Genomic DNA, 44,632 nt, shown 5'->3' with positions numbered 1-44,632 from the left:
ACGAGGAGCCCGTTCCTCATCTCATCGACGCACCCGCGCCAAGAACCTCATGCCCCACAACAACTAGCTCCACTTCCAGCAGCTCGGTAGGCCCCTCACCCAGCAATCCACCGTCGAGGCAGGGGACCACCATCCCGTCGAACAGTGTGTCCTTCACCGCGGGGCGTTGCACCTACTGGAGAAGCTCTGTACGTCACGAGAACGATACCGAGCCCGGGAGAGGGAGGGCGCGCAGGCACCACAACCGAATCCGGCGGCACGCAAGCCGTCTCGAGGATCAGTCCACATTGGCGCCCACCATCTTGAGTGCGACTTTGTCGACGAGGCCCAGGTCCTCACCCCCGTCCAGGTCGAAGGTCTGTTCCTGATTACCGTGGAAGCCAACGTCCCGGTGATGGCCTACGGGCTGCGCACCGACTTCCGCATTGAGCCCCTCCCTGGGGTCGCCGGGTTGCTGGCGCAGGCGTCGAGGAGATCAAGACGATCTGCCGGTGAGCGCCCAAGGCCATGTACAACGCCCGCTTCGTGGATGGGACGATCACCGCCGACGGTCCCCAGGTCGCCGTGGACGGCGCCAACACCCGCGAGGCCTATGAGGCGCTGTGCGGGGCGCGCTACATCACCGCGCTCAAGCTCGAGGTCTGACGCCGCCGCTGGGCACCCGTGCCCACCAGCTGGCCGAGACGCAGAACTGATGACTCACCACATCGAAGAGCGCCAGTACTTCCCCGATGGCTGCTCCCCCGATGACACGGACGCCTCGAGCTTCATGGCCTCCGTCGTCCACCGTGGTCGTCGGCCCGATCCTCGGTACGGCCGCCATCGCGGGTGGGCACATGAGCCTTGCCCACGCCCGGGCCATGGATGCCCGCCGCGGGAGGCCGCCGGCGGTCGCTGGCCCCGGATGAGGAGCTGGGGCGTCAGAACAGCGTGGGGTGGTTCGGGTCGACGTCATGGACCAGTTGGCGGATGAGTCCTTGATCCCAGCCGTGCTGCTTGAGCTGCTCGCGCAGGTGCCGGGACCGGGAGGTGCGTTCGGCGCGGCTGCGCCTCCGCCACCGCGCGGCGTTCGGCGAAGGCATCCGTCCCATGAGCACCCGGTCCTTCATGTTCTCCGGGGCGGTGCCGAGCAGCAAATGGGTGTTCGGCTGGAGGGAGGCTCGCACGCACAGCGGCACATCGCACCAGTGCAGGGCGGTCTGGTCCTCGATCGCCTCCAGGCCGCCGTGGACGCTGGCCAGGGCGAAGCGGTGAGCGGAGACGACCTTCTGGCCGGCGGGGGTGTTGAACCAGTACCGGCCGTACCCGTCGTCGCTGATGGACCCATCCACAACCAGCACGCATCGGTAGGCGGCCCTGGAGCACGTGGGCGTAGAACCGTTCCACATCGACCGGGTTCACGGCATCCTTCTCTGCACCCCAGAGCAACCATCGGCTCAGCGGCCGCGGTCTTCTCCTGCTGCCGAGTGTGGCACGCCCTCCGCCCCGCGACACTCAGGTCCACCCATAAGGGGCCAGACAGGGGCGGGCGACCCGTGGCACGATGCGTGAACGACGACGTCGAGCGAGGAGCGCCCGTGAAACCGAGGTCGAGCATGCTGGGGATGACGCTGCTCGTGGCGTTCACCGTGGCGACCTGCGCGGAAGCGGAGCCGGCCCAGAGCCAGGACGACATCTACCAGCAGGAACAGGCGCCCGCCGATGTACTGCCCTCGCACATCGCCAATGGCGCCGAGGTCCAGAACTGGGACGAGGAAAGCTCAAGGCTGCTGGCTTCCCACGACGGGCACCAGTTCTTCCTGCTGCGCTCGACCACCGAGGGCAACTGCCTGGTGAGCGTTGACCAGACCCCGCCGCAGACGTGGGTCGCCGCGTGCTCGCCCAGCGGCCGGATCGGCATGAGCGGTCCCGCCGGGGTGCGGGCAGAGCTGGATCTCGAGGGCTTCGACGAGGACGTCCCGCCGCTGGAGGGTTGGTCCCGCCCAGTACCGGAGCTCCAGGTGCTCGTGCCCCGCAGCGCGGACCGACCGTAGCTGGACCCGCCAGCCGCACGGGCGCGTGGCACGATGCGCGGACCGCCACAACGAGCACGGGAGACACGATGGGCCAGGACAGGCAGCTGCGCGGGCACCTGATCGCGATGCTCGTCGGCGCGGCACTCCTGGTGTTGGCCCAGCTCGGGTCCTGGCCGCCGGAGACCCACTTCGAGCGGGCTCTGACCGGGCTCGCCGTGGCCGCTGTGCTCATCGCCGTCGGCCTCACGCTCTACGAGTGGCGGCAGGACCGGCGCCGCCGCGGAAGGGATAGCCAGCGATGACTGAGAAACTGTCACGGCTCGAACGGACATGGTGGTCAGCCGTGCTGATCGATGTGCTGAGCACCTTCGTGATCGTCATCGTCGGACTGCTCTACGGATGGGACGTGGCTGCCCTGCTCGGCGTGGTGGTTCTTCCCCTGGGCGTGTGGTGGAAGCTCGGCCCGTTCTGGACCCGGGAACAGAGATTACGGATCCGCCGGCGGGCCCAGCAGCGCGCCGGCGACCGACAGGCGTAGGCCGCGTCGAGGCCGCAGTGGGGTACGTGGCGTTCTTGGCCCTGATGCTCGCCCTGTGTGTCTGGCTCGGTTTCGAAGAGCTCCTGAGCGCTTGGTTCACCGCCGTCGCCTGTCTCATCGTCTCGGTCGTCCAGCAAGACAGGGGAGCCCACCGGCAACGACAGGACTAGCCGGCGCAGCGGAACACCCTGGGCTCCGTGGTGGGCCGCGGAGCGGTCATCGGCAGGGAGCGCCGTCATGTGCCCACCGTGGGTCACGAGCCTGCGACGATGCGACCGGATCTCTTGGTGCCGCGGCCAGCCGGTGCCTACCGTCGAGTGCCGGCCCTGCCGCACGGGAGGGGGTCGGTGCCCACCAGAAGCGGAGGTCACCATGAGCGACACCCATACGTCCGTCGTCGGACCGGTCCCCAGTGCGGGCGGAGACCGCCGAGAGCAGGTAGAACAAGTCATCGCGGTCCTCAACGCCCACGATGCCGCAGGGGTTGCCTCCACCTATGCCCCGGACGCCATCGTCTACACCGCTGCCTCACCGGAGCCGGTGAGCGGACGAGCAGCTATCCAGCAGGACTTCCAGCAATGGATCACGGCGATGCCGGACATGACGGTGGAGATCGAAGAGCTGCTGGTCGATGGCCCCGCAGCAGCGATGCGACTGCTGTTCGTGGGCACGCACACCGGACCGCTGACGACTCCCTTGGGGGTGGTTGAGCCCACCGGCCGACGGGTGGTCGTGCCCATGGCGGTGTTCAACCGGCACGACGAGAGCGGAACGACCGAGGTCGAGCACCGCTACCTCGACATGATGACCATGGTCCAGCAGCTCGGCCTCATCTGACTTCGAGGGTGGCGAACGCCCGGGGCTCCGTGCTGGGGCACCGGGGAAGCTGCACTCAGACCGCTCCGGAGGCGCGGATCTCGGCCGGCTCCTTGTCGGTGATGTCGCCGTCGAAGTCGAAGAGGGCGTCCTGGATGTCGAAGCGGGCGACGATCAGCGGGTGACCGTTGCGGGCGCCGCAGCACTCGTAGTCCAGCTGGAACGGTGCGGGGCAGTCCTCGAAGATGCGGCGGGCGATCATGCCCTCCTCACCGTTCTCCTCGCGGCCGCGGGCGGCGAACAGGTCTGGCAGGGGGATCTCCACGATGGCGACGAGCACCCCGTCTGGCCCGGCCACCTCGGTGGCCTCCTCGACCGTGTAGTGCTTCTCCGGCGGGGTGAGGCCGAGTGCTGCGGCGTGGGCGCTGAGGGTGTCGGGGTCGGGTTCCGTGTTGTCCATGCCGGATGTGTGGGCGGCCGGTGCAGCTGGGCGGGGTGGTCACCCGAAGTGGGTCTGCCGCCGGCGTCGGCGCCCGTGGCACGATGCCCGGACGGTGTCGGGTGGGCCGGGGGAGCGCGCATGGTGGTCGAGGTCGTCGGAACCGTTTCCGGCGCGCAACGGTTCCGACAGGCGCAGCGCAGTCTGGCCGTGGCGCTGGTCTCGCTGACGATCGGCATGCTCATCCTCTGGCCCTACCAGGAGGCACACCGGTCGGTGGCGGGCTTTGTGGCGACCCTGCTGTGGACGCTGGCGGCGATCGCCCTGTCGTCCACGATGATGGCCGGGTCCGACGAGGAGCCCGACGACGAAGTCGCCGGCGAAGGCGCGCTGTGAGGGGCGTCGTGCTCGGGATCCGCGCAGGGACGGCCGTGGTGGCGCTGGGCCTGTGGATCATCTGGATGTCCCGCAGGGTGTTCCCGATCTGGATCGTGCCGGCGGCCGTCGCGGTCCTCATCGGGCGCCCGGTCTTCGAGTGGTTCGAGTGGCGCGTGAGGACGTACGAGCGGGACCGTCGGAACGAGGAGTAGCACTCAGTCCAGCAGCATCCCGGCCGGCATCTGCCCGACGTCACCCAGCACCCCGAAGAAGAACACTCGGACCAGCAGCACCAGCACCGGACCGATCAGGCCCAGCGCCAGGATCCAGGACCGTGCGCGGAACATCTCGGCGTAGATCTCTGCGGTCTCACCGCGAGCAGCACCGATCCGCCGGTCCCGGTGCGCTTGGTCGGCCGTCTTCTCCGCCATGAACCGCGCCTGGGCGTAGAAGACCGCGCACACGACCAGGGCAGCGACCGGAGCGACGTGGCGAAGACCGACGGGTTGGCTGACGTGGAGGACCTGGGTCATCAGCATCACCGTGAACACCACGCTCATCGCCAGGATCGCCACATGGAAGGACGTCACCGCCAGCGAGGCGGCGACCTTCGGGGCCTCCTGCGGACCGGACGCCAGCCGTGCCGCGATCGGTCTCCGCGCCAGGGTGAGCACGATGTTGGCTGTCACCACGATGAACACCGGAACCATGACGGCGATGCCCACGGGCAATTCCTTCCAGGTTGCCCGGCGGCGATCACCACCGGCACACCTCAGCCCAGAAGTTGCCGCCGCGAACCGCTGTCCGCACTGCTGCGGTCTACCCGATCAGTCGCCGAGGATGTCCGCGGACCGCGGTGCGGCTGCTCGCCGACGTCGGCTTCGACGTCTTGGCCCCCCGCCACGGCCCCGCACTACGCGTGTCTACGGCCAGCGCCTGCGCATCCACTGGGACGTCTCGGCCCCGTGGGGAAGGGGCCGAGTCACTTCTTGCTCGTGCACGCCCGCCCACCGGCTGATCCCCGGCGGGCGTTCTCGACTTCGGAGCTCACCTCGCCAGTCGTCACGATGATCCATGTCGTTGCTGCGCCGAGAGGTCCTGCTTACGCTCGCGCCAAGCACCTGTCCCCTTGCCCTTGGAGCACGGCATGGCCTCGCACCGCCACCCGGATCAGGAATCAACGGGCACCGACCCGACCGCGCACACCGGTCGGCCAAGACGCCCCCGGTGGCGTCGTCTTGCACGCTTTACCGGGTTCGCGGCTCTGGGCCTCCTGGTGCTGGTGCTCGTCTCGGCAGGACTCAACTTCGCCCTGACCCAGTACGAGCGCACCAGCACGGATCCGTACGGCCGGCGGGTGGCGGTGGACGGGGGCTCGGTCAACGTCGTGGACGACGCCGCGGACGGGCCCACCGTCGTGCTGCTCAGTGGGCTGGGCACCCCGGCCCCGGCACTGGACTTCGCCCCGCTGGTGCGGGAGCTCGACGGGTACCGCGTGGTGGTGGTCGAGGGGTTCGGCTACGGGTATTCGAACATGACCGCCCCGGAGCGGACCGTCGAGAACGTCTCCCAGGAGCTCCACGCCGCCCTGAAGGCCGCAGGGGTCGAGGCGCCGTACGTGCTGGGTGGCCACTCCTTGGCCGGGTTCTACATCCTCGACTACGTCAACCGGTATCCCGAGGAGGTCTCCGCGGTGGTCGGCGTCGACACCACCGTGCCCGCCTTCGCCGCGGATCAGGACCACGCATCGGCAGCTGAGGGCGGGGGTGTCCCGTGGGACCGGCTGGCCTCCTCCACCGGGCTGGTCCGCTGGGTCCTGCTGGCGGCCCCCGATCTCGCCCTGCCGGCAGACACCGCCCACACCTCCGAGGAGCGGGAGCTGATCAACCGGATGACGGTCTGGAACTTCACCAACCCGGCGGTCACCGACGAGACCCGGCGGATCGGGGACAACGCCCAGCAGCTGGAAGAGGTGGGGTTCCCGGCAGATCTGCCGGTGCTGGTGCTCCTCGCCCAGGACACCGTGGACAATTCCCCCGGCTGGCTAGCCTCCCACGAGAAACAGCTGCAGGGTGTGAACGACCACGAGCTCGTCGTCCTCGACGGCGGTCACTACCTGCACTGGACCCGCTCCCCCGAGATCGCCGCGAGGATCACCGGGTTCCTCGACGAGCAGGACGTCGCTGCCCAGGACGGAGCCGGCATCGCGGCACCGGCGTCTGCGGGCTGAGCGCACGGCCCCTGCCCGGCTCAGAGCGCCGGCACGAGCCCGCTCCACAGCAGCGGCAGCCCGCGCAGGTTCAGGTACTGGTCGATCGTGGTCACCGACGGTTCCGTCCGGTCGTCGCCGTCCTCCCACAGCGCGTCGCACTCGTCGCAGACCAGGATGATCTCGTTCGTGGCGTTCACCCGCCAGGGGCTGATGACTCCGTTGTCGCAGCACGGGCACTCGGTGGGGTTCATGGCGACTCCTTCCTTCGGATCGACCGGTCCCCGGCGACTGCCGCCGGGGCGTTCACTGGATCGACCGAGGACCCCGCCGCGCTGGGGCTGCAGCGCTCACGAGGTCCTCGGGTGATCAGATTGTGCACCGGCACACCCCGGTGGTGGAAGTGTCCTCACAGAGCCGCCAGCGTCCATCGGCGTGACGGGGTGCGCATCGGCCGCGGCACGTCCTCCAGGTCGGCCAGCAGTCGCTGACCGAGCACCGACAGGGTCCGGTCGTCCCGGGCCGCCCTGGCACGTCTCAGCGCCCCGTACAGGGCGGCGTCGGAGCGGTGTTGACGATCTTGCCGATGACCGCCTGGTGCTCGAGCATCGCCACCAGGGCGACCTCGTGGCGACGGTTGGTGATCCGCTCGGCCAGGCGGGACAGCAGGACGTGATCGCCGTGCCCAGCATCGGCCAGCACCTCGGCCCGCCACCCGGCCAGCATCCGCTGCCGGGCGTCCTTGGAGGACCGCGACGGCACCCGCAGGTCAATGTAGCCGAACCGGACCACGGCCACCGTCGCGGATTCCTCCGCGCTCCTGCGCCTGGGCCGGCACCACGATGTCCTTCACCTCCGCCCTTCGACTCCGGGGAGGGCGGGCGCCGGTAGCTCTTGGCGAACTGCTCCAGCTCCGCCAGTTTCTCCCGGCAGTTCCCGCCCGGGGCCGCCACCCGGCACTGCGCGCGGGCCGCGGAGATCTTCGCGAGCGTGGCCGGGTCCTGATGCTCCTTGGCCCACTCCCACAGCGACTGCTCCCGCTCCACGCTGGTGCCCGGCATCGGGGCCCGCATGTGCTGGGTGCAGAACTTCTGGTAGTCCTCCAGATCGTTGACCGGCCCGGTCATCGTGCCGCTGTCCAGCAGCTCGCGCACGGCATCGCCGGTGAGGTCTCGGCGTTCATGTGCTTGGCGACCCACTCGCCCAGCGACCGCTCTTCCTGCTGACCGGTGCGGCGCGACGGGGCCCGGCCGTGTGCTGCGACGAAGGCCCGCAGCTGCTCGAGGCGCTCGGGGGCGCTCATGAATACCATGTGTGCGGACTGCGTGCTAGCGCGAACACGCTGCCGGACGTTGGACGCAGAGATCCTGCGCACGCTTCTCTTGGCGCAGGCCGGCATCTGAACGCAGCCAAGTGCCGGCAGTAGAGTCACCCCATGGGGGACCTGCTGTACGAATGGATGAACGAGAAGCAAGCCGGCGAGGCATTGGCCGAGTACCTCGCTGAACTCCCACCGTCACTCGCACACCTTCACGCAGCGATGACCAGCCACGGCCTCGATCCCGCGAAGATGCTCGACGGATCGCTGGACTCCGTCGCACCGCTGTGGGCGTGGCTCACCAACCGGTTCGCTGAGCTCGGCGTCGACCCGAGGACGCTGGATAAGGACCCGACCAAGGCCGCCTGGCCCAGCTGGACCCGCCACGGGATGCTGGTGGACCCGCACCCGCCGGCCGAGACGCTGGCGCTGGTGAACGGGTTCGCCGCCTACCTGGCGCAAGTCATCACCGCGGCCGTGCCCGAGGCGGTCTGGGCGACCGGTCACCACCGCATCAACGACTTCCCCCTGCTCCACCGTCCAGTCCTCGCCGCTGCCGAGCACCAAGTCTTCCTGCCCGGCCTGCCGATCTACAGCGCCTACCAGACCGCCCACGGCCGAGACGCGATGAACGGGACGGAGATGCGCGCGCACGTCGAGCGCACGATCACCGCACTGCGCGGTGAAGGCCCGGAGGCGGCCACCGCCGAGGAGCCGCTGGTCACCGTGGTCGCCGAGGTGGACTGCTTCGACGTCGGGCTGCGCGAGGACCTCGCGCAGCAGCACCCGGCTCTGGTCGAGTGGCTGATCGCCGAGCTCACCGACCGCGGCGGCGTCATCTCGGTCCACCGCTACGGGCCCGCCGCGCTGGTCGTGGACGTGCCGTCCTGGGACGAGCTGCGACTGCGGATGTGGCTGACCCTGTGGCTGCAGCGCCACCTGCCACGCTGAACCGGAGCTACTGCCTCCGCGCCGCCACGTGCTTCCGGCGCCGGGTGTTCCGCACGCGACCCATCCACGTCCCGATGAGCGCGCCGATGGCGGAGAGGGTCACCAGCAGCACGTTGTCGGTGTACACCGCGAACCAGATCAACACTGGGATTGCGATGAGGGCGAGGACGGCTTCGCGTTCGGTCCGACGCGTCTGGACCGACTTCGACGCCCGGTGCCGCGGGGTCCTCGCGTTCACCGATCCTCCTCGCGCCGCTGCTCGCGGGCGAGCAGCACCACGGCGATCACCATCAAGACGGCGCCGACGATCATGGGCCACCAGTGCTGCCTGCCGTCGACGAGCTGAACGACGCCTGTCACCAGCATGACCGCCGCTGCCATCGCGGAGATCCACCGCCCCTGCTTCAGCACGTCGCTTCCCTTCCCCCATGGTCCCCCGGTCCTCGCATCCTGGCACCCCGGTCATCGCGCCGTCGTTCCCCTCTTGTGGCCCGAGCGGTGCGCTGACGCCGGCCGGTAGCGTCACCGCCATGGACCATCCCGCCCAGCGCACCAACGAGGTGCCCGTGCCGACGGCCGGGCAGGTCCTCGTGCGCACGCTGCCCGTGGCATCCGTGTTGATCCTCGGCATGCCGCTGGCCATCCAGCTCGTGCTGGACGAGTCCGGTGAGACGCGGACCATCTGGTGGCTGGTGCCGCTGCTGGCGGTGTTCGGACTGGCCGTGCTCGTCCACCACTACGCCAAGGCGCCACGTCCCGGGTTCGACAAGCGAGTCGGCCAGGCGCAGTGGAAGCAGGTGTTCGCCGCAGTCGCGAAGACCGGGGATCTACCGGGACACCCTGACGTGCGGAAGGCGGTCGGCGTCGTTGCCTGCCTCAGCATCGAGGCGCTCGTGGGAGCAGTCGCCATCGTCATAGCCTTCCTGCTCTGCGCCCCGATCGCCCCGGCGTACCCGTGGCTGGCTGCACTGGGGGGCCCAGCGCTGCTCACCGTCGTCTACGCCCTCCGGGCCCGCCGCTCCTGGGTCTACCTGCGCACCCTGCACGCCGCCGAGCCCACCGGCTGACGACCCGCTGCACCGAAGCGCGGGGCTCTGCTTGCTCCGCTTCCGCATCCAGTCGGTCGGTTTCCCGGGCGCGACGATCCTCCGCCACAATCCGCCCCAAGGGCGTGAGCGTACTGTCTGCGACGTAGCCTGGGACCGGCTTGACGTCGGGGAACCCGTGGACGATTCGCGCGCCCCGTGATCGGAGGAGGCCCCGTGGGACGGGTGATCGTAGAGCAGATTGTCAGCGCCGATGGGTACACCGCCCGCACCGACGGAGACATCTCGTGGTTCGAGACCGCGGACTTCTCCGAGACCGAGGACGATCAGCTCCAGATGCTGAGCCGAGTCGAGGCGATCGTGCTCGGGGCCACCACCTACCGCATGTTCGCCGCCTACTGGCCCGGTGCCGACGGGTCAGCCGAACGGATCGCGGGACCGATCAACGCCCTGCCCAAGCACATCATCTCCACCACATTGAAGGAAGCGCCCTGGGGCTCGTTCACGCCGGCGATCGTGGAGCGCGGAGACGGGGCGCAGATCGCGGCCGAGCTGAGCCGGCGCTACACCGGGGACCTGGTGGTGTGGGGCAGCCTGATGCTCACGGACGCCTTGTTCGCGGCCGGCCTCGTGGACGTCCTGCGTCTACGGATCGTTCCGGTGCTGATCGGCACCGAGCGACCCTTGGCACCCACGGTGCGCGGTGACACCACGCTGGAGCTGGCCTCCGCCCTCTCCTTCCCCCATGGCCACGTGCGCACGGAGTACCACCTCGCCCGCAGCTAGGCCTCGGTCCCAGGCATGGCATCATCGTCGGCGCCGGTGTCCGGGCAGCTGACGTGCTCCACGCTCGTGGAACGCACACCCACAGGAGGCGCGATGACCAAGGGTCGAGCTCCGATCAGCGGGACCATCGCCATCGCCTGCGGCCTGCTGTTCGTCACCGCCGTGGTGCTCGCGCTGATGGACGTGCTGTCGTGGTTCACGGTGGCGAGCACGCTGTCGACTTTCGTGATCACGGTGCTCATCTGGCGGCGCTTCCAGGTCAGCGACCTCGAGTACCGACAGCGCCTGGAGCGCCTGGACGAGCGACTGGGCCGAGAGTCCTAGCGACCAGCCCGGTGGCCGCTCCGGACCCGTGGCAGCTTCATCGTATGCCGCACGTCGAGCGCGATGCCGGCCACTCCGGCGAGCAGGGCCGCGGTGATGAACTCGATGTCGCCGAAGAAGATCGCCGCGGCGAACAGCACGGCCGTGAGCAGAGCGAAGCTCGTGCGCGTGATCGTGCGGGTGGTCGTCGACGTCGTCGGTTGCTGGGCGTGGGGTGCTTGAGTGTTCATCTCTCCCGACTGTGTCACCGTCTCCTGTGCTCCGCCTGTTGCCGTGCCCTGCATGCCCTAGCCAGCGTCCCGCGCACTCGTCGCGGCGCCTGGTAGGGCAGGTGTGCTCCACCCCGCGCAGTGCCTTCAGCGGTCGGTGTGCTTCGGGTCTGCAGCCGGCTTCTCCATGACGTGCTGGCGCTGACGCTGGATCGCCCCGGCCACCCGGTAGGACTCCTCGGCCGAGACCACCACCGACTCAGCCGCTGTGCTGATGCGCACGCTGGGCCCGCCCATCAGGTAACCGGTGGCACCGTCCCCCAGGCGGCGCCGCCCGATCCGCCACCACGGGGTGCGCGGCCCAACGGCGACCTCGGTGATCTGCTCGTACGGGATCTCCACGGTGCGCCGACCCAGTCGGATGCGTACGGCTTGATCCTCCAGCCGGAGGGCAACCGACTGGTACACCAGCCGCCAGAAAACGACGAAGCCGCCGATGTAGATGAGCACACCCCACAGGTTCCACGGCCCGCCCGGCACAGAGTCGAGCGCCGTGAAGATCACCACGATGGCTGTGATGCCGATGGCGATCTGGAGACCCAACGGAAGGGCCTTGGTGAACTGCGGCGTCTCCTGCTCCGTGCGATCGGCCATGCCTCATGATCACCGATGGCATCGCCGGGGAGAAGGCCCGGCGCCCGGTAGGGCAGATGTCCCGCGCCGGTCATCGAGCACGAAGTGCTCCCCTGCGCGCGGCCGTCAGGTCGTGCTGGTCGCCGCGGTAGCGGAGGTGTGACAGGTGTCGAGGTGAGGTGGTGACGGGTGGTGGCGATGTTGATGGGAGGGGGAGGTTGGGCGCGGGCGGGGCGCGATGAAGAAGGGTGTTGGTGAGAGGAATGGTCGAGGTGTGGGGCAGCCCGTAGGGCATCACGCTCGCGCTTCCCGACTCGGCGCTGGCGCGCCTCCTCGCTCGAGCTCGTGGGTCTCTGCCGGCCTCCGACTCCCTACTCCCTGAACTCGTCTCTGCTCTGACCTGTCGGCTGGGAGGGGCGGATCGAGTGACGGTGGCAACCGGAGTCCGCACCCCACTGGACCGCACGCCGCCCTCAGTGCAGATTTCGTGTCTAAATCGGAGGAAGAATGGCGGATCGGGTACCGGTAACGGCAAGTGACTCGTCCAGTTCCCGCGGATTTCCAGGATTTTCGGTGCCCCCAGTCAGACTCGAACTGACACTGAGCGGATTTTAAGTCCGCTGCCTCTGCCGATTGGGCTATGGGGGCCGGTCCCGGCCGCGTCACCGGGTCGCCGCCCACCTTATCTCCTCACCTCGGTCCCCACCCGGACGGGCCCGCGCTCCGGGCAGGAGCCGGTCCTGTCGGCCGGACCCGGGATCCAGTAGTCTGGCACGGTGGTCGAGCAGCCGGCCGCGACATCGTCGCACACGCAGGAGGCTGCCCTCGTGGACCACCCCGTTCCCCTTTCCCCCGGACGAACTCCGGCCGGCGCGAGTATCCCGGCGCCCGCCCCTCGCCGGTGCACCCCGATCGCGCGCCGGACGGCGGCGGCATGAGCGAGGTCGTGGCCCCGCCCATCAGCCGGACCTACCTGGCGCCCGATGCCCCGTTCCCGGTCGACCTCACCGAGCTGTCCCTGGCCGAGCTGCACGTCCTCCACAGCAAGGTCGGCCGCCAGCTCGAGCGGGAGTACCTTGCCGGCGCGGCCGGCGCCCACCCGGTCACCCTCGAGCGCCACCAGGAACTCACCGTGGAGCTCGACGCCCGCGAGATCGTCCGCCCCGGGCACACCTCGTGACCCACGGCGGGGCCGGCGCCCCCGGGCACGTCCGCGCCACCGAAGTGCAAATCATGCAAAGCACTGGCCAGGCGGCGCCCGGCGACCTAGCCTGGGAAACGGTCGAGCAGCCGGCCGCATCGTGTCCGGTCGAAGGGTTGCCCTCATGAAGTCCCAGCTCGCCCCCTCCCCCTCCCGTGCGCCCGCGTCGGCGCTCTCGGCGCCCGGCACGTTCCTGGCTCCTGCGGACCCGTTCCCCTCGGCCCTCGCGGAGCTGGACCTGAACGAGCTGCAGGTGCTGCACAGCCGCATCTGCCGCCAGCTCGAGCACGAGTACCTCACCGCCCCGGACGGACCCCACCCGGTGACGCAGGACCGCTGCCAGGAACTGGTGGCCGAGTTCGACGTCCGCCAGGCCTTCCTCGCCCCGCCGCTTCCCCACGCCGAGAACGCTCCCGGGCGAGCGCCGGCTTCCCGCAGGAAGGAGGACCGCGGTGCTGACCCGCTCGCCCGCACCGAAGCGGGTCCCGGCCGCGCGCCGGCTCCCCGCACCGGGACGACGCCCGGGCCTGGACCGGCGCCTGCCCCGGTGCCGCCGACGCCCCGGAGTGCCGGCGGCACCACCGGCGCCGTGATCCACGACCTGGCCCAGGTGCGCCCCGGGGACCCGATCGAGGTGTGGCAGCGAGGCGTCCTGCGCTGCCGGGGCACCATCGAGGAGGTCAGCCCGGCGCTGGGCGTGGCCTGGCTGCTCGAGGCCGGGGACGGATACCGGCGGATGTTCCACGCCCACGACGGCGAACTGCGCCGGCACCTGTCCCCCGACGGCTCCTGACCGCTCCGGCACCCCGGGCCCGGCGAGGGCACAGGGAGTCCGCGACCCCGCGGCCCCTCAGACGGCTCGACCCCGCCGCGGCACGCGGCCGGGACGGGGTCGAGCGGAGAACGGGTCGGATCAGAGGTTGGCCTTGCGCGGGGCGGGCGCTTGGCCGGCCGCGACCTGGAACCGCGTGCGCGGGTCCCGTTCGTGGCGCAGCGTGGTGATGTCCCGGCCGAAGACGAAGTTCAGGGCCCACTCGGTGAAGACGCGGGCCTTGCGGTCCACGGTGGGGATCGCGTAGCCGTGGTAGAGCCGGTGCATCGCCCACGCGGCGACGCCGGAGAACTCGAGACCCTTCTCCGGCAGGCCCGGCAGGTTCTTGATGCTGGCCACGCCCTTGTACAGGCCGAGCCCGGCGACCGCGCCGAGGTTCTCGTGGTAGTAGTCCTCGAGCGGCTTGCCCGCGCGGGCGGCCAGGATGTTCTTGGCCATCGTGTGCGCCTGACGCACCGCGTGCTGGGCGTTGGGCACGCAGAACCCGCCGACTCCCGCGCCCGTGAGGTCCGGCACCGCCGCGACGTCGCCGGCGGCCCAGGCACCCTCGAGGGGACCGTCGTCGCCGGTGATCCGCAGGTCGGCACCGGTCCGGACGCGGCCGCGCTGGTCCAGCGGGAAGTCCGTGCTCCTGACGAGCGGGTTGGCCTGCACGCCCGCGGTCCAGATGAGCGTGTCGGTGTCGAACTCGCCGGCCGAGGACTTGTCCTGCATGTTGACGAGCTTGAGGTGCTTGTCCACGGCGGAATCCAGCGACGTGTTGAGCAGCACCTCGATGCCGCGGCTGCGCAGGTGGGCCACGACCTTCTCCGCGCGGTCCTCGGAGACCTCCGGCATGATCCGGCCCATGGCCTCGATGAGCACGAAGCGCAGGTCCGAGACCTGGAGCCGCTCGTTGCGCTGGACGGCGCTGCGGGCCATGTCCTCGATCTCGGCGATCGTCTCGGTGCCGGCGTAGCCGCCGCCGACCACCACGAAGGTCAGCGCCCGGCGCTTGACGTCCTCGTCGGAGGTGAGGGAGGCGACCTCGATGCGCTCGAGCACCCAGTTGCGCACCGCCAGGGCCTCCTCGATGGTCTTGAGCCCGATGCCGTTCTCGGCGAGCCCCTCGATCGGGAAGGCGCGGGTGACGGAGCCGCCGGCGATGACGATCTCGTCGTAGGTCAGCTCGAAGGTCTCGCCCTCGTCGATGCCCTTGACGGTGGCGGTGCGGTTCGCGTGGTCGACCCCGAGCACGTGTCCGGCGACGATCTCGCTGTCCTTGAGGTGCTGACGGTGGGGCACCACCGCGCTGCGGGCGGAGATGTTGCCGCCGGCCACCTCGGGCAGGAAGGGGAGGTACATCATGTACGGGTTGGGGTCCACGACGGTGACGATCCCGCCGGAGTTCTTGATCCGCTTCTGCAGTTCCTGCGCCACGGTGAAGCCGACGTAGCCGCCGCCGACGATCAGAAGGCGCGGACGGTCCTTGGCCAGTTGAGTGAAAGACATGCCCCCGAGTCTACTCAGAACGCTGTCGATATCACTTCCGGCGGAGGCCGCCCGCACCGTGTTCCCGCCCACGGTTCAGGCCCCGCCGCCGGTGCCCCCGTCCGGGTCGGCGGCCACGATGCGGCGGATGTGGACCACGGCACCCGCCGTGAGGCCCAGCACGAGCAGCCCGAAGCCTGCGAGCACCACCACGGGCAGCAGCCCGGTCTCGTCGATCGGGGCGACGGGCTCGGGCGGGGCGACCTCCGCCTCGACCTCCTCCGTGACCGGCGCCGGGCTCTCGGTGGGGCCCGTCGTGGGGGTCGCGGCCGCGGTCCTGCGGTGCACCCGGACCCACTGCTCCATGCTGCCGAGCGGGTTGCGGTCGACCTCGGGGACGTCCTCCGTGAGCGCGGCCTCGACATCCAGCACCCCGTAGCCGTAGAGCGGGTCCTTGCCCGGCGCCCCGGTGTCCCGGGCGGTGGAGACGATGCGGTTCGCGATCTGGGCGGAGCTCATCTGCGGCCACTTGGCCTTGATCAGCGCCGCGGTGCCGGCCACGACGGGGGCGGACGCCGAGGTCCCGGCCCACGAGGCGTAGCGGTCGCCGGGGATGGCGCCCACCATGTCCTCGGACGGGCCGGCCACCGCGATCGAGATGCCCTGCGAGGAGGACTCCCAGCTCGCCTCCCCGGTGCGGCCCACGCCGCCCACGGTGAGCACACCGGGGATGGTGGCGGGGGCACCGACCTGCACGAGCCCCGACCCCCGGTTCCCGGCGGAGGCGACGACGAGCACGTCCTTCTCCTCGGCGTAGAGGAACGCCTCGTCCCAGCTCTCGGGCCACGAGGTGGCGTTGGAGCCCACCGACATGTTGATGACGTCCGCGCCGTTGTCCACGGCCCATCGGACGGCGTCCGGGAGCTGCTCGTCGACGCTGCGGACCTCCGGGCTCTCGTCGCCCAGCCACGTGGACACGGCGAGCACCTCGGCGTCCGGGGCCACGCCGACAATGCCGGCGGGCCGGCCGGGGTCGTCGTCGTCCCGCCCGCCCGGGGGCACGTGCCCGCGGCCCGCGGCCACGGACGCCACCAGCGTCCCGTGCTCGGGCTCGGTGCCGAGGCCCTCCTGGCCGTCGTCGGCGCCGCCGCCCGAGACGTCGGTGCCGCCCACCACGGCGCCCTCCAGGTCCTGGTGCGAACCGTCCACCCCGGTGTCGATGACGGCGATCCGCACGCCCTTCCCCGTGGACTCCTCCCAGGCCTCGCGCACGCCGTACTCGTCCAGCCAGTACTGGAGAGGGCGGATCCCGTCCTCGGCGATGCGGGAGGTGTCCGGGGCGCGGGTGGCGCCCTCGCTGGGCACGGGCGCCACGCTGACGGGGTCCTCGAGCGGAATGCTCGGGGCGGGCCCCGGGGGACGGGCCTGCGCGGGCCCCGTTCCGGGCAGGGCCAGCGCCGCCACGCCGACCACGGCCGAGGCCGCGCCCACCGCGGCCCACCGGGTGAGGGGGCGGTGGTGCGGGGGGCGGCGGAGGGGGGCGCTGGAAGACATGTGTCCTTCCGGGTCGGGGGGGTCCGGGCGGGTCAGCCGACCTGGGACAGGGCGATCCCGTCCAAAATATCGTGCTCGCTCACGATCGCGGAGTCCACGCGTCCACCGGTGGCGGCACCCACCCGCTCGACGATCCGGCGCCACACGAGGGCACCGCCGCCGATGACGTCGACGCGACCCTCGTGCATGTAGGGAAGCGCGGCGCGCTCCGCGCGGGTCATGCCCGTGAGCTCCCGGCACGCCTGCGCGATCCGCTCGGCGGGCAGCTCCGCGCCGTCGATCGCCGCGGGGTCGTAGCCGGGCAGCCCGAGGGCGTGCGCGGTGACGGTCGTGATGGTGCCGGCGACGCCCACCAGGTGGGTCGTCTCGGCGAGGGGCACGGTCTGCAGGACGACGTCCACGGCGTGGTCGACGTCGCGCAGCACGGCCTCCTGCTGGGCGGGGGTGGGCGGGTTGGAGCCGAGGTGGCGCTCGGTCAGCCGGACGCAGCCGATGTCCACGCTGCGCTCCGCGCGCACGCCCCAGGAGTTGCCGAGCACGAACTCGGTGGACCCGCCGCCGAGGTCGACCACGAGCACCCGGTCCTCGGGGTCCGTGCCGGGCACGGCGGTCGAGGCGCCGCGGAAGGACAGCTCGGCCTCCTCGTCGCCGGTGATGACCTCGGGGCTCACGCCGAGCCGTTCGCGGATCCCCGCAAGGAAGACGTCCCGGTTGCCGGCGTCGCGGGTGGCGCTCGTGGCCACGAACCGCAGCTGCTCCACGTCGTGCTCCTTCAGCAGCCGGGCGTACTCGTCGGCGGCCGCGAACGTGCGCTCGAGCGCCGCCTCGGCGAGCCAGCCGGTGGCGTCCACGCCCTGGCCGAGCCGGACCACGCGCATCTCGCGCACGACGTCGTCGAGCACCGTGTGTCCCGCCTCCTCCCGGGCATCGGCGATGAGCAGTCGGACGGAGTTGGTGCCGCAGTCGATGGCGCCTACGCGCATGGGGAGTCCTCGGGGTGTCGGGGGCGGGTGGATCTCAGGCCTCGCGCCAGGCGGGGTCGCAGTGACAGGCGCCGGGGGTCCACCACTCGGCGATGGCGTCGAGGGTCTCGTCCCCGAGCGGGTTCACCCCGGGCCCGGCCGCGAGGGCGTGGCCGGCGAGCACGTGCAGGCACTTGACCCGCACGGGCATCCCGCCGGCGGAGATGCCCTCGATCTCGGGGACGGGCCCGGTGCCGGCCTTGGCCCCGATCCGGGCGCGCTCGGCGAGGTAGTCCTCGTGCGCGGCGCGGTGGGCGGCCGCCAGCGCCTCGTCCTCGGCGATGCGGTCCGTCATCGCGTACATCAACCCCGCGGCCTCCAGCCGGGACACCGCGGCGGTGATGACGGGGTGGGCGAGGTAGAACACGGTGGGGAACGGGGTACCGTTGGCCAGGCGCGGCGCGGTGGCCGCCACGAGCGGGTTCCCGCACGTGCAGCGGGCCGGGATCTCGACGACGTCGCGCACGGGGCGCCCCAGCTGCCGGGAGAGGACCTGGAGGTCCAGGGGCGTGGGGTCGACCGTCCCGGCCGTCACCCCGAGTCCCCGGGGGGCGGGTCGGTCGCCGGGATCGTGTCCGTGCTGGGGGTTCACGCCGTTCCTCACTCCGCGGGGCTGCCGCGGCTGTCCGTCGCCGCGTCCTGCGGCGCGCCGGTCCCGTCCGCCGGTGCGGACGGGACGCTCTGCTCTGTCTGCTCTGTCTGTTCTGCCGGCTCCGTGGTGCCGGGCGCCGTTCCCGCACCGGTCTCCGGCGCGGTGCCGGGGGCCGCGGGATCGTCGGCGCCGCCCGGTTCCCCGCCGGTCTCCGTGCCCTCGGCCGCTCCGGTGCCCGCCGCGGGAGGGGCGTCCTCGTAGGCGGAGGCCACGACGGACTGCCACAGGGCATCCACCCACGCGGGCTTCTCTGCCTCGACCTGCGCCGCCGAGGAGTCCACCACGGCCCCGTCCATCTCCTCGGCCCCCACCACGAGGTAGGACCGCTCCCCCGGCATCACGTAGAGGAGCCGGTCCCTGGCCCGCTGCTTGACGTAGGTCTCGTCCGACCACTGCTCCACCTGGTCTTCCAGGGACGCCTGCTGGGCCTCCATGTCGGCGATGGCGCGCTCGAGCTGGGCGATCTCCGCCCGCTGCTCGAGGAAGATCTTGGTGGTCGGCGCGGCCAGGAACACGATGAGCACGGCCACGAGCGTGAGGATCAGGAAGCGCCCGCTGAAGGTCCGTGCGGGGACCGGCGATCCCACGGCGCTGGATCCGCCGCCCGGCCCGCCGTCGTGCCCGCGGGTGCCCGGCGCGGCGTCGCGCCCGCCGAGCAGGCGGGTGGTGCGCGGGCGGGGAGCGGGCATGGTGACCTCACGGGCGAAGGGCGGGGACGGGGACCAGTGTAGCGCTCGGGGAGGGAGCGGCCGCTGCCGGGAACGGCCGCTCCCTCCTGCACGACGACGGACCGGCGGGGCCGGTCAGCCGCCGCGGGTGGTCACTTCGCGGTGTAGCGCGGGAACGCGGAGGCACCCGCGTAGCGCGCGGCGTCCCCGAGCTCCTCCTCGATGCGCAGCAGCTGGTTGTACTTGGCCACGCGCTCGGAGCGGGCCGGCGCGCCGGTCTTGATCTGCCCGGCGTTGGTGGCCACCGCGATGTCGGCGATCGTGGTGTCCTCCGTCTCGCCGGAGCGGTGGGAGATCATGCAGTGGAACATGTGCCGCTGGGCCAGGGAGATCGCGTCGAAGGTCTCCGTGAGGGAGCCGATCTGGTTGACCTTCACGAGCAGGGCGTTGCCGGCGCCCTCCTCGATGCCGCGGGAGAGCCGCTCCGGGTTGGTGACGAAGAGGTCGTCGCCGACGATCTGCACCTTGGTGCCCACGGAGGCGGTCAGGGCCTGCCAGCCCGCCCAGTCGTCCTCGTCCAGCGGGTCCTCGATGGACACGATCGGGTAGTCGCGCACGAGCTCCTCGTAGTAGGCGGTCATCTCGGCGGCGCTGAGCTGCCGGCCCTCGAAGCTGTACTTGCCGTTCTCGAAGAACTCGGAGGAGGCGACGTCCAGGGCGAGGGCCACGTCGGTGCCCACGGTGTACCCGGCCTTCTCGATCGCCTCGGAGATGAGGTCCAGGGCGGCCCGGTTGGAGTCGAGGTTCGGGGCGAAGCCGCCCTCGTCGCCCAGCCCGGTGGCCAGCCCGCGCTCCTTGAGCACGCCCTTGAGGGAGTGGTAGACCTCCACGCCGGTGCGCAGGGCCTCGGAGAACGTCGCGGCGCCGATCGGGGCGATCATGAACTCCTGGATGTCCACGTTGGAGTCCGCGTGGGAGCCGCCGTTGAGGATGTTCATCATGGGCACCGGGAGCACGTGGGCGTTGGGCCCGCCCAGGTACTTGTAGAGCTCGAGGTCGGAGGCGTTCGCTGCGGCGCGGGCCACGGCCAGGGAGACGCCCAGGATGGCGTTGGCGCCGAGGCCGGCCTTGTTGTCCGTGCCGTCGAGGTCGAGCATGGTGCGGTCGACCAGCCGCTGGTCGGTCGCGTCGAGGCCGATCACGGCCTCGGCGATCTCCTCGTCGACGGCCTTCACGGCGTCGAGGACGCCCTTGCCGAGGTACACCTTCTGGTCGCCGTCGCGGCGCTCGACGGCCTCGAAGGCACCGGTGGAGGCGCCCGAGGGCACCGCCGCCCGGCCGTAGCTGCCGTCCTCCAGCAACACCTCGACCTCCACGGTCGGGTTGCCGCGGGAGTCGAGGATCTGGCGGGCGTGCACTGCGGTGATCATGGCCATGGGTTGCTCCTGACGTTGGTGCTGAGCTTGTCGCTGACGTGGGTGGAACGTGCGTGCTGGGGCGGTCGGGGCCCCGGTGCCGGGCGCCGCCCGAGGGTCCGCACCCGCGGGGCCGGGTTCCCCCGGCGGCTCCAGCCTAGCGACTCGGCGCCGGGGGCCGGGGGTGGGCAGCGGCCCGGGGACGGGATCAGGCTCCGTTCCGGGCCGCGGCGTACGCGCGGGCGGCCCCGCGCAGGGCCCGCTCGGCGTCGAGCCCGCGCGCGGAGGCCGCGCGCACGAGCGCGAGGAGCGCCTCGCCCAGCTCCTCCTCGGTGCGCGGGGCACCGGGCTCCTCCGCGGCGGGACGCGCGGGCTCGAGCCCCTGCTTGCGGGCCCGCGCGAGGGTCTTCTCCGCGAGGGCCAGGGCCGGCAGGTGCGGCGGGATGCCGTCGAAGGGCCCGGTCCGCTCGGGCTTCTCCGCCCGCTTGAGGTCCTCCCAGCGGGAGTGCAGCTGCTCGAGGGTCTGCTCCCCCGCGACGTCCCCGGTGGCCCCGGCGTCGAAGACGTGCGGGTGCCGGCGGACCAGCTTGGCGGTGATCGCCTCCAGCACGTCGGCCACGTCGAAGCCGCCCTCGGCCCGCGGGCGCTCCTGGGCGACCCGGGCGTGGAAGACCACCTGCAGCAGGACGTCGCCGAGCTCCTCGACGAGCAGCCCGGCGTGCGCCGCGGGCCCGCCCTCGGCCTCGACCGCCTCGACCACCTCGTAGGCCTCCTCCACGAGGTAGCGCACGAGGGACTCGTGGGTCTGCTGCCCGTCCCAGGCGCACCCGCCCGGGGAGCGCAGCCGGTCCATGACCGCCACGAGCTCGGCGAAGCGCTGCCCGGTCCGCTCCGGGACGCCGAGCCCCGCCGCGACGTCGTCGGTTCCGTGCCCCTGGCTCATGCGTGCATCCCCTCGAAGCCGTCGCTGATCATCCCGTCCAAGGCGCTGCGGTCCTCGAGCGGCAGGAAGGCGGCGGCCGCGGCGTTGCGCTGCAGCCGCTCCAGGTCCTCGAGCCCGTAGCCGAAGTGCGTCACGAGCAGGGCCAGCTCGTCCGTGACCGTGGTCCCGCTCATCAGTCGGTTGTCCGGGGAGATGGTCACCGTGAAGCCGGTCCGGTAGAGCATGTCCACCGGGTGCCGCTCGGGACCGGCGCCGAACGCGGCCACGGCCCCGGTCTGGAGGTTGGAGGTGGGGCACACCTCGAGGGCGATGCCCCGGTCCCGGACCCACTCGGCCGTGCGCCCGAGGTCGACGACGGCGACGTCCTCCAGGTAGTCGATGTCGATGTCCTCCGCGATGCGCACCCCGTGGCCGAGGCGCAGGGCGCGGCCCGTGGCCAGCGCGTCCCGGATCGACTCGATGCCCGCGGCCTCCCCCGCGTGCAGGGTGACGGGCACGAGCTCGTCCGCGAGCAGCTCGAGGGCGGCCCGGTGACGGGCGGGCGGGAAGCCGTCCTCGGGGCCCGCCAGGTCGAAGGCCACCACGCCGCGGTCCCGGTTGTCCACCACGAGCCGGGCGACCTCCAGGGAGCGGTCGGCGTGGCGCAGGGCGCAGAGGATCTGGGTGACGGACACGATGTGGCCGGCATCCTCCGCGGCGAGCACGCCCTCGGAGAGCCCGAGCCGGACGGCCTCCACGGCCTCGGCCATCGACAGGCCCCCGGCGGTGTGCTGCTCGGGGGCCCAGCGCACCTCGGCGTGGACCACCCCGTCCGCCACGAGGTCCTCGACGTACTCCCGGGCGCAGCGCACGAGCGCCTCGGGGGTCTGCATCACCGCGACCGTGTGCTCGAAGGTCGCGAGGTAGCGCAGCAGCGAGCCGGAGCCGGCGGCCTCCCGCACCCACCGGCCCAGCGCCTCGGGGTCCTCGGTCGGCAGCCGGTGCCCGGCCGCGGCGGCCAGGTCGACCACCGTGGCCGGGCGCAGGGCGCCGTCGAGGTGGTCGTGCAGGCACACCTTGGGCAGGTCGCGCAGCACCCGGTCCGGCACGCGGCCCGGGTGCCGTTCGGCGGAGGTCAGCATCACGGTCGGGACGGCCCCTGTCTCGGTCGGTCTCAGTAGTTCCAGTCCTGCAGGGCCTCGTTCATGTGCTGCGGGATGTGCGCCCCGGTGCGGGGGTACATGCGCAGCTCCTCGAGGTAGTTCTGCGCGGGCAGCCGGTCCTCGTAGCGCACGAAGGCCTCCTCGTCCGCGTAGTCGAAGGACACCTCCGGGGGGATGCCCGGGCGGAAGCGGAACATCATGGCCAGCGGGGCGCCGTTGCCCTCCACGTAGGACTCGTCCTTGAGCTCCTGCACGTGCAGCAGCTCCTCGGGGATGAGGTCGAAGGTGCGGCGCTGGTCCCAGAAGCCGTTCTTGCGCACGTGGGTGAGGGCGTCGTAGTAGGTGCCCAGGGCCCGCACCCGCACCAGGACGGTGGAGACGTCCATCGCCGTGCCGTCCTCGCCGAACAGGCGACGCTGGGCGTCCGCGAGCCGCCGCAGGACGTCGACCTCCTTGAGCACGAGGTTGCCCTCGGCCAGCTTGTCCTGGGAGGGCCGGTCCGGGAGCCTCTCCGGCGCCCGGTAGGACGGGGAGACGTCGGTGGAGACCGCGGTCTCGGGGGCGGAGGAGTCGTGGTCGTCCCCCGCGGCGGTGCCGGCGGCGGCCGCGGCGGCCGTCGCGGCCGCCGCCCCGGTGGGCGCGGCCGGTTCGACGTCCTCGTGCCACTCCTCGTGGTCGACGTGGTCGGGGACGTCCTGGTGGGACGTGCCGTGGCCGGGAGCGTGCTGGTCCTCGTCCTCCCGGCCGGCCGCGGGGACGGGCTCCGCCCCGGAGGCCGGCACGGTCGCCGACTCGGTCTCCGGCTCGGTCGCCGGTGCGGCGACGGGCTCGGGGGTCGGCCCGTCGGAGAGCCGGGAGGCGGGGACGGCGCCGGCCGCGGAGGACCCGGTCGCTGCGGCCGCGGCGCCCCCGGCGCCCGGCGACGCCGGTTCGGACGCGCCGCCGGTCGCTGCGGGGGGCTGCTCACCGGTGCCGCGCTCGCCGGCGGAGGGCGTCCCAGCGGCCGGGTGCGCCTGCGCGGAGTGCTGGTCGGCGGCGGACCGCCCGCCGTCCGCCGGGGCGGGACCCGGCACGGGACGGCCGGACCGCCAGGTGTGCACGTCCTCGGTGCCGTCGGGGAACCCGTAGGTCGTCACCACGTGCCGGATCCCGTCCCGCTCCGGGCCCACCTCGATGCGGGCGTTCTGCCACGCGCCGCGCGGCGAGGACATGGCCTCGCTGTAGAGATCGGCCACGGGGTCGAAGAGCGGCGAGTCCTGGTCCACGGTGCCGGACTCCACGGACGGATCGGCGTCGCCCACGGACTGCTGGGTCTGGTGGGTCATGGTGTTGCCGTGCTGGACGAGCGTGAGCACGGCCCGGTCGGCCCCCCGCGACGTCAGCCGGCCCACGAGGTAGGGCAGCGGGCCGCGCTCGGGCAGCGGCCGGGCCTCACCCGTGCCGTGCTGCTCGGCACCGCGCCCGTCGAGCCCCCGGGGACCCGAGTCCTGGGCACCGCGATCCTGGTCACCGGCGTCCCGGACGCCCGCGTCAGTGGCCCCGGTGTCGCGCCCGTCCGGGCCGGCGGGCGCAACGGCCGGCTGCTCCGGCCGCTCGGTCTCGCGGCGCGGCGTGCTGTCCTCGGTGTTCTTCCGGAAAATGCCTCGCAGACCCAACTGGACCCACCCTTCCGAGCGTGTGCGCACGCCCTCGGTTCTCGTTTCGCGCTGGTTCTCTCCGCAGTATAGGCGGGCCCGCCCCGGCGGCCGGTGCTCGGCCCCGGTGCTCAGCAGCCGGCACTCACCGCACGGTCTCCAGGACCACGGAGTGTCCCGGGCGGGCGGCCGGGGCCGCGGGCAGCACCACGGCGGCGCCCTCGAGTGCCTCCCGGGCCCGCGCGAAGCGCTCGGGGGTGTCCGTGCGCAGGGTCAGCAGCGGCTGGCCCGCCCGGACGGTGTCGCCCGGCTTGGCGTGCAGCAGGACCCCGGCGCCGGCCTGGACCGGGTCCTGCCGCCGGGCGCGGCCCGCGCCGAGGCGCCAGGAGGCCACCCCGACCTGGTAGGCGTCGAGCTCGGCGAGCACGCCGTCGGCCTCGGCCACCACGGTCTCGGACTCCCGGGCCTGCGGCAGCGGGGCGTCGGGGTCCCCGCCCTGGGCGGAGATCATGGCCCGCCAGGCGTCCATCGCCCGCCCGTCCCGCAGCGCCTCCGCGGGGTCGGCGTCGGGGATCCCGGAGGCGGCCAGCATCTCCGCCGCGAGCGCTGCGGTGAGCTCCACGACGTCGGCCGGACCTCCCCCGGCGAGCACGTCCACGGACTCCTGGACCTCCACGGCGTTGCCGACCGCCAGGCCGAGGGGCGTGGACATGTCGGTGAGCAGCGCGGTGGTCGTGACGCCGGCGTCCGTGCCGAGGTCGACCATGGTGCGGGCCAGCTCGCGGGCGGAGGCGAGGTCCTTCATGAACGCCCCGGAGCCGACCTTGACGTCGAGCACGAGGGACTGGGTGCCCTCCGCGATCTTCTTGGACATGATGGAGGACGCGATGAGCGGGATCGACTCGACCGTCCCGGTGACGTCCCGCAGCGCGTAGAGCTTCTTGTCGGCCGGTGCCAGGCCGGAGCCCGCCGCGCAGATCACCGCGCCCACGTCCCGCAGCTGGGCCAGCATCTCCTCGGTGGACAGGGCGGCCCGCCAGCCGGGGATCGACTCGAGCTTGTCCAGGGTGCCGCCGGTGTGGCCGAGTCCGCGCCCGGACAGCTGCGGGACGGCCACGCCGTAGACGGCCACGAGCGGGGCCAGCGGCAGCGTGATCTTGTCCCCCACCCCGCCGGTCGAGTGCTTGTCCGCGGTGGCCGAGCGCGCCCCGGAGCGCACGAGCGCGGAGAAGTCCATCCGCTCGCCGGAGGCGATCATCGCCCGCGTCCAGGACGCGGTCTCGTCCCGGTCCATGCCCCGCAGGAAGATCGCCATGGCCAGGGCGCTCATCTGCTCCTCGGCCACGACCCCGCGGGTGTAGGCGTCCAGGACCCACGCGATCTGCCCGGGCGACAGGGCACCGCCGTCCCGCTTGGTCCGGATCACGTCGACGGCGTCGAACTGCTCGGTCATGAGGGGTCCTTTCCGGGACTAGAGGTTCTCGGGGCCGAAGGCGTCGGGCAGCACCTCGGCCATGGTGCGCACCCCCGAGACGGTGAGCAGCCGCAGGCCGGGGGCGCGGTGCTCGTGCAGCAGCTGCCGGCAGCGCCCGCAGGGCATGATCACGTCGCCGCGCCCGTCGACGCACACGAACGCGACGAGCCGCCCGCCGCCGGACATGTGCAGCGCGGAGACGAGGGCGCACTCGGCGCACAGGGTCAGCCCGTAGGAGGCGTTCTCCACGTTGCACCCGGAGACCACCCGCCCGTCCTCGGTGAGGGCGGCGGCGCCCACGGGGTAGTGCGAGTACGGGACGTAGGCGTGCTCGCGGGCGGCCACGGCGGCCTCCCGCAGCCGGTCCCAGTCGATCCGGGTGCCGTCGCCGTCGGCTGTCCCGCCGCCGGGGTGCAGGGTCTCGTTCACGCGGCGCTCACTCCTTCGTGTAGGGCTTGCCGATGGCGGCCGGGCCGCGGGAGACGCCCACGAGCCCGGCCACGGCGAGGATCGTGACCACGTACGGGAGCATGGCCAGGAACTGGCTGGGCACGGGGGTGCCCAGGAAGGACAGGATGGACTGGAGGTTGGACGCGAAGCCGAACAGCAGGGACGCGAGCAGCGCCCCGACCGGGTTCCACCGGCCGAAGATCAGCGCGGCCAGCGCGATGTAGCCGGCGCCGGAGGTCATGTCCCGGGTGAACGCCGAGACGGAGACCAGCGTGTAGAAGGCGCCGCCGAGGCCGGCGACCATGCCGCCCAGCAGCACGTTGCGGAAGCGCAGGGCGTTGACCTTCACGCCGAGGGTGTCGGCGGCCTTGGGGTGCTCCCCGACGGACCGGGTCCGCAGCCCCCAGCGCGTCCGGTAGAGCGCGAACCACACGAGCGCCACCGCGGCGTACATCAGGTAGCCGATCACGGACTGGTCGAAGACGATCGGCCCGATGAGGGGGATCTCCGAGAGCACCGGCACGGCGAAGCGCGGCAGCCGCGGCGGGGAATTGAACACGCCCGGGTCCGACTCCAGCACCGTGGCGAAGAGGAAGCCGGTCAGCCCGGACACGAGCACGTTGAGCACCACGCCCACGATCACCTGGTTGACCCGGTAGGTGATCGAGAAGACCGCCAGGACGAGCGAGACGAGCCCGGCCCCCAGGACGGCGGCGAGCAGGCCCACCCAGGCGCTGCCGGAGAGCGAGCCGGCCACCGCGGCGGAGAACGCGCCGAACAGCAGCTGACCCTCGATCGCGATGTTGATCACGCCCGAGCGCTCGCACAGCAGACCGCCCAGGGAGCCGAAGATCAGCGGGATGGCCAGCGCCACGGAGCCGGCCAGCAGCCCGGACAGGGACACGTCCGGGCTGCGGGCGCTGCCCACGACCCACACGAGGAAGCCGCTGACGAAGAAGAAGCCGAACACGAGCACCGCCCACCGGGGCAGGTGCGCCCCGGCCCGGGCGCGCAGGAACGCGAGGCCCGTCAGCCCGGCGAGCACGGCCACGGTGAGCCAGCCCCACAGGACGCCGTGCACCACGAGGTCCGGCACGCGGAAGAGGTCGCCGGCCTCCGAGACGCGGAAGCCGACCGTGTTGTCCGGGGCGTTCAGCCCGAACAGCAGGAGGCCCACGAGGCTCAGCAGGGCGAGGACCACCGGGGTGCGCCAGCTCGTGACGCCCACGACCTCGTTGGCCGCGGTCGTGGACAGCTCGGCCTCGGCCGGCGGGGGCAGGGTCGCCGCGACCCGGCCGCCTGCGCTGTCGCCGGCAGGGTCGCCTGCCGTGCCGGCGGATCTGCCGGCGGACGCCCAGGGCGCCGGCTCGGGACGCGGTTGCGGATGCTGCGAGCTCATGCCCGGCCTCCCTCGGTGGCGGCGCCCCGGCCGCGGCGGGAGCGGACCCGGTCCTGCCCGGTCCGCACCAGCGGCGGCAGGGCGATGAACAGGACGATCAGGGACTGCACGACCAGGACGATGTCGATGTTCGTGCCGGTCATCGACTGCATGGTGACGCCCCCCGCACGGAACCCGCCGTAGAGCAGGCCCGCGAAGAACGTGCCCCACGGCTTCGACCGGCCCAGCAGGGCCACGGTGATCGCGTCGAAGCCGAAGGACGCGGCGACGCCCGCGGTGAGCGCCCGCTCGGTGCCGGAGATCTGGGCCACGCCCGCGAGTCCCGCGAGCGCGCCCGCCAGGACCATGACGACGACGAAGCCGCGCGTGACGGAGATGCCGGCGGTGCGGGCCGCGCGCGGGTTGGCGCCCACGGCCCGCAGCTCGAAGCCGATCGTGGAGCGCCGGAGCAGCCAGGCGACGAACACCGTGGCGAGGACCGCGAGCGCGAAGCCCCAGTGCAGCCGGAACTGCTCGCCCAGCAGCTTGGGGAACATCGCCGTCTCCGCGACCTGGGGGCTCACGGGGTTGGAGGAGCCAGGGCGCAGGAACGCCGGGCGGGTGAGCAGCCAGGCGACGAGGTTGAGGGCGATGTAGTTGAGCATGATCGTCAGGATCACCTCGTGGGCGCCGGTGCGGGCCTTGAGCACGCCGACGATCGCGCCCCACAGCGCGCCGCCGGCGGCCCCGGCGAGGACCACGGCGAGCAGGTGCACGCCCACCGGCAGCTGCCAGGCGAAGCCGACCCAGGCGGCCAGCGCTGCGCCGATGAGCAGCTGCCCCTGGGCCCCGATGTTGAACAGCCCGGCCTGGAAGGCCACGGCCACGCCGAGCCCCGCCAGCACCAGCGGCGTGGCCACGGTCAGGGTCTCCGCGAGCGGGTAGACCCGCTGCGCGAACGTGGTGCCGTTCGGGTTGTAGACGGCGCCGTAGAACATCGCCTCGTAGGCGGAGGAGGCGGCGGCCCACATGGCCGTGAGCGTGTCCCCGGGGCGGGCGAAGAAGTAGCTCGCGGCGTCGGCGACCCGGTCGTCGGTCAGGGCGATGAGCAGCCCGCCCAGGACCAGGGCGGCGAGGATCGCGAGCACGGACTGCACCGCGGAGCCCGTCCAGTCCCGCCGGGGGGCCCCGGGTGCGACGGCCGTGGGCGGCGGCGCCTTCTGCTGCTCGGCGACCGCAGGGGCCGGTCCGGTGGCGCTCATGCCTGCTCCTTCGTCTGCGGGACCGCGGTCTGCGGAGGGACCTCGTGCTGGAGACCGGTCTGCCCGTCCCCGCCCGGCCGGGGGGCGGCCGGCCAGACGCCGGCCGCGCGGAGCTCCTCGGCGGTGGCCCCGGCCATCATCTGCCCCAGGACGCCGCGCGGAGTGTCGGGGCCCACGATGCCCATGATCCGGCCGTGGAAGAACACGGCGATCCGGTCGGCCAGCGCGTACACCTCGTCGAGCTCGGTCGAGACGATGAGCACGGGCACGCCCTTGTCCCGCTCGGCGACGATCTGCTCGTGGATGAACTCGACCGAGCCGACGTCCACGCCGCGGGTGGGCTGGGAGGCGAGGAACAGCTCGAGGGGCCTCGACAGCTCCCGGGCGATGACGACCTTCTGCTGGTTGCCGCCGGACAGGGTCTGCACGGGGGCGTCCACGGAGGGGGTGCGGACGTCGAACTCCTCCACGGCGCGGCGGGCATTGGCCTGGACCTCGCCCAGCCGCAGGGACGGCCCGCGGGAGAAGCGGTCGTCGCCGTAGAGGTCCAGCACGAGGTTCTCGGCGACCGTGAACGGGCCCACGAGCCCGTCCGTGGAGCGGTCCTCCGGGACGAAGCCCACGCCCGCGTCCAGGACCTGGCGCACGGACTTCCCGAGCAGCTCCGTCCCGCCCAGCCGGATCGAGCCGGTGGCCCGCTCCCGCAGGCCCAGGATCGCCTCGGCCAGCTCCGTCTGGCCGTTGCCCTGCACGCCGGCCACCGCGAGGATCTCCCCGCGGGCCACGTCGAAGCCGACGTCGTCGAGCAGCTTCACGCCGTTGTCGGCGACCACGGTCAGCCCGGAGACCTGCAGGGCCCGCTCCCCCGGTTCGGCCTCGTCCTTGGCGACGGTCAGGGACACGTCCCGGCCCACCATGAGGGCCGCGAGCTCGGAGGTCGAGGCCTCCGGGGACGTCTGCCCCACCACCCGGCCGCGGCGGATCACCGTGATGACGTCCGAGATCGCCTTGACCTCCCGCAGCTTGTGGGAGATGAACAGGATGGACCTCCCGGAGCCGCGCAGCTGTCGCATGATCTCGAGCAGCTCGTCGGTCTCCCGCGGCGTGAGCACCGCGGTGGGCTCGTCGAGGATGAGCACCTGCGCCTCCCGCACCAGGGCCTTGATGATCTCGACGCGCTGCTGCACGCCCACGGGCAGGTCCTCGACCACGGCGTCCGGGTCCACGTGGAAGCCGTAGCGCCGGGAGATCTCCCGGATCCGGCGGCGGGTGGTCTCGAGGTCGAGGGTGCCGCCGCGGGTGCTCTCCGCGCCGAGGGCCACGTTCTCCGCGACGGTGAACACCGGCACGAGCATGAAGTGCTGGTGCACCATGCCGATCCCGGCGGCCATGGCGTCCCCCGGGCCCCGGAAGGACACCTCGGAGCCGTCCACGAGGATGCGCCCCTCCGTCGGCCGGTACAGGCCATAGAGGACGTTCATCAGCGTGGACTTGCCGGCCCCGTTCTCGCCGAGCAGGCAGTGGATCTGACCGGGCTCCACGACGAGGTCGACGTCCTCGTTGGCCGCGAAGGAGCCGAACCGCTTGGTGATGGACTGCAGTTCCAGCTTCATGGTGGGGTGGTCCTCCTCCTGGGCCGTCCGCCGGCCCCGGGCGGGCACGCCACCGCCGCCGGCTGCGGCCGGGGCCTTCGCCGGCGGCGGTGGGTGCCGTGGTCGGTGCGCTCCGGGATCAGGCCTGCGGCGAGTTCTCGGACTCGACGGTGACCGTGCCGTCGATGATGTCCTGGCGCAGCTGCTCGACCTCGCCGGCGAGCTCCTCCCCCACGGCCTCCTCCTGGTCGTGGAACGGGGCGACGCCCACGCCGCCGTTCTCCAGGGTGCCGACGTAGGGCTCGTTGCTGAACTCGCCCTGGGCGGCCGCCTCGACCACGTCCTGCACGGAGGTGCTCATCTGCTTGAGCACTGAGGTGAGCTGGTACTCCCGGCCCTGGTCGAGGGTCTCGTAGCCGTCGGCGTCGACCCACACGAAGCGGACCTCGTCGTCGCCGCCGTTGGCCTCCACCACGGCGTCGAGGGTGCCGAGGGCCGCCTGCCCGGCCACGGGCAGGACGATGTCCGCGCCCTCGTTGATGAAGTTCTGCGTGGTGGTCTTCGCGGCGGAGGTGTCCGTGAAGCTGTTGACGAAGGTGCCGTCCTGGGAGTCCTTGTCCCAGCCCAGCAGCTGGACGTCCTCGCCCTTGGTCCGGTTGTAGTGGTCGATGCCGTCGGCGAAGCCGTCCATGAACACCGTCACGGTCGGGATGTCCATGCCCCCGTAGGTCGCCACGGTCCCGGTCCGGGTGCTGCCGGCCGCGACGTAGCCGGCGAGGAACGCGGCCTCGGCCGTGTTGTAGACGAGCGGCTTGACGTTGTCGAGCTCGATCGAGGCGTCGTCGACGATCGCGAAGTTCGACTCGGGGTTGGCCTCGGCCACGGCCCGGGTGGCGTCGGCGAGGAGGAAGCCCACGGACAGCGTGAGGTCGCAGCCGGACTGCACCATGGACGTCAGGTTGGGCTCGAAGTCGGTCTCGGCCTGGGACTCGGCCTGGTTGACCTCGATGCCCATGGACTCCTCGACGGCCTGCAGCCCCTCGTAGGAGTTCTGGTTGAACGAGCGGTCCTGGAACCCGCCGGAGTCGGAGACGATGCAGCCGGTGAAGTCGGCGGCCTGCTCCTGCGCCTCCCCGCCCTCCTCGGGGGCGGCGCCGCAGCCGGCGAGGACCAGGGCGGAGGCGCCGAGCAGCGCGACGGCGGAGAGCGGGCGGGAACCTCGGGGCGTCCGGGGCGAGAAGGTCATGGTTCCTCCAGGGGACGGGCGCGGCCGGGCGGCGGGCCCGGTCACGCGGGAGCGCGACGTGGTGCCACTCTACCCAGGGGGCTCGCGGCGGGCGGGAGGCCGGCGTCAGTCGGTGCTGACGTCCGGCCGCGCCCGCCGGGAGTGCAGCCGGATGGCGCGCAGGGCCGTGTTGGCCATGACCTGGACGCCGCAGCCGATCGCGGCCTCGTCCGCCACGTAGTCCGACTGGTGCAGGTCGTAGGTGTGCCCGCCCCGCGTGCGCGTGCCCAGCCGCATCATCGCCCCCGGGACCTCCTGGAGGAACCACGCGAAGTCCTCCCCGCCCATCGACTGGTGCACCAGCACCACCGCGTCCTCGCCGAGCTCCGCGCGGGCGGCGTTCTCGATCAGGGTGGTCTCGACCTCCCCGTTGACCACGGGCGGGACGCCGCGGATGTGCTCCAGCTCCACGTCCACCCCGTAGGGCGCCGCCACCTGGTGCACGACCTCGTCGAGCAGCTTCCCCGCCCGGTGCCAGGCGTCGGCGTCGAGGCAGCGCATGGTCCCGGACATGAAGCCGGTGGCGGGGATGGCGTTGGGGGCCACGCCGGCGTGCATCTGGCCCCACACCACGGCCACGCCGGAGCGGACGTCGATCCGCCGGGAGAGCACGGCCGGGACGTTGACGGCGATCTGGGCCATCGCGTAGACGAGGTCCTGCGTCAGGTGGGGGCGGGAGGTGTGCCCGCCCCGGCCGGTGAACTCGATGCGCACGGTGTCGGAGGCGGACGTGATCGCGCCGATCCGGGTGCCCACCTGGCCGACGTCGACCTTCGGCTCGCAGTGCAGGGCGAACATCCGGGGCACGCCCTCGAGGACGCCCTGGCGCAGCACGGTGAGGGCGCCGCCGGGCAGCTGCTCCTCGGCGGGCTGGAAGACGATCCGCACGGTCCCGGCGATGTGGGCGGTGCGGTGCAGGTCGGCGAGCACCTTGGCCACGCCCACCATCACCGTGGCGTGGATGTCGTGCCCGCAGGAGTGCGCCACGCCGTCGTTGACGGAGGAGAACTCGAGGCCCGTGCCCTCCTGGATCGGCAGCGCGTCGATGTCCGCCCGCAGGCCCACGGCGATCGGGCCGTGGCCGATGTCCACGTAGCACCCGGTGTCCGAGAGCCGCACCGGGGCGAGGCCCATGTTCTCCAGGGCGCCCACGATCCGGTCCGTGGTGCGGAACTCCTGGTAGGACAGCTCCGGGTGCCGGTGCAGGTCCCGCCGGAAGGCGATCAGGTCGGGGAGGAAGCGCTTGAGCAGGGGGCCGATGGCGGGCGGGAGGCCGGCCTCCAGGGCCGCGGCGGAGGATGGCGCGTCAGGCATCTGCCCAGCCTACTCCCGGGCGCGCACGGCCCCGGACGCTCACAGCACGTCCGTGTTGCCCCTCTGCTTGAGCGAGGCCACCGCGTCCTTGACGCGCTGGGCGTGCTCCCGGGTGGTCACCAGCAGCGCGTCGGGGGTGTCGACGACGACGATGTCCTCGACCCCGATCAGCGCGATCAGCCGGCCCGTGTCCGAGACGACGATGCCGCTGGAGCTGTCCGAGAGCACCCGGCTGTTGTCGCCGAGGACCGTGACGTCGGGATCGGTCTGAGGATCGACATGGTTGAGCCGGCGGATCGCGGCGAAGTCCCCGACGTCGTCCCAGGTGAAGCTCGCCGGGACCATGGCCACGTCCCCGGCGGCCGCCGCGGGCTCGGCCACGGCGTAGTCGATCGCGATCTTGGGCAGCCCGGGCCACACCCGGTCCACCACCTCGTCCTGGGCGGTCGTGCCCCAGGCGTCGGCGATCTCGGTGAGCCCCGCGTGCAGCTGCGGCTGGCTCGCGGCCAGGTGGCGCAGCAGCAGGGACGCCGGGGCCACGAACATCCCGGCGTTCCACGTGTGCTTGCCGCCGGCCACGTAGTGCCGGGCGGTGTCCTCGTCGGGCTTCTCCACGAACTCCTCGACCTGCAGGGCGTGCGGCGCGCCCTGCAGCCCGAGCTCGGCGCCGGCCCGGATGTAGCCGAAGCCGGTGGCCGGTGAGCTCGGCGGGATGCCGATGGTCACGATCCGCCCCGACGCCGCAGCGGCCACGGCCTCCCGCACGACGTCCTGGAAGGCGTCGGCGGGCTCGATCACGTGGTCGGCGGCGAAGGACCCGACGATCGCCTCGGGGTCGCGGCGCTGGACGAGCATGCAGGCCAGGCCGATGGCCGCCGCCGAGTCCTTCGGGGACGGCTCGAGCACGAGGTCCCGCGCGGAGAGCTCCGGGAGCTGACGGCAGACCGCGGCGGCGTGGGTGCGCCCGGTCACGACCATGACCGGGCCCTCGCCCAGGCCCGCGAGCCGGTCGTACGTGGCGCGGAGCAGGGACGAGCCGGAGCCGGTGAGGTCGAGCAGGAACTTGGGGGCGTCGGCCCGGGAGAGCGGCCACAGCCGGGAGCCGACCCCTCCGGCAGGAATGAAGGGGTGGAAGTGCGCGAGTGGGGAGATCACGGACAACACCATACGACCTCGTCGGGGAACGCCCGGAAAACCACGTCCGCCCGCGGCGGAAACCGTGCGCCCGGGCGGGACATCCTGTCAGTAAACACCGGCCGTGCTGGTATCGTGGGAGGGAACTCGCGCATCATCCGACACAGAGCCGGAGGGCTCCGCTCACGTCGTGCGCAGTGCGAATTCCCGATATTTCTAGAGCGCACGACGGCGAGCGACTCAGGGAGGTTTTTCAGTGGCGAAGACATCCAAGGGCACCCTGTACCGGGGCCAGGCTCATGGCCAGTGGTCCTGGGTGGCCCACCGCATCACCGGCGTGGCCATCTTCTTCTTTCTTCTGGTCCACGTCCTGGACACCGCGCTCGTGCGGGTCTCACCCGAGGCCTACAACGCGGTCATGGCGACCTACAAGAACCCGGTCATGGGCCTCGGCGAGGCCGGTCTCGTGGCGGCCATCGTCTACCACGCGTTCAACGGCCTGCGCATCATCATGGTCGACTTCTGGTCCAGCGGCACCAAGTACCAGAAGCAGATGCTCTGGGGCGTGCTGGCCCTGTGGGTCGTCGTCATGATCCCGTTCCTCATCCGTCACCTGTCCCACGTCTTCGGGGGTTAATCACAATGAGCACTCCGCTCAAGGCAAGCATCTCGGTCCCCCGGAGCAAGGACCTCGAGGTCAACGGCGTCAAGTACAACCGCTCCTCGTCCCGGCGCAACAACTTCGAGATGTTCGCGTGGCTGTTCATGCGCCTGTCCGGCGTGATCCTGGTGGTGCTCATCTTCGTCCACCTGTGGGTCAACCTCGTGGGCCCGGAGGGCGGCGTGAACGCGGTGGACTTCGCGTTCGTGGCCGGCAAGTGGGCCAGCCCGTTCTGGCAGGTCTTCGACATGCTCCTGCTGTGGCTCGCGATGCTGCACGGGACCAACGGCCTGCGCGTGATCATCGACGACTACGCGGAGCGGGACCGGACCCGGTTCTGGTTGAAAGTCTTCCTCTTCACCACGTCCGCCTTCGTGGTCCTGCTCGGCACCCTCGTCATCTTCACCTTCGAGCCCTGCCCCGCCGGCGCGGACCCCGCCCTGCTCGCCGGCTTCTGCACCGCGGGCTGAGCCCTGCCGGAGGCGGCCGGCCCGCGGCGGGCCGCCTCCGCCGCCCGGTCACAGGCGACCAGGCCCAGCACATCCCCCGAACTTCCAACAGAAAGAACAACCGGTATGCAGGTTCACAAGTACGACGTGGTCATCATCGGCGCCGGTGGTGCCGGTATGCGCGCCGCCATCGAGGCCGGCCAGCGCGCCCGCACTGCCGTACTGACCAAGCTGTACCCCACGCGCTCCCACACCGGCGCGGCACAGGGCGGCATGTGCGCGGCCCTCGCCAACGTCGAGGAGGACAACTGGGAGTGGCACACGTTCGACACCATCAAGGGCGGTGACTACCTGGTCGACCAGGACGCCGCCGAGGTGATGGCCAAGGAGGCCATCGACGCCGTCCTCGACCTCGAGAAGATGGGCCTGCCCTTCAACCGCACCCCCGAGGGCAAGATCGACCAGCGCCGCTTCGGCGGCCACACCCGGGACCACGGCAAGGCCCCCGTGCGCCGTGCGTGCTACGCCGCGGACCGCACCGGCCACATGATCCTCCAGACCCTGTACCAGAACTGCATCAAGCACAACGTGGAGTTCTTCAACGAGTACTACGTCCTGGACCTGATCATGACCGAGGTGGACGGTCAGCGCCGCGTCGCCGGCGTCGTCTCCTACGACCTCGCCTCCGGGGAGCTGCACGTCTTCCAGGCCAAGTCCGTGGTCTTCGCCTCCGGCGGAGCGGGCAAGGTCTACAAGACGACCTCCAACGCCCACACGCTCACCGGCGACGGCATGGCGATCGCGTTCCGCAACGGCCTGCCCCTCGAGGACATGGAGTTCATCCAGTTCCACCCGACCGGCCTGGCCGGGCTGGGCATCCTCGTCTCGGAGGCGGCCCGCGGCGAGGGCGGGATCCTGCGCAACGCCGACGGCGAGCGGTTCATGGAGCGCTACGCCCCGACCATCAAGGACCTCGCCCCCCGCGACATCGTGGCCCGGTCCATGGCCAACGAGGTGCGCGAGGGCCGCGGCGCCGGGCCGAACAAGGACTACGTCCTGCTCGACCTCACCCACCTCGAGCCGGCGCACATCGACGCGAAGCTGCCCGACATCACGGAGTTCGCCCGAACGTACCTGGGCGTGGAGCCCTACACCGAGCCCGTCCCGGTGTTCCCGACCTGCCACTACGCCATGGGCGGCATCCCGACCAACATCAAGGCCGAGGTGCTCCAGGACAACGAGACGGTGGTCCCGGGCCTGTACGCCGCCGGCGAGGTCGCCTGCGTGTCCGTGCACGGCTCCAACCGCCTGGGCACCAACTCGCTGCTGGACATCAACGTGTTCGGCAAGCGCGCCGGCATCTACGCGGCCGAGTACGCGCAGCAGGCGGAGTTCGTGCCCGTCCCGGACACCGCCCTGGACAGCACCGTGGCGCTGCTCGACAACGCCCGCAACGGCACCGGCACCGAGAAGGTCGCCGCGATCCGCAAGGACCTGCAGGACACCATGGACCTCAACGTCCAGGTGTTCCGCACCGCCGAGACCCTGCAGACGGCGCTGGACGACATCGCCGCCCTCGAGGCCCGGTACGCGAACATCTCCATCCAGGACAAGGGCAAGCGCTTCAACCTGGACCTGCTCGAGGCCGTGGAGCTCGGCTTCCTCCTCCAGCTCGCGAAGGTCATGACCGTGGCCGCCCTGCACCGCAACGAGTCCCGCGGCGGGCACTTCCGGGAGGACTACCCGGAGCGCGACGACGCCAACTTCATGAAGCACTCGATGGTCTACCTCGACCCCTCCTCCCCCACCGCGGGGATCCGGCAGGAGACGAAGCCCGTCATCTTCACCCGCTACGAGCCCATGGAGCGTAAGTACTGATGTCCACCGCACACACTCCCGACCGTCCCGAGGACGGCCGCAACGACGACCCGCAGGACCGCGCCCCCGAGCACGGCCACGCCCCGGGTCACGACCAGGACGACCGCGCCGGCTACAAGACCGACGCGGACGCCGGGTCCGCCGACGCACGCGACGAGGCCGCGGCCCCGGCCGTGGACCCTGCCGCCGAGAACGCCGAGGGCGGGGAGCCCGCCTCGCAGGTGCAGCTGCCCGAGGAGCAGCAGGGCAACCAGGAGATCCCGACCTTCGACCTCACCCTGCAGATCCGCCGCTACAACCCGGAGGTCTCGGACGAGGTCCGCTGGGACGAGTTCAAGCTCACCATGTACGGCACCGACCGCGTGCTGGACGCCCTGCACAAGGTGAAGTGGGAGATCGACGGGACCCTGGTCTTCCGCCGCTCCTGCGCCCACGGCGTGTGCGGTTCGGACGCCATGCGCATCAACGGCCAGAACCGCCTCGCCTGCAAGGTGCTGCTCAAGGACCTCGACCTGTCCAAGCCCGTCACGGTGGAGCCCATCAAGGGCCTGCCGTGCGAGAAGGACCTGATCGTGGACATGGAGCCGTTCTTCCAGTCCTACCGCGAGATCATGCCGTTCCTGGTGGCCGGCGGCAACGAGCCGACCATGGAGCGCTACCAGTCCCAGGAGGACCGGGCGCGCTTCGACGACACCACCAAGTGCATCCTGTGCGCCGCGTGCACGTCGTCGTGCCCGGTGTTCTGGACCGACGGCCAGTACTTCGGTCCCGCGGCGATCGTCAACGCGCACCGGTTCATCTTCGACTCCCGCGACGACGCCGGGGATCTGCGCCTGGAGATCCTCAACGACAAGGAGGGCGTGTGGCGGTGCCGCACGACCTTCAACTGCACCGAGGCGTGCCCGCGCGGGATCCAGGTCACGCGGGCCATCGCCGAGGTCAAGAACGCCATCCTGAGCCGCTCCATGTGAGCGTGCCCCGGCCGACGCGGCCCGTTCCCTGCACGGCAGGGGACGGGCCGCCGTCGTCCGGGGCGGCAGCTCAGCGGCGCCGGGCCGGGGAGGCCATGGGCACGACGGTGATCGCGACGTTCTCACCGTCGGGGTGCACCCTCCCGCCGCGCTGGTCCGCGTGCACGATCGCCCCGATGGCCGCCGAGAACAGCAGGATCTGGTTGAACAGGTAGAACCACAGGAGCACGCCGACCACGAGGGCCACCGAGAGCAGGTACGGGTTGGTGGTGGCCCCGGCGATCACCGCGCCCCCGATGTAGCGCAGCGCGAAGTTGCCGGCCGCCGCGGCGAGCACCGTGACGGCCAGGGCACGGCGGGTGATCCGCAGCCCGGCCACGCCCCGCACGAGCTCGAGGGCGAAGAGGGCGTCGAGCACGACGACGAGCAGGGTGCTCAGCGCCCACGTCATCCCGGTGCGCAGCCACTCGGGGCCGCTGCCCCAGCCCAGCTCCCCGGCGGCATCCAGCAGGAAGCCCAGGAAGCCCGAGGCCGCGCCGTTGGCCACGACCGAGAGGGCGAGCAGCACGCCCAGCAGGAGCAGGCCCAGCAGGTCCCGCGGCACGGCCGCGATGGGCAGCCCGTGCGCCGGGGGTACCTCGAAGAGCCGCCGGAACGCCAGCCGCACGCCGGAGACCCAGCGCCAGCCGGAGAAGAACAGGACGGCGGCGCCGATCACCGTGGCGAGGGTGAAGGGCCGCGTGTCCTCGAGCAGCTCCAGGGGGACCACTCCCCCCTCCCCGGTGTCGAGCAGCCCCGGCACGCGGGCCGTCACGGCCTCCACCACGGCGTCCCGCACCTGGGGGTCGTTGCCGAGGAACACGCCGATCACGGAGAAGCCCATCACCAGCAGGGCGGTGGAGGCGAAGATCAGCACGAAGGACAGACCCGCCGCCATCAGGGGCCCGCCGTGGAAGAGGTAGTGCAGGACCACGCGGACCGGCATCCGCCGGTACGTCTCGGCGAGCGCCACCCCGAGCGCCGCTCCGGCCACGCCCAGGACGCCGGCGCCGGCGGCCCGCTTCTCGCGCAGCAGCGCCCGCTGGCGCAGGGCCTCGCGCCGCATGCCGTGCCGGTCGACCGCGCGGGGCGGCAGCTCCGGGACGGGACCGGTGCGGGGGCCGGCGCGGGTGCTCATGGCCGGGGCGGCTCAGCGCCGGTCGCGGTCGTGCCCCGTGAAGGGGAACTCCTCGCGGATCCGCCAGACGCCCCGGCCGTCGAGCTCGTAGAGACCGATCCGGTCCACCAGGAACCCGGCGCGGTAGGTCCGCAGCATCTCCTGGGCGCGGTCGAGGTCCTCCTCCTCCACGGCCTGGGCGATCGTGACGTGGGGATGGAACTCGAAGGGGGACGCCGAGACGAGCCGCTCCTCGTGCAGGGCGTGGTGCAGCGCCCGGCACTGCTCCTCGCCCTCGTCGATGCGCAGGTAGACCACCGGGCTCACGGGGCGGAACGTGCCCGTGCCGTTGATCTCCACCCGGAACGGCTCCCACTCGCGGGCCACGGAGCCCACCCGCTCCACCACGTCCGCCCAGCGCTCCGCCTGCGGGGCGATCATCAGCGTGATGTGCGCCGGCACGGCGTAGGAGGCGGGGTCCCCGAAGGACGCGCGCCAGTCCTGCAGCTCCCGGCCCACGGGCTCGGGCAGCTCGATCACCACGCCCGCGTACACCTGGCCGGGGCGGATCGTGGGGGACTGCTGCGTACGGGTCAACTCAACTCCTCACAGGACGGGACCCAGCCTAGCCCAGCCCCCCGGACCCGCACAGGCGCGGCAGGAAGCCCATCCGGTCGTAGACCGCTGCCAGGGTCCGGACGGTGATCTCCCGGCCCTTCTCGGCGCCCCGGGCGAGGAGGCGGTCCAGTTCCGCGGGGTCGTCCAGCAGCTCCTGGGCGCGCGCCTGGATGGGGTCCAGCGTCTCGGTGACCACCTCGGCCAGCCCCACCTTGAGGTGGCCGTACAGCTTTCCCTCGTACTCCCCCACGACGTCGGGCACGGACCGGCCCGTGAGCGCCGAGTACACGGTGAGCAGGTTGGCGATGCCCGGCTTAGCCTCGCGGTCGAAGCGGATCTCCGTGCCGTCGTCGGTGACGGCCGAGCGGATCTTCTTCGCGTTCTTCTTGGCGGGGTCGAGCAGCCGGATCAGCCCGTTCTCCGATGCGGCGGACTTGGACATCTTGGCGACGGGGTTCTGCAGGTCGTAGATCTTGGCGGACTCGGCGAGGATCTTCGCCTCCGGCACCACGAACGTGTCCCCGAAGCGGGCGTTGAACCGCTGGGCGAGGTTGCGGGTCAGCTCGAGGTGCTGGCGCTGGTCCTCCCCCACGGGGACCTGGTGGGCCTGGTAGATCAGGATGTCCGCGGCCATCAGCACCGGGTAGGCGAACAGCCCGACCGTGGCGTTCTCGGCGCCCTGCCGGGCGGACTTGTCCTTGAACTGGGTCATCCGGGACGCCTCGCCGAAGCCCGTGATGCAGTTGAGCGCCCAGGCGAGCTGGGCGTGCTCGGGCACGTGGGACTGCACCAGCAGGGTGGAGCGCTCGGGGTCGATGCCCGCGGCGATGTACTGGGCCGCCGTGGTGCGGGTCCGCTGGGCCAGGGCGGCCGGGTCCTGCTCGGCGGTGATGGCGTGCAGGTCGGCGACGAAGAACACGCACTCGTTGTCGTCCTGCAGGTCCACCCAGTTGCGCACGGCCCCCACGTAGTTGCCCAGGTGCAGGGAGTCCGCCGAGGGCTGCACCCCCGAGACGACACGGGGCTTCCCGGAGTCGGTGGGGACGTCGAACGGTACGGGCTCAGGGGTCACGGTGCGGGGTCCTTCGATCGGGCGGGCGCGGAGCGGGAGCGGGTCAGAGCTGGTAGTCGACCACCACGGGCGCGTGGTCGGAGAAGCGGGTGTCGTAGCTGGGGGCACGGTCCACGACGGCGGTCAGGGCCCGGGCCGCGAGCCCCGGGGTGGCCATGTGGTAGTCGATGCGCCACCCGGCGTCGGTGTCGAAGGCCTTGCCGCGGTAGGACCACCACGTGTACGGCCCCGGGACCGGTCCGGCCAGCTCACGGGCGACGTCCTTGTACCCGTGCTCGCCGAAGAAGCGGTCGAAGTAGGCGCGCTCCTCGGGCAGGAAGCCGGCGTTCTTGACGTTGCCCTTCCAGTTCTTGATGTCGAGCTCGGTGTGGCCCACGTTGAGGTCGCCGACGACGAGCACGTGCTCCCGTGTGCGGGCGAGCTCGGGCAGCCGCTCGGTCATGACGTCGAGGAAGCGGTACTTGTCGTCCTGGCGGGGCGTGCCGACCTCCCCGGAGTGGACGTAGGCCGAGACCACGGTCAGCGTGGTGCCGTCGGCCAGGGCGTGGTCGGTCTCCACCCACCGGCCCGAGGTCTCGAAGTGCTCGTGGCCGATGGAGCCGCGCCGCTGCGCGGGCAGCAGCGACCCGCCCCGGGCGTCGCGGCGGGTGGCCACGGCCACGCCGGCCCGGCCCTTGTCGGCCGCCTCGGCGTGGTGGAGGTCCCACACCTGCTCGTCGAGCAGGTCCCGGACGACCCGGTCGGGGGCCCGGACCTCCTGCAGGCACAGGATGTCCACGTCCCGGCCCGTCAGCCAGTCGGCCATGCCGCGCTTGTAGGCGGCGCGGAGACCGTTGACGTTGACGGTGGCGACGCGCAGGACGTTCTCGGGGCGGGACATGCGGGGGCACCTGGCTTCCGGGTGGTGGCGAGCGGGGGGGACGTGCTGGGGCTTGTGGCCGGGGGGACGGGCGAGGGGTCAGTCGACCACGGTGCCGCTGAGGGGTTCCTGGCGCAGCATGCTCATCCCGTTGCCGGCCGTGATGTCGATGGTGTCGAGGGCGCGGTCCAGGGCCTCGCGCTCGGGGCCCTCGACGGACAGCGCGGAGAGCTCCTGCTTGATCACCTTGGACTGGACCAGGACGATCTGGAAGCTGTGCGAGAGCTTCTCGTCCCGCATGGAGTCCGCGGCCCCGGAGCGGGTGGCGGCGGGGGCCCGGCCGGGGCCGGTGCGCAGCTGCTCCCTGGCCTCGTCGACCTGCCGGCGGCCGAAGCGGGCGGCCTTGCGGACCATGAGCACCACCCAGGTGGCGAGCAGCAGCCAGCCGAGGGCGATGCCGGCGAGCGCCCAGCCCAGCCACGAGTTGGCGTTGGCGGCCTGGAGCAGCGCCACCACGAAGATGACCACGAGCACGGCCAGCCCGATCACCGTGCCCCACCGGGCGGTGCGGGAGGCGGGCTCGGCGGCCGGGGAGGTGGACGGAGTGGGGGATCCGAGGGAGCGCATGGCCCCATTGTCTCAAATCCCGGCCCGGGCCACGAACCGGCCGGCGCCCTCCGGCGCCGGGAACGGCCACGCCCCCGGGAGCGACGGCTCCCGGGGGCGTGGCGCGGTGCTCAGCGCAGGCCGGCCTGCCGCTCGGCGCTCTCCACGACGTTGAGCAGCAGCATGGCCCGGGTCATGGGCCCCACCCCGCCGGGGTTCGGCGACATCCAGGAGGCCTTCCGCTCGGCGGCCGGGTCGATGTCCCCGGTGAGCGTCTTCCGGCCCGTCCCGGGGTCCTCCACGCGCGAGACCCCGACGTCGAGGAGCACGACCCCCTCCTTGAGGCTGTCGGCCGTGATCATGTGCGGCCGCCCGGCGGCGGCCACGACGACGTCGGCCTGGGCCAGCAGCTCGTCGAGGTTCCGCGTGCCGGTGTGCGCGAGCGTGACCGTGGCGTTGATCTCCTTGCGGGTCAGCAGCAGCCCCATCGGCCGCCCGACGGTCACGCCGCGGCCCACGACGAGCACGTGCTGGCCCGCGAGGTCGACGTCGTGCCGGCGCAGCAGCTCGAGCACCCCGTTGGGCGTGCAGGGCAGCGGGGAGGTCATCGGCTCGGAGACGTTGAGCACCAGGCGGCCGAGGTTCGTCGGGTGCAGCCCGTCGGCGTCCTTGTCCGGATCGACGCGCTCGAGCACCGCGTTGGTGTCGATGTGCCCCGGCAGGGGCAGCTGGACGATGTAGCCGGTGCACGCGGGGTCCGCGTTGAGCTCGTCCAGGACGCGCTCGAGCTCCTCCTGGGAGATGTCCGCGGGCAGGTCGCGGCGGATCGAGGAGATGCCGACCTCGGCGCAGTCCCTGTGCTTGCCGCCCACGTAGGAGTGCGAGGCAGGGTCGTCGCCCACCAGCACCGTGCCGAGGCCGGGGGTGATCCCCCGCTCCGCCAGCACGGCGACGCGCTCGGCGAGCTCGGCCTTGATGGCGGCGGACGCCGCCCGCCCGTCGAGGACCTGCGCGCCCACGATCACCACTCCTCGAGGCCGTCGTAGAGCGGGAAGTCCGCGGCCAGCCGGTCCACCCTGGCCCGCAGGGCCGTGATGTCGGCCCCGGGCTTGAGGGCGGTGGCGATGATCTCGGCGACCTCCTCGAACTGGGCGGTGCCGAAGCCGCGGGTGGCCAGCGCGGGGGTGCCGATCCGCAGTCCGGAGGTGACCATCGGCGGCCGCGGGTCCCACGGCACGGCGTTGCGGTTGACGGTGATCCCCGCCTGGTGCAGGAGGTCCTCGGCCTGCTTGCCGTCCAGCTCGGAGTCGCGCAGGTCCACCAGGACCAGGTGCACGTCGGTGCCGCCGGTCAGCACGGACACCCCGGCCCGGGCGACATCGGCGGCGCCGAGCCGCTCGGCGAGGAGGCGGGCGCCCTCGACGGTGCGCTCCTGGCGGGCGCGGAACTCCTCGGTGGCCGCGATCTTGAAGGCCACGGCCTTGCCCGCGATGGCGTGCATGAGCGGTCCGCCCTGCTGGCCGGGGAAGACGGCGGAGTCGATCTTCTTCTTGAGCTCTCCCGTGGTCAGGATCACGCCGGAGCGGGGCCCCGCGAGGGTCTTGTGCACGGTGGAGGTCACCACGTGGGCGTGGGGCACGGGGTTGGCGTGCAGGCCCGCGGCCACGAGGCCCGCGAAGTGGGCCATGTCCACCCACAGCTTCGCCCCGACCTCGTCGGCGACCGAGCGGAACGCCTCGAAGTCCAGTTCCCGCGAGTACGCGGACCAGCCGGCCACGATGACCTGCGGGCGCTCGGCGAGGGCCTGCTCCCGCACCTTGTCCATATCGATGGTGTAGGTGTCGGGGTCGACCTCGTAGGCGGCGATCTCGTAGAGCTTGCCGGAGACGTTGAGCTTCATCCCGTGCGTGAGGTGGCCGCCGTGGGCCAGGGAGAGGCCCATCAGCTTGTCGCCGGGGGTCATGAGCGCATGCATGACCGCCGTGTTGGCCTGGGCGCCGGAGTGCGGCTGGACGTTGGCGTGCTCGGCGCCGAACAGGGCCGTGGCACGGTCCCGGGCGAGGTTCTCGACGACGTCGACGAATTCGCAGCCGCCGTAGTAGCGGCGCCCGGGATAGCCCTCGGCGTACTTGTTCGTCAGCACGGAGCCCTGCGCCTCGAGGACCGCCCGGGGCGCGAAGTTCTCCGAGGCGATCATCTCGAGGGTGCCGCGCTGACGGCCGAGCTCGTCGGCGATGGCCGCCGCGATCTCCGGATCGACCTCGGTGAGGGGCTGGTT

General features: G+C 72.0%; 52 protein-coding genes, 1 tRNA gene and 1 pseudogene (1 of these 54 running past the window's edge). 19 read left to right on the top strand and 35 right to left on the bottom strand.

From position 1 onward, the window contains the following. Positions 1-166 precede the first annotated feature (166 nt). Positions 167-457 (top strand): annotated as a pseudogene (locus tag ABD220_RS18010) (hypothetical protein); the annotation flags it as partial. A gap of 50 nt (positions 458-507) precedes the next feature. Further along, positions 508-645 carry a hypothetical protein gene (locus tag ABD220_RS03025; RefSeq protein WP_344119702.1) on the top strand — a complete coding sequence of 46 codons (138 nt, stop codon included), beginning with the start codon at positions 508-510 and terminating at the stop codon, positions 643-645. A gap of 275 nt (positions 646-920) precedes the next feature. On the opposite strand, the gene ABD220_RS03020 is transcribed toward ABD220_RS03025, so the two are convergent. Then, complete coding sequence (locus ABD220_RS03020) at positions 921-1,340, bottom strand: hypothetical protein (RefSeq protein ID WP_344119701.1); 420 nt, start codon at positions 1,338-1,340, stop codon at positions 921-923. 237 nt (positions 1,341-1,577) lie between these two features. Here ABD220_RS03020 and ABD220_RS03015 point away from each other — a divergent pair, with 237 nt between their 5' ends. The 4 genes from ABD220_RS03015 to ABD220_RS03000 all read left to right on the top strand — a co-directional run bounded on the left by ABD220_RS03015 (position 1,578) and on the right by ABD220_RS03000 (position 3,390). Further along, entirely contained in the window at positions 1,578-2,033 is a 456-nt protein-coding gene (locus tag ABD220_RS03015; protein WP_344119699.1) for a hypothetical protein, read from the top strand. 68 nt (positions 2,034-2,101) lie between these two features. After that, entirely contained in the window at positions 2,102-2,317 is a 216-nt protein-coding gene (locus tag ABD220_RS03010; RefSeq protein ID WP_344119697.1) for a hypothetical protein, read from the top strand. Next, the gene (locus tag ABD220_RS03005) at positions 2,314-2,553 is read left to right on the top strand and encodes a hypothetical protein (protein ID WP_344119695.1); all 240 of its coding nucleotides are present in this window, start codon (positions 2,314-2,316) and stop codon (positions 2,551-2,553) included. Before ABD220_RS03010 ends, ABD220_RS03005 begins: the two co-directional genes overlap by 4 nt. Positions 2,554-2,925: 372 nt before the next feature. Then, positions 2,926-3,390: an ester cyclase gene (locus ABD220_RS03000; RefSeq protein WP_344119693.1), complete on the top strand. Its 465-nt coding sequence runs from the start codon at positions 2,926-2,928 to the stop codon at positions 3,388-3,390. A 55-nt stretch (positions 3,391-3,445) separates the two neighbouring features. Here the strand turns inward: ABD220_RS03000 and ABD220_RS02995 are convergent, their stop codons facing one another. Then, positions 3,446-3,829 carry a hypothetical protein gene (locus ABD220_RS02995; protein ID WP_344119692.1) on the bottom strand — a complete coding sequence of 128 codons (384 nt, stop codon included), beginning with the start codon at positions 3,827-3,829 and terminating at the stop codon, positions 3,446-3,448. Between the two features lie 120 nt (positions 3,830-3,949). On the opposite strand from ABD220_RS02995, the gene ABD220_RS02990 reads away from it, so the two are divergent. Together ABD220_RS02990 and ABD220_RS02985 are read left to right on the top strand one after the other, a co-directional pair. Further along, positions 3,950-4,204 carry a hypothetical protein gene (locus tag ABD220_RS02990; RefSeq protein WP_344119691.1) on the top strand — a complete coding sequence of 85 codons (255 nt, stop codon included), beginning with the start codon at positions 3,950-3,952 and terminating at the stop codon, positions 4,202-4,204. Then, the gene (locus ABD220_RS02985; RefSeq protein WP_344119689.1) at positions 4,201-4,398 is read left to right on the top strand and encodes a hypothetical protein; all 198 of its coding nucleotides are present in this window, start codon (positions 4,201-4,203) and stop codon (positions 4,396-4,398) included. Before ABD220_RS02990 ends, ABD220_RS02985 begins: the two co-directional genes overlap by 4 nt. A 3-nt stretch (positions 4,399-4,401) precedes the next feature. Here the strand turns inward: ABD220_RS02985 and ABD220_RS02980 are convergent, their stop codons facing one another. Then, positions 4,402-4,911, bottom strand: coding sequence for a hypothetical protein (locus tag ABD220_RS02980; protein ID WP_344119687.1), 510 nt, complete (start codon positions 4,909-4,911; stop codon positions 4,402-4,404). A gap of 422 nt (positions 4,912-5,333) precedes the next feature. Here ABD220_RS02980 and ABD220_RS02975 point away from each other — a divergent pair, with 422 nt between their 5' ends. Next, positions 5,334-6,416, top strand: a complete 1,083-nt coding sequence (locus tag ABD220_RS02975) for an alpha/beta fold hydrolase (RefSeq protein WP_344119685.1) — start codon at positions 5,334-5,336, stop codon at positions 6,414-6,416. Positions 6,417-6,436: 20 nt separating this feature from the next. Here ABD220_RS02975 and ABD220_RS02970 read toward each other — a convergent pair whose 3' ends face one another. The 3 genes from ABD220_RS02970 to ABD220_RS02960 form a co-directional block, all read right to left on the bottom strand. Next, on the bottom strand, positions 6,437-6,649 hold the full coding sequence (locus ABD220_RS02970; RefSeq protein WP_344119684.1) for a hypothetical protein: 213 nt from the start codon (positions 6,647-6,649) through the stop codon (positions 6,437-6,439). Positions 6,650-6,932: 283 nt separating this feature from the next. Then, the gene (locus tag ABD220_RS02965; protein ID WP_344119682.1) at positions 6,933-7,193 is read right to left on the bottom strand and encodes a hypothetical protein; all 261 of its coding nucleotides are present in this window, start codon (positions 7,191-7,193) and stop codon (positions 6,933-6,935) included. 325 nt (positions 7,194-7,518) lie between these two features. After that, positions 7,519-7,698: a helicase associated domain-containing protein gene (locus tag ABD220_RS02960; RefSeq protein WP_344119680.1), complete on the bottom strand. Its 180-nt coding sequence runs from the start codon at positions 7,696-7,698 to the stop codon at positions 7,519-7,521. 237 nt (positions 7,699-7,935) lie between these two features. On the opposite strand from ABD220_RS02960, the gene ABD220_RS02955 reads away from it, so the two are divergent. Next, complete coding sequence (locus tag ABD220_RS02955; protein ID WP_344119678.1) at positions 7,936-8,664, top strand: hypothetical protein; 729 nt, start codon at positions 7,936-7,938, stop codon at positions 8,662-8,664. Positions 8,665-8,671: 7 nt separating this feature from the next. On the opposite strand, the gene ABD220_RS02950 is transcribed toward ABD220_RS02955, so the two are convergent. Both ABD220_RS02950 and ABD220_RS02945 read right to left on the bottom strand, forming a co-directional pair. Continuing rightward, on the bottom strand, positions 8,672-8,902 hold the full coding sequence (locus tag ABD220_RS02950) for a hypothetical protein (protein ID WP_344119676.1): 231 nt from the start codon (positions 8,900-8,902) through the stop codon (positions 8,672-8,674). Beyond that, positions 8,899-9,075, bottom strand: coding sequence for a hypothetical protein (locus tag ABD220_RS02945; protein WP_344119675.1), 177 nt, complete (start codon positions 9,073-9,075; stop codon positions 8,899-8,901). Before ABD220_RS02945 ends, ABD220_RS02950 begins: the two co-directional genes overlap by 4 nt. A 119-nt stretch (positions 9,076-9,194) precedes the next feature. Between ABD220_RS02945 and ABD220_RS02940 the strand changes: the two genes are divergently transcribed. The 3 genes from ABD220_RS02940 (at position 9,195) to ABD220_RS02930 (ending at position 10,820) form a co-directional block, all read left to right on the top strand. Beyond that, positions 9,195-9,731, top strand: coding sequence for a hypothetical protein (locus tag ABD220_RS02940; protein WP_344119674.1), 537 nt, complete (start codon positions 9,195-9,197; stop codon positions 9,729-9,731). A 195-nt stretch (positions 9,732-9,926) separates the two neighbouring features. Further along, the gene (locus tag ABD220_RS02935) at positions 9,927-10,496 is read left to right on the top strand and encodes a dihydrofolate reductase family protein (protein ID WP_344119672.1); all 570 of its coding nucleotides are present in this window, start codon (positions 9,927-9,929) and stop codon (positions 10,494-10,496) included. A gap of 93 nt (positions 10,497-10,589) precedes the next feature. After that, positions 10,590-10,820 carry a hypothetical protein gene (locus tag ABD220_RS02930; protein WP_344119670.1) on the top strand — a complete coding sequence of 77 codons (231 nt, stop codon included), beginning with the start codon at positions 10,590-10,592 and terminating at the stop codon, positions 10,818-10,820. Here the strand turns inward: ABD220_RS02930 and ABD220_RS02925 are convergent. From ABD220_RS02925 to ABD220_RS02915, 3 genes are all read right to left on the bottom strand, one after another. Beyond that, positions 10,817-11,068: a hypothetical protein gene (locus ABD220_RS02925; RefSeq protein WP_344119669.1), complete on the bottom strand. Its 252-nt coding sequence runs from the start codon at positions 11,066-11,068 to the stop codon at positions 10,817-10,819. The two genes, ABD220_RS02930 and ABD220_RS02925, sit on opposite strands and share 4 nt — an antisense overlap. 108 nt (positions 11,069-11,176) lie before the next feature. Further along, positions 11,177-11,683, bottom strand: a complete 507-nt coding sequence (locus ABD220_RS02920; RefSeq protein WP_344119667.1) for a YdbT family protein — start codon at positions 11,681-11,683, stop codon at positions 11,177-11,179. A gap of 553 nt (positions 11,684-12,236) precedes the next feature. Beyond that, a tRNA-Leu gene (locus ABD220_RS02915) sits at positions 12,237-12,310 on the bottom strand. 286 nt (positions 12,311-12,596) lie between these two features. Here ABD220_RS02915 and ABD220_RS02910 point away from each other — a divergent pair. Both ABD220_RS02910 and ABD220_RS02905 read left to right on the top strand, forming a co-directional pair. Next, entirely contained in the window at positions 12,597-12,842 is a 246-nt protein-coding gene (locus ABD220_RS02910; protein ID WP_344119666.1) for a hypothetical protein, read from the top strand. Between the two features lie 145 nt (positions 12,843-12,987). Next, complete coding sequence (locus ABD220_RS02905; RefSeq protein WP_344119664.1) at positions 12,988-13,656, top strand: hypothetical protein; 669 nt, start codon at positions 12,988-12,990, stop codon at positions 13,654-13,656. Between the two features lie 120 nt (positions 13,657-13,776). Here the strand turns inward: ABD220_RS02905 and ABD220_RS02900 are convergent, their stop codons facing one another. The 17 genes from ABD220_RS02900 to ABD220_RS02820 form a co-directional block, all read right to left on the bottom strand. Beyond that, complete coding sequence (locus ABD220_RS02900; protein ID WP_344119662.1) at positions 13,777-15,186, bottom strand: NAD(P)/FAD-dependent oxidoreductase; 1,410 nt, start codon at positions 15,184-15,186, stop codon at positions 13,777-13,779. A gap of 75 nt (positions 15,187-15,261) precedes the next feature. Further along, the gene (locus tag ABD220_RS02895; RefSeq protein ID WP_344119660.1) at positions 15,262-16,719 is read right to left on the bottom strand and encodes a S8 family serine peptidase; all 1,458 of its coding nucleotides are present in this window, start codon (positions 16,717-16,719) and stop codon (positions 15,262-15,264) included. Between the two features lie 32 nt (positions 16,720-16,751). Next, positions 16,752-17,702, bottom strand: a complete 951-nt coding sequence (locus ABD220_RS02890; RefSeq protein ID WP_344119659.1) for a Ppx/GppA phosphatase family protein — start codon at positions 17,700-17,702, stop codon at positions 16,752-16,754. Positions 17,703-17,736: 34 nt separating this feature from the next. After that, complete coding sequence (locus ABD220_RS02885; RefSeq protein WP_344119657.1) at positions 17,737-18,333, bottom strand: DUF501 domain-containing protein; 597 nt, start codon at positions 18,331-18,333, stop codon at positions 17,737-17,739. 8 nt (positions 18,334-18,341) lie between these two features. After that, complete coding sequence (locus tag ABD220_RS02880) at positions 18,342-19,082, bottom strand: FtsB family cell division protein (RefSeq protein ID WP_344119656.1); 741 nt, start codon at positions 19,080-19,082, stop codon at positions 18,342-18,344. A gap of 131 nt (positions 19,083-19,213) precedes the next feature. Continuing rightward, entirely contained in the window at positions 19,214-20,497 is a 1,284-nt protein-coding gene (gene eno / locus ABD220_RS02875; RefSeq protein WP_344119654.1) for a phosphopyruvate hydratase, read from the bottom strand. A 187-nt stretch (positions 20,498-20,684) separates the two neighbouring features. Then, entirely contained in the window at positions 20,685-21,419 is a 735-nt protein-coding gene (locus tag ABD220_RS02870; RefSeq protein ID WP_344119653.1) for a MazG nucleotide pyrophosphohydrolase domain-containing protein, read from the bottom strand. After that, positions 21,416-22,540: an adenosine deaminase gene (locus ABD220_RS02865; RefSeq protein ID WP_344119709.1), complete on the bottom strand. Its 1,125-nt coding sequence runs from the start codon at positions 22,538-22,540 to the stop codon at positions 21,416-21,418. Before ABD220_RS02865 ends, ABD220_RS02870 begins: the two co-directional genes overlap by 4 nt. A gap of 32 nt (positions 22,541-22,572) precedes the next feature. Next, complete coding sequence (locus tag ABD220_RS02860; protein WP_344119651.1) at positions 22,573-24,246, bottom strand: hypothetical protein; 1,674 nt, start codon at positions 24,244-24,246, stop codon at positions 22,573-22,575. Between the two features lie 94 nt (positions 24,247-24,340). Then, entirely contained in the window at positions 24,341-25,648 is a 1,308-nt protein-coding gene (locus tag ABD220_RS02855; RefSeq protein ID WP_344119650.1) for a thymidine phosphorylase, read from the bottom strand. 18 nt (positions 25,649-25,666) lie between these two features. After that, complete coding sequence (locus ABD220_RS02850; protein ID WP_344119648.1) at positions 25,667-26,098, bottom strand: cytidine deaminase; 432 nt, start codon at positions 26,096-26,098, stop codon at positions 25,667-25,669. Positions 26,099-26,105: 7 nt separating this feature from the next. Then, positions 26,106-27,518 (bottom strand): ABC transporter permease, encoded by a 1,413-nt coding sequence (locus ABD220_RS02845; RefSeq protein WP_344119646.1) that lies wholly within the window; start codon positions 27,516-27,518, stop codon positions 26,106-26,108. Then, positions 27,515-28,759 (bottom strand): ABC transporter permease, encoded by a 1,245-nt coding sequence (locus tag ABD220_RS02840; RefSeq protein WP_344119644.1) that lies wholly within the window; start codon positions 28,757-28,759, stop codon positions 27,515-27,517. Before ABD220_RS02840 ends, ABD220_RS02845 begins: the two co-directional genes overlap by 4 nt. Continuing rightward, positions 28,756-30,372 carry an ABC transporter ATP-binding protein gene (locus ABD220_RS02835; RefSeq protein ID WP_344119642.1) on the bottom strand — a complete coding sequence of 539 codons (1,617 nt, stop codon included), beginning with the start codon at positions 30,370-30,372 and terminating at the stop codon, positions 28,756-28,758. Before ABD220_RS02835 ends, ABD220_RS02840 begins: the two co-directional genes overlap by 4 nt. Before the next feature lie 118 nt (positions 30,373-30,490). Then, the gene (locus ABD220_RS02830; protein WP_344119640.1) at positions 30,491-31,597 is read right to left on the bottom strand and encodes a BMP family lipoprotein; all 1,107 of its coding nucleotides are present in this window, start codon (positions 31,595-31,597) and stop codon (positions 30,491-30,493) included. 105 nt (positions 31,598-31,702) lie between these two features. Next, complete coding sequence (locus ABD220_RS02825) at positions 31,703-32,950, bottom strand: amidohydrolase (protein ID WP_344119638.1); 1,248 nt, start codon at positions 32,948-32,950, stop codon at positions 31,703-31,705. A gap of 39 nt (positions 32,951-32,989) precedes the next feature. Further along, entirely contained in the window at positions 32,990-34,117 is a 1,128-nt protein-coding gene (locus ABD220_RS02820) for a mannose-1-phosphate guanylyltransferase (RefSeq protein WP_344119636.1), read from the bottom strand. Between the two features lie 223 nt (positions 34,118-34,340). On the opposite strand from ABD220_RS02820, the gene sdhC reads away from it, so the two are divergent. From sdhC to ABD220_RS02800, 4 genes are all read left to right on the top strand, one after another. Beyond that, complete coding sequence (gene sdhC / locus ABD220_RS02815; protein ID WP_017832184.1) at positions 34,341-34,721, top strand: succinate dehydrogenase, cytochrome b556 subunit; 381 nt, start codon at positions 34,341-34,343, stop codon at positions 34,719-34,721. 5 nt (positions 34,722-34,726) lie between these two features. After that, complete coding sequence (locus ABD220_RS02810; RefSeq protein ID WP_344119635.1) at positions 34,727-35,215, top strand: succinate dehydrogenase hydrophobic membrane anchor subunit; 489 nt, start codon at positions 34,727-34,729, stop codon at positions 35,213-35,215. A gap of 105 nt (positions 35,216-35,320) precedes the next feature. Continuing rightward, a complete protein-coding gene (gene sdhA / locus ABD220_RS02805) occupies positions 35,321-37,072 on the top strand; it encodes a succinate dehydrogenase flavoprotein subunit (RefSeq protein WP_344119633.1) in 1,752 nt (583 codons plus the stop codon). Further along, positions 37,072-38,043 carry a succinate dehydrogenase iron-sulfur subunit gene (locus tag ABD220_RS02800; RefSeq protein ID WP_344119631.1) on the top strand — a complete coding sequence of 324 codons (972 nt, stop codon included), beginning with the start codon at positions 37,072-37,074 and terminating at the stop codon, positions 38,041-38,043. The genes sdhA and ABD220_RS02800 overlap by 1 nt, the downstream gene beginning before the upstream one ends. Before the next feature lie 70 nt (positions 38,044-38,113). Here ABD220_RS02800 and ABD220_RS02795 read toward each other — a convergent pair whose 3' ends face one another. The 7 genes from ABD220_RS02795 to glyA form a co-directional block, all read right to left on the bottom strand. Next, positions 38,114-39,220, bottom strand: a complete 1,107-nt coding sequence (locus ABD220_RS02795; RefSeq protein WP_344119629.1) for a YihY/virulence factor BrkB family protein — start codon at positions 39,218-39,220, stop codon at positions 38,114-38,116. Positions 39,221-39,232: 12 nt separating this feature from the next. After that, complete coding sequence (locus tag ABD220_RS02790; RefSeq protein WP_344119628.1) at positions 39,233-39,796, bottom strand: 2'-5' RNA ligase family protein; 564 nt, start codon at positions 39,794-39,796, stop codon at positions 39,233-39,235. Between the two features lie 28 nt (positions 39,797-39,824). Next, the gene (gene trpS / locus ABD220_RS02785; protein WP_344119626.1) at positions 39,825-40,889 is read right to left on the bottom strand and encodes a tryptophan--tRNA ligase; all 1,065 of its coding nucleotides are present in this window, start codon (positions 40,887-40,889) and stop codon (positions 39,825-39,827) included. Positions 40,890-40,932: 43 nt separating this feature from the next. Continuing rightward, complete coding sequence (locus tag ABD220_RS02780) at positions 40,933-41,769, bottom strand: exodeoxyribonuclease III (protein ID WP_344119625.1); 837 nt, start codon at positions 41,767-41,769, stop codon at positions 40,933-40,935. Between the two features lie 78 nt (positions 41,770-41,847). Next, the gene (locus tag ABD220_RS02775) at positions 41,848-42,375 is read right to left on the bottom strand and encodes a hypothetical protein (RefSeq protein ID WP_344119623.1); all 528 of its coding nucleotides are present in this window, start codon (positions 42,373-42,375) and stop codon (positions 41,848-41,850) included. Positions 42,376-42,485: 110 nt separating this feature from the next. Further along, complete coding sequence (locus tag ABD220_RS02770; RefSeq protein ID WP_344119621.1) at positions 42,486-43,373, bottom strand: bifunctional methylenetetrahydrofolate dehydrogenase/methenyltetrahydrofolate cyclohydrolase; 888 nt, start codon at positions 43,371-43,373, stop codon at positions 42,486-42,488. 2 nt (positions 43,374-43,375) lie between these two features. After that, positions 43,376-44,632: the 3' portion of a serine hydroxymethyltransferase gene (glyA, locus tag ABD220_RS02765; protein ID WP_344119619.1), read on the bottom strand. Its footprint extends 30 nt past the window's final position; only the last 1,257 of its 1,287 coding nucleotides appear in the window; its start codon lies beyond the right edge, outside the window; it ends in the stop codon at positions 43,376-43,378.

This window comes from Kocuria aegyptia (genome assembly GCF_039530085.1).
Lineage (GTDB): Bacteria > Actinomycetota > Actinomycetes > Actinomycetales > Micrococcaceae > Kocuria > Kocuria aegyptia.
The sequence above is the reverse complement of the archived record's forward strand: the minus strand, read 5'-3'. Positions and strand labels throughout refer to the sequence as shown.

Coding starts and splice junctions, on each gene's coding strand:
- ABD220_RS03025 (WP_344119702.1), top strand. CDS start 508: ATGTACAACGCCCGCTTCGTGGATGGGACGATCACCGCCGACGGTCCC.
- ABD220_RS03010 (WP_344119697.1), top strand. CDS start 2,102: ATGGGCCAGGACAGGCAGCTGCGCGGGCACCTGATCGCGATGCTCGTC.
- ABD220_RS03005 (WP_344119695.1), top strand. CDS start 2,314: ATGACTGAGAAACTGTCACGGCTCGAACGGACATGGTGGTCAGCCGTG.
- ABD220_RS03000 (WP_344119693.1), top strand. CDS start 2,926: ATGAGCGACACCCATACGTCCGTCGTCGGACCGGTCCCCAGTGCGGGC.
- ABD220_RS02995 (WP_344119692.1), bottom strand. CDS start 3,829: ATGGACAACACGGAACCCGACCCCGACACCCTCAGCGCCCACGCCGCA.
- ABD220_RS02990 (WP_344119691.1), top strand. CDS start 3,950: ATGGTGGTCGAGGTCGTCGGAACCGTTTCCGGCGCGCAACGGTTCCGA.
- ABD220_RS02975 (WP_344119685.1), top strand. CDS start 5,334: ATGGCCTCGCACCGCCACCCGGATCAGGAATCAACGGGCACCGACCCG.
- ABD220_RS02970 (WP_344119684.1), bottom strand. CDS start 6,649: ATGAACCCCACCGAGTGCCCGTGCTGCGACAACGGAGTCATCAGCCCC.
- ABD220_RS02960 (WP_344119680.1), bottom strand. CDS start 7,698: ATGAGCGCCCCCGAGCGCCTCGAGCAGCTGCGGGCCTTCGTCGCAGCA.
- ABD220_RS02955 (WP_344119678.1), top strand. CDS start 7,936: ATGACCAGCCACGGCCTCGATCCCGCGAAGATGCTCGACGGATCGCTG.
- ABD220_RS02940 (WP_344119674.1), top strand. CDS start 9,195: ATGGACCATCCCGCCCAGCGCACCAACGAGGTGCCCGTGCCGACGGCC.
- ABD220_RS02930 (WP_344119670.1), top strand. CDS start 10,590: ATGACCAAGGGTCGAGCTCCGATCAGCGGGACCATCGCCATCGCCTGC.
- ABD220_RS02920 (WP_344119667.1), bottom strand. CDS start 11,683: ATGGCCGATCGCACGGAGCAGGAGACGCCGCAGTTCACCAAGGCCCTT.
- ABD220_RS02910 (WP_344119666.1), top strand. CDS start 12,597: ATGAGCGAGGTCGTGGCCCCGCCCATCAGCCGGACCTACCTGGCGCCC.
- ABD220_RS02905 (WP_344119664.1), top strand. CDS start 12,988: ATGAAGTCCCAGCTCGCCCCCTCCCCCTCCCGTGCGCCCGCGTCGGCG.
- ABD220_RS02900 (WP_344119662.1), bottom strand. CDS start 15,186: ATGTCTTTCACTCAACTGGCCAAGGACCGTCCGCGCCTTCTGATCGTC.
- ABD220_RS02895 (WP_344119660.1), bottom strand. CDS start 16,719: ATGTCTTCCAGCGCCCCCCTCCGCCGCCCCCCGCACCACCGCCCCCTC.
- ABD220_RS02890 (WP_344119659.1), bottom strand. CDS start 17,702: ATGCGCGTAGGCGCCATCGACTGCGGCACCAACTCCGTCCGACTGCTC.
- ABD220_RS02880 (WP_344119656.1), bottom strand. CDS start 19,082: ATGCCCGCTCCCCGCCCGCGCACCACCCGCCTGCTCGGCGGGCGCGAC.
- eno (WP_344119654.1), bottom strand. CDS start 20,497: ATGGCCATGATCACCGCAGTGCACGCCCGCCAGATCCTCGACTCCCGC.
- ABD220_RS02870 (WP_344119653.1), bottom strand. CDS start 21,419: ATGAGCCAGGGGCACGGAACCGACGACGTCGCGGCGGGGCTCGGCGTC.
- ABD220_RS02865 (WP_344119709.1), bottom strand. CDS start 22,540: ATGCTGACCTCCGCCGAACGGCACCCGGGCCGCGTGCCGGACCGGGTG.
- ABD220_RS02855 (WP_344119650.1), bottom strand. CDS start 25,648: ATGACCGAGCAGTTCGACGCCGTCGACGTGATCCGGACCAAGCGGGAC.
- ABD220_RS02845 (WP_344119646.1), bottom strand. CDS start 27,518: ATGAGCTCGCAGCATCCGCAACCGCGTCCCGAGCCGGCGCCCTGGGCG.
- ABD220_RS02840 (WP_344119644.1), bottom strand. CDS start 28,759: ATGAGCGCCACCGGACCGGCCCCTGCGGTCGCCGAGCAGCAGAAGGCG.
- ABD220_RS02835 (WP_344119642.1), bottom strand. CDS start 30,372: ATGAAGCTGGAACTGCAGTCCATCACCAAGCGGTTCGGCTCCTTCGCG.
- ABD220_RS02830 (WP_344119640.1), bottom strand. CDS start 31,597: ATGACCTTCTCGCCCCGGACGCCCCGAGGTTCCCGCCCGCTCTCCGCC.
- ABD220_RS02825 (WP_344119638.1), bottom strand. CDS start 32,950: ATGCCTGACGCGCCATCCTCCGCCGCGGCCCTGGAGGCCGGCCTCCCG.
- ABD220_RS02820 (WP_344119636.1), bottom strand. CDS start 34,117: ATGGTGTTGTCCGTGATCTCCCCACTCGCGCACTTCCACCCCTTCATT.
- ABD220_RS02810 (WP_344119635.1), top strand. CDS start 34,727: ATGAGCACTCCGCTCAAGGCAAGCATCTCGGTCCCCCGGAGCAAGGAC.
- sdhA (WP_344119633.1), top strand. CDS start 35,321: ATGCAGGTTCACAAGTACGACGTGGTCATCATCGGCGCCGGTGGTGCC.
- ABD220_RS02800 (WP_344119631.1), top strand. CDS start 37,072: ATGTCCACCGCACACACTCCCGACCGTCCCGAGGACGGCCGCAACGAC.
- ABD220_RS02795 (WP_344119629.1), bottom strand. CDS start 39,220: ATGAGCACCCGCGCCGGCCCCCGCACCGGTCCCGTCCCGGAGCTGCCG.
- ABD220_RS02780 (WP_344119625.1), bottom strand. CDS start 41,769: ATGTCCCGCCCCGAGAACGTCCTGCGCGTCGCCACCGTCAACGTCAAC.
- ABD220_RS02775 (WP_344119623.1), bottom strand. CDS start 42,375: ATGCGCTCCCTCGGATCCCCCACTCCGTCCACCTCCCCGGCCGCCGAG.